At 63.9% G+C, this 42,301-nt stretch carries 38 protein-coding genes and 1 tRNA gene; 25 read left to right on the plus strand and 14 right to left on the minus strand.

Annotated features, from left to right (window positions below; genetic code table 11):
- Positions 1–888: 888 nt before the first annotated feature.
- Positions 889–1,131: a hypothetical protein gene (locus tag ACT4OC_RS17435; protein ID WP_444840264.1), complete on the plus strand. Its 243-nt coding sequence runs from the start codon at positions 889–891 to the stop codon at positions 1,129–1,131.
- A gap of 54 nt (positions 1,132–1,185) precedes the next feature.
- On the opposite strand, the gene ACT4OC_RS17440 is transcribed toward ACT4OC_RS17435, so the two are convergent.
- On the minus strand, positions 1,186–1,410 hold the full coding sequence (locus tag ACT4OC_RS17440) for a hypothetical protein (protein ID WP_444840265.1): 225 nt from the start codon (positions 1,408–1,410) through the stop codon (positions 1,186–1,188).
- A 298-nt stretch (positions 1,411–1,708) separates the two neighbouring features.
- Complete coding sequence (glmU, locus tag ACT4OC_RS17445) at positions 1,709–3,067, minus strand: bifunctional UDP-N-acetylglucosamine diphosphorylase/glucosamine-1-phosphate N-acetyltransferase GlmU (protein WP_444840266.1); 1,359 nt, start codon at positions 3,065–3,067, stop codon at positions 1,709–1,711.
- Positions 3,068–3,251: 184 nt separating this feature from the next.
- Between glmU and ACT4OC_RS17450 the strand changes: the two genes are divergently transcribed.
- Together ACT4OC_RS17450 and ACT4OC_RS17455 are read left to right on the plus strand one after the other, a co-directional pair.
- A complete protein-coding gene (locus tag ACT4OC_RS17450; protein WP_444840267.1) occupies positions 3,252–4,439 on the plus strand; it encodes a hypothetical protein in 1,188 nt (395 codons plus the stop codon).
- Positions 4,440–4,749: 310 nt separating this feature from the next.
- The gene (locus tag ACT4OC_RS17455) at positions 4,750–5,130 is read left to right on the plus strand and encodes a hypothetical protein (RefSeq protein WP_444840268.1); all 381 of its coding nucleotides are present in this window, start codon (positions 4,750–4,752) and stop codon (positions 5,128–5,130) included.
- Here the strand turns inward: ACT4OC_RS17455 and ACT4OC_RS17460 are convergent.
- The gene (locus ACT4OC_RS17460; protein WP_444840269.1) at positions 5,090–6,718 is read right to left on the minus strand and encodes a glycoside hydrolase family 17 protein; all 1,629 of its coding nucleotides are present in this window, start codon (positions 6,716–6,718) and stop codon (positions 5,090–5,092) included. The two genes, ACT4OC_RS17455 and ACT4OC_RS17460, sit on opposite strands and share 41 nt — an antisense overlap.
- A gap of 251 nt (positions 6,719–6,969) precedes the next feature.
- On the opposite strand from ACT4OC_RS17460, the gene ACT4OC_RS17465 reads away from it, so the two are divergent.
- The 7 genes from ACT4OC_RS17465 (at position 6,970) to ACT4OC_RS17495 (ending at position 14,330) form a co-directional block, all read left to right on the plus strand.
- The gene (locus ACT4OC_RS17465; RefSeq protein WP_444840301.1) at positions 6,970–7,554 is read left to right on the plus strand and encodes a beta-1-3, beta-1-6-glucan biosynthesis protein; all 585 of its coding nucleotides are present in this window, start codon (positions 6,970–6,972) and stop codon (positions 7,552–7,554) included.
- Positions 7,555–7,750: 196 nt separating this feature from the next.
- Positions 7,751–10,429, plus strand: a complete 2,679-nt coding sequence (locus tag ACT4OC_RS17470; protein WP_444840270.1) for a glycosyltransferase — start codon at positions 7,751–7,753, stop codon at positions 10,427–10,429.
- A 174-nt stretch (positions 10,430–10,603) separates the two neighbouring features.
- Positions 10,604–10,679: transfer RNA gene (locus ACT4OC_RS17475), tRNA-Lys, on the plus strand.
- Between the two features lie 285 nt (positions 10,680–10,964).
- Positions 10,965–12,308 (plus strand): MBOAT family O-acyltransferase, encoded by a 1,344-nt coding sequence (locus ACT4OC_RS17480; protein ID WP_444840271.1) that lies wholly within the window; start codon positions 10,965–10,967, stop codon positions 12,306–12,308.
- Positions 12,309–12,310: 2 nt separating this feature from the next.
- On the plus strand, positions 12,311–13,342 hold the full coding sequence (locus tag ACT4OC_RS17485; RefSeq protein WP_444840272.1) for a hypothetical protein: 1,032 nt from the start codon (positions 12,311–12,313) through the stop codon (positions 13,340–13,342).
- A 148-nt stretch (positions 13,343–13,490) separates the two neighbouring features.
- Complete coding sequence (locus ACT4OC_RS17490) at positions 13,491–13,784, plus strand: hypothetical protein (protein ID WP_444840273.1); 294 nt, start codon at positions 13,491–13,493, stop codon at positions 13,782–13,784.
- Positions 13,785–14,126: 342 nt separating this feature from the next.
- Entirely contained in the window at positions 14,127–14,330 is a 204-nt protein-coding gene (locus ACT4OC_RS17495; protein ID WP_444840274.1) for a DUF6894 family protein, read from the plus strand.
- Between the two features lie 929 nt (positions 14,331–15,259).
- On the opposite strand, the gene ACT4OC_RS17500 is transcribed toward ACT4OC_RS17495, so the two are convergent.
- The 7 genes from ACT4OC_RS17500 to ACT4OC_RS17530 form a co-directional block, all read right to left on the minus strand.
- A complete protein-coding gene (locus ACT4OC_RS17500; RefSeq protein ID WP_444840275.1) occupies positions 15,260–15,814 on the minus strand; it encodes a cupin domain-containing protein in 555 nt (184 codons plus the stop codon).
- Positions 15,815–15,840: 26 nt separating this feature from the next.
- Positions 15,841–16,347, minus strand: coding sequence for a hypothetical protein (locus tag ACT4OC_RS17505; protein ID WP_444840276.1), 507 nt, complete (start codon positions 16,345–16,347; stop codon positions 15,841–15,843).
- Positions 16,344–17,390 carry an NAD-dependent epimerase gene (locus ACT4OC_RS17510; RefSeq protein ID WP_444840277.1) on the minus strand — a complete coding sequence of 349 codons (1,047 nt, stop codon included), beginning with the start codon at positions 17,388–17,390 and terminating at the stop codon, positions 16,344–16,346. The genes ACT4OC_RS17505 and ACT4OC_RS17510 overlap by 4 nt, the downstream gene beginning before the upstream one ends.
- Positions 17,391–17,426: 36 nt before the next feature.
- Positions 17,427–18,746, minus strand: a complete 1,320-nt coding sequence (locus tag ACT4OC_RS17515) for a UDP-glucose dehydrogenase family protein (RefSeq protein WP_444840278.1) — start codon at positions 18,744–18,746, stop codon at positions 17,427–17,429.
- Between the two features lie 73 nt (positions 18,747–18,819).
- Positions 18,820–19,608, minus strand: coding sequence for an FkbM family methyltransferase (locus ACT4OC_RS17520; RefSeq protein WP_444840279.1), 789 nt, complete (start codon positions 19,606–19,608; stop codon positions 18,820–18,822).
- Positions 19,609–19,678: 70 nt separating this feature from the next.
- The gene (locus ACT4OC_RS17525; protein ID WP_444840280.1) at positions 19,679–21,118 is read right to left on the minus strand and encodes a mannose-1-phosphate guanylyltransferase/mannose-6-phosphate isomerase; all 1,440 of its coding nucleotides are present in this window, start codon (positions 21,116–21,118) and stop codon (positions 19,679–19,681) included.
- Between the two features lie 50 nt (positions 21,119–21,168).
- Positions 21,169–21,948: a sugar transferase gene (locus ACT4OC_RS17530; protein WP_444840281.1), complete on the minus strand. Its 780-nt coding sequence runs from the start codon at positions 21,946–21,948 to the stop codon at positions 21,169–21,171.
- Positions 21,949–22,452: 504 nt separating this feature from the next.
- On the opposite strand from ACT4OC_RS17530, the gene ACT4OC_RS17535 reads away from it, so the two are divergent.
- The 10 genes from ACT4OC_RS17535 (at position 22,453) to ACT4OC_RS17580 (ending at position 34,294) form a co-directional block, all read left to right on the plus strand.
- Complete coding sequence (locus tag ACT4OC_RS17535) at positions 22,453–22,680, plus strand: hypothetical protein (RefSeq protein WP_444840282.1); 228 nt, start codon at positions 22,453–22,455, stop codon at positions 22,678–22,680.
- 76 nt (positions 22,681–22,756) lie between these two features.
- Positions 22,757–23,491, plus strand: coding sequence for a metallophosphoesterase family protein (locus ACT4OC_RS17540; RefSeq protein ID WP_444840283.1), 735 nt, complete (start codon positions 22,757–22,759; stop codon positions 23,489–23,491).
- Between the two features lie 140 nt (positions 23,492–23,631).
- The gene (locus ACT4OC_RS17545) at positions 23,632–24,219 is read left to right on the plus strand and encodes a polysaccharide biosynthesis/export family protein (RefSeq protein WP_444840284.1); all 588 of its coding nucleotides are present in this window, start codon (positions 23,632–23,634) and stop codon (positions 24,217–24,219) included.
- A gap of 230 nt (positions 24,220–24,449) precedes the next feature.
- Positions 24,450–25,934: an outer membrane beta-barrel protein gene (locus ACT4OC_RS17550; RefSeq protein WP_444840285.1), complete on the plus strand. Its 1,485-nt coding sequence runs from the start codon at positions 24,450–24,452 to the stop codon at positions 25,932–25,934.
- Positions 25,915–28,227: a polysaccharide biosynthesis tyrosine autokinase gene (locus ACT4OC_RS17555; RefSeq protein ID WP_444840286.1), complete on the plus strand. Its 2,313-nt coding sequence runs from the start codon at positions 25,915–25,917 to the stop codon at positions 28,225–28,227. Before ACT4OC_RS17550 ends, ACT4OC_RS17555 begins: the two co-directional genes overlap by 20 nt.
- A complete protein-coding gene (locus tag ACT4OC_RS17560) occupies positions 28,224–29,606 on the plus strand; it encodes a VpsF family polysaccharide biosynthesis protein (RefSeq protein ID WP_444840287.1) in 1,383 nt (460 codons plus the stop codon). Before ACT4OC_RS17555 ends, ACT4OC_RS17560 begins: the two co-directional genes overlap by 4 nt.
- 11 nt (positions 29,607–29,617) lie before the next feature.
- Positions 29,618–30,652: a glycosyltransferase gene (locus ACT4OC_RS17565; RefSeq protein WP_444840288.1), complete on the plus strand. Its 1,035-nt coding sequence runs from the start codon at positions 29,618–29,620 to the stop codon at positions 30,650–30,652.
- 40 nt (positions 30,653–30,692) lie between these two features.
- A complete protein-coding gene (locus tag ACT4OC_RS17570; RefSeq protein WP_444840289.1) occupies positions 30,693–31,799 on the plus strand; it encodes an acyltransferase family protein in 1,107 nt (368 codons plus the stop codon).
- Complete coding sequence (locus ACT4OC_RS17575; RefSeq protein WP_444840290.1) at positions 31,799–32,851, plus strand: acyltransferase family protein; 1,053 nt, start codon at positions 31,799–31,801, stop codon at positions 32,849–32,851. Before ACT4OC_RS17570 ends, ACT4OC_RS17575 begins: the two co-directional genes overlap by 1 nt.
- Positions 32,852–32,854: 3 nt before the next feature.
- Positions 32,855–34,294, plus strand: a complete 1,440-nt coding sequence (locus ACT4OC_RS17580; protein WP_444840291.1) for a lipopolysaccharide biosynthesis protein — start codon at positions 32,855–32,857, stop codon at positions 34,292–34,294.
- Positions 34,295–34,305: 11 nt separating this feature from the next.
- Here ACT4OC_RS17580 and ACT4OC_RS17585 read toward each other — a convergent pair whose 3' ends face one another.
- Positions 34,306–35,412 carry an endo-1,4-beta-xylanase gene (locus ACT4OC_RS17585; RefSeq protein ID WP_444840292.1) on the minus strand — a complete coding sequence of 369 codons (1,107 nt, stop codon included), beginning with the start codon at positions 35,410–35,412 and terminating at the stop codon, positions 34,306–34,308.
- Between the two features lie 178 nt (positions 35,413–35,590).
- Between ACT4OC_RS17585 and ACT4OC_RS17590 the strand changes: the two genes are divergently transcribed.
- From ACT4OC_RS17590 to ACT4OC_RS17605, 4 genes are read left to right on the plus strand one after another with little or no spacing between them, the layout of a single operon-like run.
- Positions 35,591–36,385 (plus strand): WecB/TagA/CpsF family glycosyltransferase, encoded by a 795-nt coding sequence (locus ACT4OC_RS17590; RefSeq protein WP_444840293.1) that lies wholly within the window; start codon positions 35,591–35,593, stop codon positions 36,383–36,385.
- Positions 36,382–37,659 (plus strand): glycosyltransferase family 4 protein, encoded by a 1,278-nt coding sequence (locus ACT4OC_RS17595; protein ID WP_444840294.1) that lies wholly within the window; start codon positions 36,382–36,384, stop codon positions 37,657–37,659. The genes ACT4OC_RS17590 and ACT4OC_RS17595 overlap by 4 nt, the downstream gene beginning before the upstream one ends.
- A gap of 9 nt (positions 37,660–37,668) precedes the next feature.
- Entirely contained in the window at positions 37,669–38,850 is a 1,182-nt protein-coding gene (locus ACT4OC_RS17600) for a glycosyltransferase family 4 protein (RefSeq protein ID WP_444840295.1), read from the plus strand.
- Positions 38,847–39,260, plus strand: a complete 414-nt coding sequence (locus tag ACT4OC_RS17605; protein ID WP_444840296.1) for a hypothetical protein — start codon at positions 38,847–38,849, stop codon at positions 39,258–39,260. Before ACT4OC_RS17600 ends, ACT4OC_RS17605 begins: the two co-directional genes overlap by 4 nt.
- Positions 39,261–39,284: 24 nt before the next feature.
- Here ACT4OC_RS17605 and ACT4OC_RS17610 read toward each other — a convergent pair whose 3' ends face one another.
- The gene (locus ACT4OC_RS17610; protein WP_444840297.1) at positions 39,285–40,106 is read right to left on the minus strand and encodes a class I SAM-dependent methyltransferase; all 822 of its coding nucleotides are present in this window, start codon (positions 40,104–40,106) and stop codon (positions 39,285–39,287) included.
- A 520-nt stretch (positions 40,107–40,626) separates the two neighbouring features.
- On the opposite strand from ACT4OC_RS17610, the gene ACT4OC_RS17615 reads away from it, so the two are divergent.
- Positions 40,627–40,830, plus strand: a complete 204-nt coding sequence (locus ACT4OC_RS17615; protein ID WP_444840298.1) for a hypothetical protein — start codon at positions 40,627–40,629, stop codon at positions 40,828–40,830.
- A gap of 132 nt (positions 40,831–40,962) precedes the next feature.
- Here ACT4OC_RS17615 and ACT4OC_RS17620 read toward each other — a convergent pair whose 3' ends face one another.
- Both ACT4OC_RS17620 and ACT4OC_RS17625 read right to left on the minus strand, forming a co-directional pair.
- Complete coding sequence (locus ACT4OC_RS17620) at positions 40,963–41,367, minus strand: limonene-1,2-epoxide hydrolase family protein (RefSeq protein ID WP_444840299.1); 405 nt, start codon at positions 41,365–41,367, stop codon at positions 40,963–40,965.
- A gap of 565 nt (positions 41,368–41,932) precedes the next feature.
- The coding region (locus ACT4OC_RS17625) for a hypothetical protein (protein WP_444840300.1) at positions 41,933–42,301 on the minus strand (369 nt) is incomplete at its 5' end.

Here is a 42,301-nt window from a genome sequence, read left to right on the forward strand (position 1 = left end):
AAAATCGCATCCGTCGTACACCCTCGTGAATGGATGCCGTGCCCATCGTGCCCCCTTTGTTCTGGGGCACCAAAAACACGACACTTCACGAGCTACAAACAGGCGACAGATCACGCGCTACCGACAATCCCTGAAAAATGACTCACGCTCTGGAATTTACAGGCGTACGCTCGTGCCCGTCACAGCCCGGCCCGTGGCTTTTATCTGTGATGAGAACGCCGGTTGCGCTCCCGCCTTCCTCCGTGAAAGGAGAGGCGCCGTGCAGAAGCGACGCCGTTTCAAGCAAACTCGGACTCTCGCAGAGCGTCTTGCCGACGAGGCAAAGAAGCTGCGCGCAGCAGCCGAAAAGCTTCCACCCGGCCCGACACGGGATGCGGTCCTACGCAAAGCCCGGCAGGATGAAACAGCCCTGCATGTGACCGAGTGGCTTAATTCGCCCGGCCTGAAGCCTCCGACTTAGGGCACCGTCCTTGTGCAAAGAGAGCTTATTGAGCATTGCCGCAGAAGGGCGGAACAATGTCGCCTGAATGCGGAGAAGGCGCGAGACGACTTTGACGCCGCCGCATGGCTCGACCTTGCCAACGATTGGACGAAAACGGCAGAAGCCCTCGAACGCGAAGACGATCCCCAATGGAAGAACTAGGCTGGCGCTGGAGATCCCGTCCGCCCGTCAGCTGCCGCTGATGCCCGGAGAGTGGAATCTCACAGGCAGGCTGCATCTTGGGTAGGTGTCTCAGTTTTTCACACGAGGAAGAAGATGTAGCCAAGGGACGCGGCGGGGCCCACCAGCCAAACCCACAAGGCCATATCATCTGGGGCCAACGAATTCGGGAGCCGAAACATTCCGGGCCGACCGGCGTTGCTCTCTCATCTACGGGAGGAGAGGCAATGAGGTACGGATTTGCTGCACTTTGCGCAATCACCCTGCTCGCCGGGCCGGCCACAGCCGATCCGTGGAAGGACGAGAGTGGCAAGGGACGGTGGGGCGACTATGACCGTCGCTACGAACGCAGCTACAGTTACGACCGCGACTACAAGCAGGAGTTCTACCGTGGCCCCTGCAAAATCGAGCGCAAGTGGTCGCGTAACGGCGAATACAAGGAAGAGACCAAATGCAAGGGCTACCGCTGATGCAGTGAGGCCGCCAGCTGAGGCGGCCCTACTCTTTCGCCGCAAACCCTGCGTTCACTGTGGAATGCCAAATTCCTTTGCGGCGAGCTTGGCGATCTCGTCGGGCTCCCGCGTGCCTGCGGCGTCGATCTGGATGACCTTCCGCGCAACAATGTCGCAAACGGGGTCGTTGCGATCGACCAGGTGCAGGGATTTAAGCGCCAGCGCAAAGGCCCGTTCGAGTCTCTCAAACTCGCTCGGATTTGTCTTGCCGTCCTTCAGCAGCCGCTGGATCGGCATTGCCCCTGAGCCCAATCGGGTGCGCCATTGCACGTGATGGAACCTACCGCCAAATCGGGAACTTGTTAACAGGCGAAATACGAAAAAGCCGACCTCGACAGGAGATCGGCTTTTCGTGGGGCAGGAGGAGAATGGTGATCTAAACGAGCAAGCGCGGCCACCGTTCCTGCGAACGCACTTCAGGACGCTGCCACAAGCGCCCCTGCACCCATGCAGTACCCATGCATTTTTCGGGTCCGCGCATCAGAAGTGATTTCTCGCACCTGGAACGGCCGAGGGAGGCCTCTCGGGCGCGGCGTCACTTCCCTTCCTTCCTCTTCCCGCCCGTCTTCAGCTCGCGATAGCGCGTCGCGCCGCCCTCGCGGTTGGTCTGCGGGCTGCGCTCCACGGCCATCGCATCGTCCGGCACGTCCTTGGTGATGACCGAGCCCGAGCCGATATAGGCGCCGCTGCCGATCTTCACGGGGGCGACCAGCGAGGAGTTGGTGCCGATGAAGGCCCCGGCGCCGATCGTGGTCTTGTGCTTGGAAAAGCCGTCGTAGTTGCAGGTGATGGTGCCGGCGCCGATGTTGGAATTGGCGCCAACATGGGCATCGCCGATGTAGGAGAGATGGTTGACCTTGACGCCGGCCTCGAGCGTGGCCGCCTTGGTCTCCACGAAATTGCCGATGCGCGCGCCGTCGCCGAGCGAGGTGCCGGGCCTGATCCGCGCATAGGGTCCGACCGACGCCTTCTTGCCGATCTGGGCCTGCACGATGTGCGAGAAGGAATGGATGACGGCGCCGTCGTCGATGGCAACGCCGGGGCCGATCACCACGAACGGCTCGATGACGACGTCGCGGCCGAATTTGGTGTCGGCGGAAAGATACACCGTCTCCGGCGCGATAAGGGTGACGCCGGCGTCGAGCGCGGCCTTGCGCAGCTTCGTCTGCATGACGTTCTCCGCTTCCGCCAGCTGCGCCCTCGTGTTGATGCCGCGCACTTCGTCCTCGCCGGTTTCGATCACGACGGCCTCCAATCCCATATCCCTGACGATGGTGACGGCATCGACGAGATAATACTCGCCCTTGCTGTTGGCATTTCCGATCCTGTACAGAATTTGCAGCGCGCGGCGGCCGTCGAACGCCATCACGCCGGCATTGCACAGCGTGATCCTGCGCTCTTCGGTGCTGGCGTCGGCCTGCTCGCGGATCGCAACCAGCTTGCCATTCTCGATCAGGAGGCGGCCGTAGCCGGTCGGATCGGCGGCGCGGAAGCCGAGCACGGCGAGCGCTGCGCCCTTCGCCAATGGCGCGCGCATCCGCGCAAAGGTTTCGGCCGAGATCAGCGGGGTGTCGCCGAACGCGATCAGGAGGTCGTCGGCGCCACGCGCGATCGCCTCGCGCGCGGCCAGCACGGCATGCGCGGTTCCCAGCCGCTCGCGCTGCACGAAGGTGGAGGCATCCGGCCGCAGTTTCTTCGCCTCGGCCTCGACGGCGGCGTGATCGGGGCCGACCACCACGGCCAGCGCGGTTCCCGGCCCCTGGGGCGCGGCGTGGAGCACATGCGCCAGCAGCGACTGGCCGGCGACGGGATGCAGCACCTTGGGCAAGCCAGAGCGCATGCGCGTGCCCTCGCCCGCGGCGAGCACGACGGTGAGACTGGAACGGGCGGTCATTCGAATCCTTAATTCCCCTGACAAGCGCCGCCGTCTTAGAGCGTTTTCCCCCGCAAAGGAAAGGCGATTCGCCTCCCCCCCGGGGACGGCTTGCCGTTCCGGGGACATGCGGATTCAGGGGTGTTCCGCATTTCCTGATATCTTTGCCGTTGATTCGCGGGGCCTTGAGGAGGGCCAACGACGTTTGGCCAGGGATTCCAATCATCGCGGCGGCTATGAGGCCGAAGACAGCGGCGGCTTGTTCAGCTCCCTGTTCGCCGACGAGGACGATTGCGACCGCCGCCGCACCCTGTGGCGCGTCGCCTCCTGGGGCGTCATCTCGGTCGTGGCCGTGGTGGGAGCCGTGATGGCGAACCAATCCTCGATTGGCTGGCGGCGCGAGCAGGCGGCCACTGCCGACCTGGTACAGCAGGCCAATCGCCTGCAGGCGGTCGCGCGCGACAGCCAGAACGAGGCGCGGCGGCTGGCTTCCGCGGTCGAGACCTTGAACGGCGACCGCGACCGTCTCTACACGCGCGTCACGGTGCTGGAACAGGGGCTCGACTCCGTCACCGGCGCCATCGCCCGGCAGAATGCGGCTGCGGCCGCTCCAGCCGAAGCGCAACCTGCCGCGCAACCCGCCGCCCCGGCCATCGAGCCGGTCGCGAGCAAGCCGGCCGCGCAGCCCGAAAAGACCAGCGCCACCGCCAGCGCCGAGCCGGCGCCAGCCAGCACTTCCGCGGTCAAGGAAGTGCCGACCAGGCCGGCCGCCATGCCGGCAACGCCGCTGGTCGAATCCAAGTCGATGATGGCGCCGCCGGATCCGGCCGCCGGCAAGCTGATCGAGCCGGCAAAGCCGGCGAGCGCCATTACCGCAGAGGCCATCCCGATCGTGGCCGCGGCGGCGCCGTTCGGCGACACGCCCGAGAAGGAGACGGCGGACGCGGCGTTGCCGAAAATCCAGCGCACCGAATTCGGCGTCGACGTCGGCGGCGCCAATTCGATCGCCGGCCTGCGCGCCCTGTGGAAGGGGTTGTTGAAGTCGCGCGCGAACGCACCGCTGGCGTTGCTGCAACCGATCATCGTGATCCGCGAGGGCAGCGGCGGCCGCGGCATGCAATTGCGCCTCGTGGCAGGTCCGCTCAGCGACGCCGCGGCGGCGGCCAAGCTCTGCGCGGTCATGACCGAGAACGACCGGGATTGCGAGACGGCGGTCTATGACGGCCAGCGCCTGACGCTGAAGGCCGACGAGGCGCCAGCGGCCAAGCCGGCCGCGCCGCCGCCCGCGTCCCGCAAGAAGAACGCCCCGCAAAAGCGCGCGGCAGCCGCAGAGGAGCCCAAGAAGCCGGAGACATCGTCGGGCTGGTCATCGTTCTTCGGCAAGAAGAACTGATCGTTCCACTGTGACTGCGCTTGCGCAACGTATCGAGATCGTCATGCCCGGGCTTGTCCCGGGCATCCACGTACTTTGTGCCCGCGAGAAAGGTCGTGGATGGCCGGGCATAGGCGAGCGGAAGCGACGCCGTCCTTCGGACGGCTATGCCCGGCCATGACGATGTGGAAACGTCTGTGCGGTTCAACCAAACGCCTTCACACCAACGGCAAATCATCGCCATCACAATGGCTTGCGGGCCGCTTTTGATCCCCTGCGGCATGCGCTTCCGCGGCTTGTCGCGCCGGCCGAAGCCCGGCATATTCGCCCCATGAAGAAATCCCCGTTCCGGCTGACGCCGTACCAGGTGCAGTTCCTGCTCGTCGTCGGTTTCGTCACCGTCGGATACGCGCTGTATCTGCGTTACCTCGCCATCGAATTGTCGACCGTGGCGCTGGCCTGCGATGCCGGCGTGCAGAGCATGGCCTGCCAGATGCGCTCGCTTGCGACCTACTTGTTCAGGCAATCGGTGTTCGGCATCGTCGCCCTGATCATCGCGGCGCTGCACGTGATGCGGCCGTCGATCGTGCTGCTGACAGGCGGCATCATCGTCGCCGGCACCGGTCTCGTGCTCTACAACGTCACGCTGTCGGGTATCGCGATCGGCCTGCTCATCCTGGGCTTTGCGCGGCCCGCGCCCGCCACAGCGTAAGCGCAAGCAGCAGGTACATCGTGACGGTCCACAGCGACTGCCAGTTGTCGCGGCCCTCGTTGATCGCGATGTAGATCGCGGCAACCGTGAGCAGGCCGGCGAATACGGCTTCCGCGATCGGGCGCGCGCCCGCCTGCGGGCGGTTCAGCACCATCAATCCGATGAACGGAATCACCGCCATGGTGAGCGAGGCATAGGGGAAATCGCGATAGCGCGGATCGAAGGTGAAGCCGAGCGCGGTTTCCGCTGCGATCACCGCCGTTATCGCCAGCGCCAGCGCCAGCAGGATCGTGACCCCGGGACGCGTCTTGTAGTCGCGGGGACCCAGCAGGTCGAGGAACGTCGGCAGCGGCCGGCCCGCCATGACGGCATTGGCGCAGAGCAAGGGCGAAGCGACCGCGGCGGCGAGCAGCGCGCCCCATTTCAGCCAGCCGCCGATGCCGTAGCTCTCGTACAGCATCTTGTCCGCGGCGATGCCGAGCAGGCTGCCTGCCGATGTCGCCGAGATCGCGACCACGACCCATGAAACCAGCCGCGGCTTCCACGGCCGGCGCCGCAAGGCGAGGATCGCCGCCAGGAAGGTGAAGGCGCTGAGCAGCATTCCGCATGCCATCTGCAGCTTCCATGTGGGATAGTTGCTGATGACGATGCCGGGAGGATATTTGACCGCGCGCTTGTACGCGTCGAACAGCCCCCAATAGCCGCCGACCGTGCCCTCGAGCTGGCGCTTCCAGGGCTGGTCATAAGCCTCGATCAGGTTGACGCGGAATCCGTCGCGCCGGGCGAGCTCGAGGATATCCGAGACGACGCGCGCCTGGCTGATGCGCGAGGGCAGCGCGCCCTCCCGCATCCGGCCAAAGCTCGGCCAGCCGGTTTCGCCTACCAGGATTTCCTTGCCCGGAAACGCCACCGCCATGCGGCGGCGGATCTGGTCGACATGGGCGGCGGCGAACTTGGCCTTGATCGGAATGTCCTCCCAATAGGGAAGGATATGGATGGTGACGAAATCGACGGCGTCGTAGACCTCGCGGTTCTTCAGCCAGTATTCCCAGACGTCGGCATAGGTGACGGGCACGCCCGGCGCCTGCGACTTCACGATGCGGATATTGGCGACGAGATCGGCGGCGGTCATCTCGCCGCGCAGCAGCACCTCATTGCCGACGACGAGCCCCGTGACGGTGCCTGGATGATTCTTGGCGAGCTGCACCGCCGTCGAGATCTGCGCGAGATTCCTGAAGCGGTTGCTGCCGAGCCAGATGCCCTGGATGACCTTGAGCCCGACCTTGGCCGCCAGCGCCGGCACCCGATCCACCCCGTTGTCGATGGAGTAGGTCCGCACGCAATCGGTCACCTTGGCGAGCTGCGCCAGATCCTCGGCGATCTGCTCCGGCGAAATCTGGGTGCTCTCGACCAGCGGCGTCTGCGCATCGCGGAACGGCGCATAGGACACGCATTGCAGCTTGGCGTTGGGGTCGATCGGCGCGCGCGCCAGGGTGATCGGCGTGGCGAGCCACCACCAGACCGCGGCAATCGTTGCGAGGGAAATCAGGAAGAGCGCCAACGGCGTACGAAGAGAAATCGGTTCCATCCTCCGGGCGGGGCATGTCGATTAGCGCCTCGACCGCCGTCTGCCAAGTGCGGCATTGCGACAGGGGCGCAACCATTTGCCGCCGACAGGCTTTACCACGGCGAGATAAAGTTGTGAGTTTGCTGGACAAAATCGCGGATTCACGGCATGGGAATCCGGTGCCGTTTCCGCCGCATTGGGGGCCCATTTCAACGGCATCAAGCCCGCGCGCCCGGTACCGGCGCTGGAAGTTCAACTTTTTCGGGGAATGTATGCGTCGCCGGGTTCTCAGCCTTCAAAGTGTGGTTCTGCGTCTGGTCCTTGTTCATCTGGCCCCGGCCGCAATGGCCCTTCTGGTTGGAGCCTCCGGCGCCCTCGCCCAAAGCGGCACCCCGGCCCCCCAGGAGCAGCAGGGAAAGGCCGCCCCGGACAGCAAGTCCGCCGATGCCATCAAGGAGAACGAGCGCAAGGCCGCCGAATTCGTCGAGGCCCAGCAGGCCCTCAACGGCCCGGGCGGCAACCCCGAATGCGTCTGGCTCGGCCGCCGCGTGGTGCGCCTGATGTGGCTGGACGACCTCGATACGGCCTTCCGCCACCTCGACCTCTACGACCGATTCGGCTGCCCGGGCGGCCACGTCCAGGCGAGCTTCCGCTGCCTGACCCGGTTCGGATCGCAAATCGACGACAAGGTACCGCGGAGCCTGAACGACCGCATCCACGCCTGCTGGATCAATCCGGGGACCCAGCCGCAGACGGCGGCCGCCCCGAGCCCCGCTCCCTCCTCGTCCCCCACGACGGCCGGCAGCGCGGCACCCGCGGCCGGGGCTGCGCCCGCGCAGGCGGCTCCCGCGAAGTAAGCTGCTTGGCGCAGTCTTCAGAAGACGGGCCGTCCAGATGAACGCCGCCTGAACGGGTGCGCCCTCAAAAGGCCATGGCGCCATACCAGTTGTCTAATCGCGCGGCAGCATTATCCTAGGAGACGCCGCGAAGTCGGTCGAACCTAGGGGACAGGTTCGCGTTAACGGAAATCGAGCCCCGCATGGTTTGGTCGCGATGCGCGCCGTCGTCGCAGTTCTTCTGTTCGTAACCGCCGTTCATGCCGGACTTTGGGGCCTTCTGCAGGACAAGCAGTCGGCGCCCGACTTCCATGGCATGCTGCCGAGCGTGTCCTACGCGCCGTTCGACGGAACGGGCCATCCCGACATCGACAATATCCCGACGGTGGAGAAGATTCGTGCCGACCTGAAAAGGCTCGCCACGATGACCAAGGCGATCCGCCTCTATTCGTCGACCGGCGGCGTCGAGCTGGTGCCGGCCGTTGCCGCCGAGTTCGGCCTCAAGGTCATGGTCGGCGCCTGGATCGACAAGAACGCAGACCGCAACAAGCGCGAGATCGACGCTGCGATCACGCTGGCCCGCCGCAACAGCAACGTCATCGGCGTCGTCGTCGGCAACGAGGTGATCTATCGCGGCGAGCAGCAGGTCGGCGACCTCATCGAGATGATCAAGCGGGTCAAGAAGTCGGTCGGCGTGCCCGTGACGACGGGCGAGATCTGGCACGTCTGGCGCGAGTTCCCGCAGCTCGCCAACAACGTCGATTTCATCGCCGCCCACGTGCTGCCCTACTGGGAAAACTTCACCGACAAGCAGGCGGTCGACCAGGCCGTCGATCGCTTCAACCTGCTGCGCGACCTGTTTCCGGGCAAGCGAGTGGTGATCGCCGAATTCGGCTGGCCGAGCGCCGGCTACAATCTGCTCAACGCCAATCCCGGCCAGCTCGAGCAGGCCTCGGTGCTGCGCAACTTCGTCACCCGCGCCGAAGCCATCGGCATGGACTACAACATCGTCGAGGCGATCGATCAGCCCTGGAAATTCTTCGAAGGCGGCGTCGGCCCGTACTGGGGCATCCTCAACGCCGCGCGTGAGCCGAAGTTCGCCTGGACCGGGCCGATCGTGAACCAGGACCACTGGAAGCTCGCCACCATCGCGCTTCTGGTCGGCATCCTGATGTCGCTGCCGATCCTGCGCTTGAGCGAACCGACGGCGATGCAGGCCCTGGTGCTGTCGGCCGCCGCCAGCGGCGTCGGCGCCTGGGCCGCGACCGTGTTCGCCTACTGGAACACGCATTATTTCGTCTGGGGTTCGGCCTTTGCGCTGGGCCTCGGCATGGTGCTGCTGGTGCCGCTGGTGCTGATCGCGATGGCGCGGATCGAGGAGATCGCGGCCGTCGCTTTCGGCAAAGCGCCGCGCCGGCTGGTCACCAAGAGCGCGGCGCTGGCGCCCGCCAGCATCGGCGAGAACCTCGCCTTCCCCAAGGTGTCGATCCACATCCCCGCCTATTACGAGCCGGTGGAGATGCTGAAGCAGACGCTCGATGCCGTAGCGCGGCTCGACTATCCGAATTTCGAGTGCGTGGTGATCATCAACAACACGCCCGACCCGGAATTCTGGCAGCCGATCCAGGACCATTGCCGGGCGCTCGGCGAGCGCTTCAAGTTCATCAACGCCGAGAAGGTGCAGGGCTTCAAGGCCGGCGCGCTGCGCATCGCCATGGACCGCACCGCCGCGGATGCCGAGGTCATCGGCATCATCGACGCCGACTACGTCGTGCATCCGGACTGGCTGAAGGACCTCGTCCCCCTGTTCGCCGACCCCCGTGTCGGGCTCGTGCAGGCGCCGCAGGAGCATCGCGACGGCGACCGCTCGCTGATGCACTACATCATGAACGGCGAATATGCCGGGTTCTTCGACATCGGCATGGTCCAGCGCAACGAGTTCAACGCCATCATCGTGCACGGCACGATGTGCCTGATCCGCCGCGCCGCGATGGACATGGCCGGTGGCTGGTCGAGCGACACCATCTGCGAGGACACCGACCTCGGGCTCTCGATCCAGCAGCAGGGCTGGCTCACCCACTACACCAACACGCGCTACGGCGAGGGCCTGCTGCCCGACACCTACGAGGCCTTCAAGAAGCAGCGCCACCGCTGGGCCTATGGCGGCTTCCAGATCGTCAAGAAGCACTGGCGGCGGTTCCTGCCCGGCGCCAGCCGCCTGACGGCCGACCAGCGCCGCGAATTCGGCCTCGGCTGGCTGAACTGGCTGGGGGCCGAAAGCCTCGGCGTGGTGGTGGCGATCCTCAATCTGATCTGGGTGCCGATCGTCGCCTTTGCCGACATCGCCATCCCCGACAAGATCCTGACCCTGCCGATCATCGCGGCCTTCGTGGTGTCGCTGACGCATTTCCTTTCGCTGTACCGGCTGCGGGTGAAGGTGAAGGTGCCGCAGATGCTGGGCGCCATGATCGCAGCGATGAGCGTGCAATGGACGGTGTCGCGCGCGGTAGCCCAGGGCCTGATCACCGAGCATCTGCCGTTCGCCCGCACCTCCAAGGGCGGCCTGTCGCGGATGTCGATCGAATTCCAGGCGTTCTGGGAGGCGGTGATCGGCGTGCTGCTGCTGGTCGGCGCTGCCGTCCTCGTGGTCACTAACGGCGCCAAGCAGGTGCGCGAGATCTACATTTTCGCGGGCGTTCTGGTGCTGCAAAGCCTGCCCTTCCTGTCGGCGGTGGCGATCGCGATCCTGGAGAATTCGCGCATCAACGAATTCGCCTTCTGGCGCAACAGCGCGGTGCGGGCCGCCGAGCTGATCGGCCTGCGCCCGGTCGCGCTGCCCAAGCCGGTTCCGAGCCCGCAGCCGGTCGCCAGCGAAATCCAGCGCGAAGCCAGCTGATCGGCGCTGGAAGAAACGCGCCGCTGCCCTTGAAGAGGCCGAGGTAAGTACCGATTTCGATTGCATGATTCAGGCCGGGCGGCGCCGCCCTTGCGGGAGTTTTGCGCTATTGACCCGCGAAGGCTCGCCCCCTACACAGCGCGGACCGGAGCATGATCCGGACCACGGTAGAGTGAGCGCGTAGCTCAGGCGGTAGAGCACGTGACTTTTAATCATGGGGTCGAGGGTTCGAGTCCCTCCGCGCTCACCAAGTCTCCAGAACACCTTGACTTCAAAATCGGAACTTCTTGACGCGGTCGATATGCAGTTTGTGCATACATCCCGCAACAACCGCCACAACGCCCCTTTGCCCTACCGAGCAAATCACCTTCGGCGATGGAATCATCCTGCTTGTCGATTGCATGAGGTTGTGCAACCGAAAACCTACATTAAACGGCAAGTTGCTCGATTTGGTTGCGAATGGTAGGAACGCGCTCCGCTAGATGGGCTCCTGCCTCCCGTGCTTTTCAACTCATACGAATATTTACTGGCTTTCTTGCCAACGACCCTGATCGGCTATTTCCTCCTTCAATATTTCGGCTCAGTGGCAGCCGCCAAGATGTGGCTCATAGCCGCAAGCCTTGCGTTTTATTCATGGTGGGGCTTGGCCTATTTGCCACTGATCACCGTCTCCATCCTCGTGAACTACGGTATCGGCACAGCGCTCGGCTACGGCAAACTTCGACGCCGGGAGCTGCTCTTGGTCGCAGGCCTCATTTTCAACCTCGCCCTGCTCGGCTATTTCAAGTATGCGAATTTTCTTGTCGATAATCTCAATGTGGCCGGCGCTAACATTCAACTCGCGCGCATCGCCCTGCCACTCGCCATCAGCTTCTTCACCTTTCAGAAGATCGCGTATCTGGTTGACAGTTACCGCGGCCAGACGGTTGGCTACAACTTTCTCGATTACGCACTCTTCGTGACTTTCTTTCCCCAGCTCATCGCCGGGCCCATCGTCCATCACAAGGAAATCGTTCCGCAATTTGCGAACAGACAGAACCGCCCGGTCGTTCCCGACAACATCGCAACCGGTCTTTGCATCCTCGGCATCGGCCTTTTCAAGAAAGTTATCGTCGCAGACACGTTTGCGGGTTGGGCTACGCCTGGCTTCGACACGGCGGCTTCCCTCTCATTCGTCGAAGCGTGGGTTACAAGCCTTAGCTACACTTTCCAGCTGTACTTCGACTTCAGCGGCTATACCGACATGGCGATCGGCGCAGCGCTGATGTTCAATATCCATCTGCCGATCAACTTCAATGCGCCGTACCGCGCCACTGATATACAGGGCTTCTGGCGGCGCTGGCACATCACTCTCAGCAATTTCTTGCGCGACTACCTCTATATCCCGCTGGGAGGTAGCCGCCGCGGAGAAGCACGGACCTATGAAAACCTCGTTGTCGTGTTTTTGCTTGGCGGGCTGTGGCACGGCGCGAGCTGGATGTTTGTGATTTGGGGTGCGCTGCACGGTGCAGCCCTCGTTATCCACCGCATGTGGAGTCGCACCGGCTTCTCGATGCCCACTTGGCTTGCATGGTTCATCACCTTCAATTTCGTTAACGTCGCCTGGGTTTTCTTTCGCGCCAAGAACATGAGTTCGGCAGCGAAGGTTCTGGGCGGCATGGCAGACGTTCGCAGCATTGTCTTGATGATGCCATCCGCGGCCCCGTTGCTGGCACTAGCTTTCGCGATCGTGTTGCTCGGCAAGCCGACCGTCGCGTTTTTTGAACGCTCCCGATCTTCATCGGCCCTCACAGTCTCTGGCCTTGCATTTGGCTTATGCCTCGTCGTCATGTTCATGGAAACGAGCCGTATTTCCGAATTCCTCTACTTCAACTTCTGACCATGCGCCGTATTGCCAACTTCTTCATCTCAGCTCTTGTCGCGATTTTTTCAACGCCGCTGCTGTGGTATCTCTCGTTGGGCTACTATCAGCCGGCGGAGCACTGGCTCTTCGACGTGTACTCGATCAAGGAGCACCGGGCGCGGCAGAGCGCATCGCCGAAACTCGTCATAGCCTCCGGCTCTAATGCGCTGTTCGGGATGGACAGCGAGCTGCTTGAGCGTTTGCTTGGCAAGCCGGTCGTAAATATGGCCGGCCACGCCGGACTCCCGATTGATTTCCACGCCGAAAAGGCCTTGACCATCGCTGCGGCGGGCGACACCGTAGTCATGCCGCTGGAGTTTGGCTACTACGCATCCGAGCCCAAGCCGACCTCCTGGGAGGTTGCAAATTTGGCGAGCTGGGGCGCGGACTACGCCAAGCGGGATCTTCGACGGCTATGGACCCTGTTCCGTCACTCGACGCTTGCTGACAGCGTCCAACGCCTTCGGCTTAGACCAATCCCGCACGATCCTCTTGCCGTGGTCCTGGCACGCGCGACTGAAAATACTGCCGGGGGCATAGCAGTTTGGCAGGGCTACAGTTACCGATCAGCCAATGCTTGGGGAGATTTTTTTGTGCGCGAGGGAGGACCAACGTTTGAAGGTCCCGCGCCCTACACGCGTGGTCAACTGACACCATATGCAATTGAACGCCTGAGCGAGATTCGGCGAAAGTTCGAGGGCCAGGGTGTCACGCTGCGCCTGACGTGGCCCGTGACGGCAAAGAACCGTGAGTTTGACCTTACTCGCCCCGAGCACCGCAAGCCGGTCATTGAGATCAAGGAACGGTTACGTGCTGCCGGCATCGAATTTATTTGTGAGCCGGAATACTTTCACTTCGACCGGCATCTTTTTCTCAACACAAATTATCATCTCGGCACGGAAGGTGCAGTCTATCGTACCGAAGCGCTGGCCGCCTGCATACAGGGCCACAAGCCATCCGCCAAACGCGCCGCAGAGTTGTATGAGGCTCGACTGAAATCCGTCCGCTGAAGCGAATAGTTCCGCCAGCAGAAGCCCGACCTGTCGCATCGCACCTCCTATGTCGAAACTCACAATCGCATTCTACCCTTCCCCGCAGTGACCAGCACCACCGTTTCGCTGAAGATACATTTGAGCGCCAACGGAACGGTTGAGCAGCATGAACAACGAGCCAGTGGGCGCGCGCGGTGACAAGACCGTTTCCCTGCGTCTCGGTCGACCGCGGGAGCACGCCTGGCATGTTGCGGGACCAAACCAACTGATCAACGTAAAGGAATTCTACACCTACAGCCGAGCGATAGAAGTCGCGGTGTCCGGCAGCAGCTGCACCGCGCGGGTCGGCTATAGCCTGAAGCCAGGTCAACGCGACTATCAATATCCGCGGCTCAACGGCGGCGCACGCGCCACCGCGACGTCGGTCTCGGCCGGTGCTGTATCTTGCTCAATTCATTGATCGGCAAGGCCGGCTGGAGCCGGAGCGCGATGCCGGCGATTCCGCTCACTGCCCTGCGAGGCTGCACTGACCGGCACCGCGCCATACAGCGCGGCACAAATACTGGATGCAGGTCGCAAGTTCTGTGGGACCGCTGTCTGGCAGTGGCTTAAGCGGATCGGAATTTTCACCGTCGTGGTTGATTACGTACGACGTTTGGGCTTTAGCCCACTGCCCTGTTGCTGCCCCCGTGTAACCATCGAGTAACCAAAACCGCGCTCTTTCGCTGTTCTGGCCGGAACACAGTTGTACGTTGGCCCGTAAATGCACTGCATGGTTGTAGCTCAACTCCGGAGGAGGGAGATGGGTCGGTATTATTTCGACCTCCATGGTGCGCAGAACACTCGTGACTCTGGCGGCCTCGCATTTGAAAATGACACGGAGGCTTTCGAGACTGCTAAGCGACTGGCGGCGGAGTTGGCGACCGCGCGACCACAGCTAAGGGGAAATACCTGCGTGGTGCTCACCCGAAAGGGTGCGGATGATGTTTATTGCATAGGTGTGTGAGGCCGCCTCAGTTGGGTGGCTATCGCTCGACACACCATGAGGACGGCGGATCGCTCGCCGTGATCATGTCGATGCGCAGCGCGACAAGCGAGCTCCTCTTGAAGGCGTAATTGCGGCTCTTGACGATACGCTGAACCTTAGCGGGGCCCGGCCGAAGCTATGCGCCGTAGATTGCCTCGCGTGGTTTGATGGTCATGAGGAATTCACCCGGAGAATTTCTGATCGGAACCGAAACCAAACCCGACATAGTTGAATTTTTTAAGGGGCTTCGCAAAAACAGCGAGGCGAGCCATGCATTTATCACTAGCCGAGGCGTTTCTTGCAATCTCCGCCCTAAGCACGGCGTTTCTGGTGGAGATTTTCGTTTTTGTCGCCTTGGGTCTGATCTGAGGGGTGCCCCAAATGGTGGAACCTCCTCGAAGCCACGGAACCCATCGCACCCCGCATCTAGAGCCGACGCATTGCCTGGCCATTTGTCATGAGATAGGCGAACGGCTTCGTATTGCCCTTGATCGGGATCGAGCACCCTTGCCCTCGCGCCTGCGCGGGATGCTAGATCGGTTTGAGGAGATGGACGCTCGGGCGCGCCTTCAGTCATACTCAAAGAATAAATCGACGGCGGGTAAAGGTCGCTAGGCGGGCAAAGGTCGATAAAGGAGACCGTCAATGATGCCCCCTACGCGCGGCTCTTGGTGGTCACGGCGCTAAGATCGCCGGGCCGTGCCGCCGTCGCAAGCCGCTACACCTCGGGGCCCGTTATTGCACTTCGGCAAGCCGTTGTCCGGCATCGCGTGCGCATTTGCGGAGGCCTCCAGCGGAGTACACCGCAGCCGCTCTCCTTCGGAATTCGGACATAAGCGGAGGACGATGGTAAGTCGGCAATGGGTGCCAGTTTCGGACCATAGTCTCGCGGCAAATGTTGAGCCCGCCTACCTGAACTCTTGCCCATATTTGAGAGCGATCGCGTTGATCTGCTCCCGCGTCAATTCCTTTCGCGGTTCGCCGGGTCGGCTACAGGTTTCGCGAAAGAAACCATCGAGACCTGGGGGCACCATGATCCACAGCAGAACTAGCCCCCGATCTGGACTACTGAAACCATGCCACGTGTTCTTGGGTATGAAGATCGTTCCACCTCTTTCGCAAGAATGAAGCACATCGTTGAGTGTCACCGTGCCACTGCCTTCCAGAACGTAGAAGGCTTCGTCCCTGTCGAGGTGTCGGTGAACCGGAATGCCTGAGCCCTGGGGTAGCTGCTGAATGCCCAGGCCAAAATTATTGGCCCCCGCTATGGGGTCGGCCTTGATGAAGATGTTACCGCCATCACGAAAATGGATCAGGTGCTCACCCTCTCCGGCACCAAGCACATAGCCCTGAGGCACCGGGTTGCGCGACTTCGCCTCGATCTCCTTGCTGTTTGGCATCGCGTTCTCCCATTGATCGATGTCCAACAGTGAAAAAGCCACGATAGCAGAATGCTGCACCACGAGCGACGCCCATGGCCAAAGACGGCTTAGGGTTCAACAGGCGTCATTTCGGGTGAGCGCAGCCATGTCCGCTGTACCGCACAAAGGAACCCGGCCCGATGCCTGCCCGTTTTTCCCGGGTCAGTCATCGTTCTGTTTGAGGCAGGGCAATTGGAAGTGGCTGGCAGGGGCCGCCGTATTAAAACAAAAACCCGGCGGCCCCACTGGATCAATCGTTGCAGCGTCTGCTTGAAACCTGCTGGGAGCGAAATTTCAACGACCGTCATCCGTTCAATTGGCGCGCCACGCAGGGACGAAATCGACCAGCCGCTCGACGAGGGCGAGGAAAGCCGCGGCGTCGCGATGATCGCGCACTGGCCGCCGAGCGCGAGCAGATGCACCTCGATGAGCGACAGCAATCCGCAACCGGTGCGGCTCGTCGGTGCCGCGTCGAGGTTAGCGAGATTGACGGCGCACAGGCTGGCAGGATTGACACTGCAAATGGCGTCGTCGACCGCGGCGTGCAGCTCCGCGATGCCGGCGATTCGCCTCATCTGCCTTGTGAGGCCGCACTGACCGGCATCGCGCCATGATAGTCGCGATACCAGGCGACGAAGCTACGGATGCCGTCCTCGATCGAGGTCGCGGGATGAAAATCCACGTCCCTTGCGAGTTCGTGGACGTCGGCATAGGTCGCCAGCACGTCGCCGGGCTGCATCGGCAGAAGCTCTCTTTTGGCCTCGCGTCCGAGCTCCCGCTCCAGCACCGCGACGACCCGCAACAACTCCTCCGGCCGGTTGTTGCCGACATTGTAGACGCGCCACGGCGCCGCGCTCGATCCGGGATCCGGCGTCTCGCCCAATTCGTAAGCCGCCCCGCGCGGGGCGCGATCGATCAGGCGGACCAGCGCTTCCGTCACGTCGTCGATATAGGTGAAGTCCCGCAGCATGCGGCCGCCGTTGAACAAGCGGATCGGCTCGCCCCGGACGATCGCATCGGCGAACAGGAACAGGGCCATGTCGGGCCGGTACCACGGACCGTAGACCGTGAAGAACCGCAATCCCGTGCAGGGGATGCCGTAAAGATGGCTGTAGGAATGGGCCATCAGCTCGTTTGCCTTCTTGCTGGCGGCATAGAGGCTGATCGGATGATCGACGTTGTCGTGCACCGAGAACGGCAGCTTCCTGTTCGCGCCATAGACCGACGATGACGAGGCGAACAGCAGATGCCGGCAGTCGTTGTGCCGGCAGCCTTCCAGGATGTTGGCAAAGCCGACCAGGTTCGCATCGACATAGGCGTGCGGCTCCCTCAGCGAGTAGCGCACGCCGGCCTGCGCCGCGAGGTGAACCACGACGGGAAAACGATGCCGCGCGAACAGCTCCGCAATGGCGGCGCGATCCGCCAGCTCCAGCCGTTCGAAGCGGAAGCGCGGATGCTTGCGCAGGATGTCGAGCCGCGCCAGCTTCAGCTGCGGATCATAGTAGGAATTGAGGTTATCGATCCCGACGACGCGCTGGCCGGACTGCAGCAGTCGCTGCGCCACGTGGAATCCGATGAACCCTGCGGCTCCCGTCACCAGGATTGCGCGATCCGGCATCTTGCCCGCCTCCTCGTCCGTCCCGACGGCCATGGCTCAATAGGCCGGCGATTTCGGCCGGCCGACGCCGCAATACAGGAAGCCGTTCCGCCTCACCTCCTCCGGCGCGTAGATGTTGCGGAGGTCGACGATCACGGGACAGGCCATGACCGCGGACAGCTCCCTGAGATCGAGCGCCCGGAACTGCTCCCATTCGGTGACGATGACGAGCGCGTGGCTGCCCTTGGCGCAGCGGTAGGCGTCGTCGCAGAAGGTGACGTTCTCGAACACCTTCTTCGCCTGCTCCATGCCGATGGGATCGTGGACGCGAACCTCGGCGCCCATGTCCTGCAGCGCAGTCACCAGGGGAATCGACGGCGCGTCGCGCATGTCGTCGGTATTGGGCTTGAAGGTGACGCCGAGCACCGCAATGGTCTTGCCGCGCAGATTGCCGCCGAAGGCGCCCGCCACCTTGCGTGCCATCGCGCGCTTGCGCTGGTCGTTGACGGCGACCACGGTTTCCACGATCCGCAGCGGCGACTCGTTGTCCTGGCCTGTCTTGATCAGCGCCATCGCATCCTTCGGAAAGCAGGACCCGCCGAAACCCGGCCCCGCATGCAGGAACTTCTGCCCGATGCGGTTGTCGAGACCGATGCCGCGCGCCACCTCCTGCACATTGGCGCCGACTTTCTCCGCAAGGTCGGCGATCTCGTTGATGAAGGCGATCTTGGTGGCCAGGAAGGAGTTGGCGGCATATTTGGTCAGCTCGGCGGTGCGCCGGTCGGTATAGAGGATCGGCGAGGCATTGAGGTGCAGCGGCCGGTAAACTTCCGCCATCACGCTCCGCGCCCGCGCATCGTCGGTGCCGATCACGATCCGGTCGGGGTGCTTGAAGTCGCGGATCGCCGCCCCCTCGCGCAGGAACTCGGGATTGGAGACGACGGCGACGCTTGCTGCCGGATTCTCCTCGCGGATGATGCGCTCGACCTCATCGCCGGTGCCGACCGGCACGGTCGACTTGGTGACCACCACCGAACGCTCGGGAAGTGCGCCGGCGATTTCGCGCGCGGCGGCGTAGACATAGGACAGGTCGGCATGGCCGTCGCCGCGGCGCGACGGCGTGCCGACGGCAATGAACACCACTTCCGCGGCGCCGACCGCCGACTTGAGGTCGGTCGTGAACGAAAGGCGTCCTTGCATGACGTTGCGCTTCACCAGCTCGCCGAGCCCAGGCTCGTGAATGGGCATCTCGCCATGCCTGAGGCCGGCGACCTTCTCCTCGTTGCTGTCGATGCAGACCACGTGATGGCCGAAATCGGAGAAGCACGCGCCCGACACCAGCCCGACATAGCCGGCGCCAATCATTGCGATATGCATGGTCGATCCTGTCCAATAAGCGGCGCGGTCGCCTGCCGCGCCGATGAGAGATGAGTTCGGCAATGCCGGCGTGCTAGCTGCTCAGCATCGATTCGCCGTCGAGGTGGCGCGGAAAGAAGAAGAAGTTGTTGACGTAGACCCTTCCCGCCTTGCGGCCGCCGTCCGGGCACAACGCGCCAGCGTCCTGAAGCCGGCCGGAATCGAACGCCTCGACACCGACCACGTCGTCACCCCTGAGGAAAAACCCCCGGTAGGATCTGCGGCGGAAAAATTCGAACACCGACCGCGTCGCCTCGGCGCGGTGGCGGTCCTCCGCCTCGACCAGGAAAACCGGCTGGCAGCGTTCCACGAGTTCGACCGCGCCGTTCAGCACGTTCAGCTCATGGCCTTCGACGTCGATCTTCACGAAGGCGACGTCCTGATGGATCACCGCATCGAGCCGCGCCATCGGCACATGCGCCGACACGCTTCCAGCCGGCACATCGTCCCGCACCTCGAGCGAAGCAAGCCCGTAAACCGGGCCGTCGTCGCCCTGCGGGATGAAGAGCTCGGCATCGCCATCGTGATCGGACAACGCGATCTCGTGCACGCTGACATTGCGTGCCGAGGTGCGGCGCAGCAGCCGCGCCATCGCCGAGGACGGCTCGAAGGCATGGACCTGTCGCGACAGGCGCGCCAGCCGCCGCGTGTACAGGCCGCAATTCGCCCCGACGTCCACCGTCACCGCATCGCCGGGGATGATGCTGTCGAGGTAGCAGAGCTCGCGCTCTGCCGATTTGGGCCGCTTCATGAAGTGCCACTGCAGCCAGAGCGAGGGAAACGCGTCTTTCACCAATGTCTTCACCTGCTGCTTCGCATTCATCGCCGGCTCCCCTTGCATTGCACTGCTGTTTCCGGACCGGAGGGCGGCGTCCTCCCAATCCAGCCGCATCTCAGACGCGATCATAGATGTCCTGCACCCGGACGATGTCGTCCTCGCCGAGATAGGCGCCGGACTGCACCTCGATCAGGTTGAGCGGAACCTTTCCGGGGTTCTCCAGGCGATGCATGCAGCCGAGCGGCACGAAGACCGATTCGTTCTCGCGCAGCAGGATCTCCTCGTCGTCGCGCGTCACGATCGCGGTGCCGTTCACCACCACCCAATGCTCGGCGCGATGATAGTGCTTCTGCAGCGACAGCTTGGCGCCGGGATTGACGGTGATGCGCTTGACCTGAAACCGCTCGCCGGAATGGATCGACTGATAGTAGCCCCAGGGACGATGCACGCTGTGGGTCTGGGTCGCCGAACGGTGGCCGTTCGCCTTCAGCCGCTCGACCAGCTTGCCGACGTCCTGGTCGCGCTTGCGGCTGGTGACGAGAACGACGTCGGGCGACGTGGCGATGACGAGATCCTCGACGCCCAGCGCCGCGACCAGTTGCCCGTCGCCGTGCACGTAGCAGCCGGAGGCATCCTCCACCACAGCATCGCCGACGACCACATTGCCTGCCGTGTCCTTGTCGGCCATCGACCACAGCGCAGACCAGCTTCCGACGTCGTTCCAGTCGAATGCGGCCGGAAGCACCACGGCATTGTCCGTCTTCTCCATCACGGCGTAATCCAGCGATATCGAGGGACAGGCCTCGAACGCGCCCGCATCCAGGCGGAGGAAATCGAGATCGCGCGTTGCGCCCGCCAGCGCCTTGCGGCAGGCGGCGAGAACCTCGGGCTCGCGATGCGCCAGCTCGTCGATGAAACGGCGAACCGGCAGCAGGAATATCCCGCTGTTCCAGAGATGCTCGTCGCAGGCGAGCAGACGCTCCACCGTCACCAGGTCCGGCTTCTCGACGAAGCCGGCGACGTTGCGGATGGGCGAAGAGGCATCCAGCGCGCCGCCCATCCGGATATAGCCGAATCCCGTCTCGGGCCCGGAGGGCCGCAGGCCGAACAGCACGAAACGTCCGTGCCGCGCAGCCTTCACGCCCGCCGATACCGCGGCGCGGAACGCGGCGCGATCGCGCACCCAGTGATCCACCGGCATCGCCAGTATCACGGCGTCCGGATCGGTCTCGCTGGCGAGCAGGGCTGCGATGGTCACCGCCGGCGCCGTGTTTCGTCCGAACGGCTCCAGCACGATGGTCGGATGCGATACGCCGACTGCCCGCAACTGCTCGCCGATCGCGAAACGATGCTCGGAATTGGCGATCACCAGCGGATCGGCAAACAGCAGGGGATCGTCGACCCGTAGCGCCGTTTGCTGCAGCAAGCTGTTTTCGCCGAGCAGCGCGAGCAGCTGCTTGGGACAGGTTTCGCGAGAAAGCGGCCACAGCCGCGTACCCGTTCCGCCCGACAATAGAACGGGCACTATTCGGCCGCGCGGCTTGGTCATCGCCATGCATTTTCCCGACATGTTGAGAGATGAGCTGATATCGACGCCGGGCGCGCTCAGAAGCCGCTTCCCGACAGGAATTCCTTGCGGATCGTCCGCAGGATGATGGTCACGTCCATGCGGAGCGACCAGTTCTCGATATAGTGGAGATCGTAGTCGATCCGCGAAATCGCGCGGCCGGACTCGACCGTGCTTCCCCTGCACCCGCTGACCTGCGCAAGCCCCGTGATGCCCGGCCGCGCGGTGTGCCGCTGGAAGTAGAAGGGCACGAGGTCCTCGTAGGGCAGGTCCGCCGCCAGCATCCCCGGAACGTGAGGTCGCGGCCCGACCAGCGACATGTCGCCTCGGATGACGTTGATCAGTTGCGGAATCTCGTCGAGGCTGGTCTTGCGCAGGATTTTTCCGATCGAAGTAACCCGCGCGTCCCCCTCGACCGTCTGCCTGATGCCGCGTACATCGCCCGCGTCGGTTCGCATGGTGCGGAACTTGTAAATCCTGAAGCGGCGATTCCGGTAGCCGTAGCGATACTGCAGGAAGAAGACGGGGCCGGGAGAAGTGACCTTGATCGCTACCGCGATCGCGATGAAGAACGGCGCGAAAAACAGCAGCGCGCTGCCTGCCGCAGCGATATCGAAGATGCGCTTGGCGATCGACGATGCCGGCTCGGTGCGCACGATGCGGCGCGAACGGCGATTGCCCCTGCGCGCGCTGCCGCTGTACGCGCCATACGAACCGCCTCCGGCAAATTCGACGGGCCGGACCGAAATGTACGTCCGCTCCTGCCAGAGCGGCCTCACCTCGTTCCGATTGAAACTGGCTGTCACGATCGAAGCCATGACACTCCCTTCTTGCTGGAACCGCACTGTCGCTCACTGCTGTCGCGATGCTGCCTTGCCCGGGACGATGATCCTGCAACGGCGGATGCAAGACGCCGTCCTGCGAGTCGCAGCCGCCCGGGCGGCGCTAAGACTTTCCAAAATCTTGAGCGAAATTTGGCGCGGCGTGCCAAGCTCTCGCCGCGAACGCTGCACTGCGAGGCATGGAACGTTTGTGCGGCGCGACATTTCGTTTTGTTTCGGAAGCGCTTAGTTGCAGCCTGCTCGTTCGATGGGCTGCGTAACACTCCACGCTGCCATGCACCGGAAGAAAAGTTGGAACGAAATTGGGTTTCCGTTTCGGGCCGCCGGTGGTGAGCTGCTTTCGATGCGATCCCGGCAACAAATCGACATTGCATCGTTGTTTAGGAGAACTGCACACCGAAAGCCAAGACGTTGCGATCCAAGACGTTGCGATCATAGACTTCACGCTCGCAGTGATCGTCTCATCCGCACGAGGCGCCGATGATCGCCAGGCTTCGGGAAACAAAAGAGACGGCCGCGATTCGCGAGCCGTCCGCTTCGCGGAAGCTTTCCGGGGAGGCGCTCATGATTGCCGAGCATCTGGAAGGTCGCATGTTGCGACGGCACGACCGGCGACCCCTGGACCGCCGCTTGCGGAACCGGATCATCGTCGGCAACGCAATTGCCTGGATCGTCATCGTCGTCCTGATCCGCATCATCCTGTCGTAAATCCATACACGCCACATATGCGGCGCGGCGCATCATGGTTGACCCCGATCCAGTTCCATGATCGACACATGCCATCATGCGCAAAGCTGTTGCCGCACATTCGCTTTCCGTCGGCGCATCGACGCCGGCCGATACGCGCATCTATGCCACCGGCGATATTCACGGCTGCGCCGACCTGCTGCGTGACGTCATCGAGCGCATCGACGACGACGTCAGGCGCAGGCCGGTCCCGCGCGCCATCGAAGTCTATCTCGGCGATTATATCGACCGCGGGCCGCACTCACGGGCCGTGCTCGATCTGCTGGCCGTTCGTCTCGTGGCAAATCAGGCGGTGTGCCTGCGCGGCAACCACGAAGCCGTGATGGAAGAGTTCCTGCGCGATCCCACCCTGCTGCCGTACTGGCAGCAATTGGGCGGCATGCAAACGCTGGCATCGTATGGCGTCGAGCCGCGCGAGGGAAACGACACCGTCGCCGAGCTGCATCGCCGGTTCCTCGCCGCATTTCCGCGCACACACGAGCTGTTCCTGCAATGCCTTCGCGACCGATTTAGTTGCGGCGATTTTCTGTTCGTCCACGCCGGCATTCGTCCGGGCGTTCCTCTGGATCGACAAGACCCCAACGATCTCATCTGGATACGAGACGAGTTCCTCGACTGCACGCACGATCACGGGCGATTCATCGTGCATGGGCATACGCCCGTGCCGCATCCGGACATTCGCAGCAATCGGCTCAACATCGACACCGCAGCATGGCGCACGGGGATGCTCACCTGTGCCGCGATCGAAGGCTCGACGATTCTCTTTCTGTAACGTTGCGTGTGCAATGCCTCGTGATCCCTGCATTAACGCTGCTCGCAGGTTGAGCAATGGAACTCTCCGCATCACTTCATTTCGCCGTTTTTCGTTTTCTATGATCCGCGGCTGTTGAGTGCACTCATGGAGAGGCTGCCATGCAGCAACGGTCGTCCAGCGCCGGCCTGACGCTTCACATTCTTCTCGTTGTCCTTGCTATCGCCTGTATCGGCGGCAGCTTTTCGGTCCGTGCCGCGGCGCAGACGCGGCAGCCCGCCGCGTCCGCAGACGCCTACACCCTCGGTCCGAATGACAGGATCAGGCTGAAGGTCTATGGCGAGTCGGATATCACGGGTGAATACGAGATCGACAACACCGGCAATGTCTCGATCCCGCTAGCGGGTCACATCAGGGCTGCCGGCGCGACGACACGGCAATTGGAGAAATCGATCGCATCCGCGCTCGCCAAGGGAATCGTGCGCGATCCGCGCGTCAACGTCGAGATCGCGCAGTATCGGCCGTACTACATCCTCGGCGAGGTCAAGAAGAGCGGCGAGTATCCATATCGTCTCGGATTAACCGTGATGGATGCCGTCGCAAGTGCCGGCGGATTCACCTATCGCGCCAACGAGAACAAGGTCTTTTTGCGCCGGGCCGGCGCCGGCGCCGAGGAGGTCCATCCGCTCGATGCGCCCGTTCCGGTCTTTCCAGGCGACAACATCCGAATCCCGGAGCGCTACTTTTAGCATCGAGGTTGCGCTCCGATGACGGCGCGACGTGAACACGCTCGCGCCGTCTGATCGCCACAGTTTCTTTTGCGTCGCGAGAATTTTTTGCAGCGCAAGGAAACTTTGCCGACGGTCGGCGTTGCAGACCTGCGCATCACTTCAATCCCGCAATTCAATCTCTCGCGTCGCGTAACCCGAGCAATGAGGCCTGCCGTTCCAATGCGCAGTCGACGATCAGTTTTTGAGCGATGGGCATCGCCGTCGAAGTGCTCGCCGCGTTCTGCGCGTCCGCAGGAGATGCGGTGATGGAGAGCGGCTGCGAACTTGCGCAGGCGAGCGCGCCCGCGAAAGGCGGAAGGCAGTTCCGCTTCGTGGGCGCGCGCGGCCGGCGCGGCCTCGCCATGCTGCCTGGACCCACGGCCGCCATCCTGCTTGGTCTCGGTTCGGCGGCCAATGCGCAGGCGATCCCGTGGACGACGGGGGAGTTCGCCTCGCCATGGAACGCACTGAAAGTCTTCGAACCGTCGTCGCTGCCGGACCGAACCGATCCCGACAACCGCGAAGAGATTGCGCCGGAGGACCTGCCGGTGAAGAAGCGGCAGCATCCGGGCTACGAGCCCGTCGGTATCCGCGCAGGATCCTGGATGTTCAATCCGTACCTGACCGCTGGCACCTTCTATGACAGCAACGTCTTTTCGTCGAACAGCGCGCAGCGCTCCGACATCGCGGCCGTGGTTCAGCCGAGTCTGCGCGCGCGTTCGCTATGGGCCCAGCATGGCCTCGATCTGAAGCTGGACGCGCAGTCGACGGCCTATAGCCAGAATTCGAGCCTCAACCAGACCAATGCCAGCCTGAAAGGCAACGGCTGGATCGATGTCGCCCGTGACACGATGCTGCTGATGAACTTCCAGGTCGCGCATCTGAACGAGGGGGTCGGCACGCTGAGCTCGCCCAGCAACGCCATCGCGCCGATCCCGTACGATCTTGCGTCCGGCGACGTCACGCTGCGCAAGGAATTCAACCGGCTGACGACGTCGATCGGCGTCCGCGCCGACGCCTACGACTTCGGCTCGACCCGGGCGCAGGACGGCAGCGTCATCAGCCAGGACGCAAGGGACGGCCAGATCTATTCGCTGCACAGCCGGATCGACTACGCGATCTCCGCCACGCTCGGGGTGTTTGCCGGCGTCGAAGGCAATCAGCGCGACATCAGGGGAACGCCGGAACGCACCCTGGACTCGCAAGGCTATCGCGCGCTGTCCGGCATCACCGTTGGCCTCAGCAATCTGGTCACCGGCGAATTCGGCGTCGGTTATGTCCAGCAGCGTTTCGTCGATCCGACGATCGGCACGGTCGAGGGCCCCTCTTATCGGGCGCGGCTGACCTGGCGGCCGACGCGCCTGCTCGACGTGCACGTCAACGCCGAACAGATCATCACGCAGACCTCCGAAACCAGCCCCAACGCAGTGCTTGCCAACACCGTTCAGCTCGGCCTCGACTACGAGCTGCGCCGCAACGTCATCATGTCGCTCGCCGGCGGATACGAGAACGACCGGTTCTTCGGCCAGGTCCGCAAGGACAACGTGATCACGTCGGACGCGCGCGTCAAATATCTTCTCAATCGCTTTGCCGCCGTTTCCGCCTACTACCGCTACACCAGGCGCGACAGCGATCTTTCCGCCTTCACCTTCGACAAACATCTGGTAGGGGTGAATGTTACAACGCAATTCTGACCTGACCTATGGGATCCCGGACGAGCCGCCGGGCCGTCCCGCCGAGGGGTGGAAGTATCCGAGCGTCGATCTTCGCGAGATGGCGCGCATCCTGCGCCGCCGCTACCGGCTGGTGGCGTTGCCGCCTGCCGTCCTGCTCGGGCTCGCGCTGATGTACCTGTGGTCCGCCACCACGCTGTACACGGCGACTTCGACCGTGCTGGTCGATCCGCGCCGCGCCAATGTGGTCGAGAGCAATCAGTCCGTCCTGACCAACTTCGGCACCGACGATGCCACCATCGAGAGCCAGACGCTGCTGATCCAGTCGGTTGCGATCCTGACGCGCGTGGTCGACAAGCTGAATCTGACGGAAGACGCCGAGTTCAGGCCGAAGCCCGGCCTGCTCGATCCGGTCAGGCGGCTATTCGCCGGCAGCGGGCGGAGCGACGGGGCGAACCCCGCAGAGGCCGCCAGGTCACGATCGGTGGAAATCCTGCAGAAGCGGATGAAGGTGACGCGGCAGGGCACCACGTTCCTCGTCGACATCGCCGTCAACTCGCAATCGCCGCAGAAGGCCGCAACCATCGCCAATGCCGTCGCCAACGCCTATTTCGACGAGCAGGTTCGCGCCAAATACGACGCCACGCGCATCGCGGCGAACTGGCTGGGCGGCCAGATCGAGGAACTGAAGTCGCGGGTCGTCGCCTCGGAGAAGGCGGTCGAGGATTTTCGCTCGGCCAACAATCTGACGGTCTCGCAGGGCGTCACGCTCAACGACCAGCAGATCACCGACCTCAACAACAAGCTGATCGCCGCGCGCGTGCAGACCGCCGAAGCCAAGGCAAAATACGAGCAGGTGCAGGGCATCGCCAAGTCCGGCGGCGATCCCGGCGGCATCAATGCCGCCATCTCCTCGGAAATGATCACGAAGCTGCGCACGCAATATGCCGACATCGCCAAGAACGAGGCGGACCTTTCCAGCCGATACGGCGCACGTCACCCCCTCGTCGCCAACGTGCGGGCGCAGCGGCGCGATACCCAGAAGCTGATCAACGACGAAATTCGCCGCATCCTCGACAGCACGCGGCACGACTACGACGTGGCGCGTTCGCGCGAGGCGGCGCTGCAGCAGAATCTCGACCAGTTGCAGGGCGTCTCCACCTCCTCCGGCCAGGCGCAGGTGCGCCTGCGCGAATTGCAGCGCGAGGCCGAGGCCAACCGCACGCAGTACGAGTCCTATCTGGCGCGCTCCAAGGAGACGACCGCGCAGGAAAGCCTGGAGATGCCGGACTCCCGGATCGTGACCAGGGCCGGCGTTCCGATCAGGCCGTCGTCGCCCAAGACGATGCTGATCCTCGGTCTCGCCCTGATGCTCGGCGCCGGGCTCGGCACCGTGCTGGCGTTCCTCGCCGACTATCTCGACGGCCGGGTGAAGACGCTCGAGCAGGCCGAAGCGATTTCGGGCGTGCCCGCGCTGGCCGCGGTGCCCTTGATCGGCACGCGGGAGCTGGCGGGTCTCGCCCGCCGCGGACGCAGCGAGCTCGACCGCTACGATCCCAGGACCATGAAGCTGCTGCCGGCGCCGCTGCAGCCGCCGTTGACCCGCTATGCGATCGATGAGCCCGGCACGTTCTTCGCCGAGGCCATCCGGGCGGTGCGCCTCTCACTGCAACGGACCATGCGGGTGGCGCCGGTCAAGGTCGTTCTCGTCACCTCCGCGCTCGACAGCGAAGGCAAGACCACGCTGTCGAGCAACCTTGCACAGTCGCTGGCCCAGCTCGGCATCCGCACCCTCCTGATCGACGGCGACCTGCGCAATCCGCAGCTGACCCGTTCCTTGTGCCCGCGCGCCGATGCCGGGCTGCTCGAGGTGGCGATCGGCCAGACCTCGCCGGAGCACGCCATCCTCGTCGACCGCAGCACCGGCCTTTCGATCCTGCCCTCGACCCGGATCAAGCAGGTCGAGTTCATCACGGAGCTGATGTTCTCCGACCGCATCGCCGAATTGCTCGATCATTTCCGTCACCACTACGAGCTGATCGTGATCGACTCGCCGCCGCTGGTGCCGCTGGTCGACGGCCGCGCGCTGGCGGAGCTCGCCGACCGCATCATCCTGGCGCTGGCCTGGGACCAGACCCCTGGCGAGGTGCTGTCGCACGCCATCGAGCTGTTGTCCCCCGTCAGCGAGCGGATCATGGGAACGGTGCTGACCCGCGTCGATCTCAGCCGCCTGCAGTTCTACGATTATTACCGCAGCTCGGCCTACCTGAAGCCCTACGGAGCATCCAGCCTCAATGCCGGAGCGGCGCGATGACGATGCGCGGACCGCTCCCGGCACCGCCAGGTCTTCCCTGCGTGCATCGCGCACGCCCGGCATCGCCGCAGCCGGCCACCCGCGCTGCAAACGCCGATGCCTTCATCGAGCGCCTCGCGGCCGGGCTGATGCTGCTGGCGGTCGTGGTCACCTTCACGGTCTCGTCGTCGGTCCTGACCAGCCTGAGAATTCACTACGTGACGGCGGGCGGCAACTTCTACGAAAAGCTGCATCCCGCGACCTATTTCACGCTGCTCGCATTCTCGCTCCTGCTGCTGCGCAGCCGCGGGCCGATCGGCGAGATCGACCGGATGTTTTCGCAAGCAAGGCTGCTTCTTGCGTATCTCGCCTGCTGGCTGCTCCTGCTGATCCAGGTATTCGTGCTCGAACGCCCATTCACGGTCATCATCGACACGTTCCTGCTGCCGATCCTGATCGCGATGGTGATGTGGCAGCTGTCGACGGCGCACAGGCGGCCGCTGGTGCTGACCGTTCACCTCGCGATGATCCTGAACATCGTGCTCGGCTATTATGAGTACTTCTCGGGCCGCCGGCTGATCCCACTCTCGCTCGGCGACGTCGTGGTGGCCGGCGAATGGCGTTCGGCCGCCTTGCTCGGCCATCCGCTCACGGCCTCCGGCATCGTCGGCGCCTACGTGCTGGCGCTGGTGCTTCGGCCGGCGATCTGCCCGCCGGTGATGGTGCGGCTGCCGCTGATCGCATTCGCGCTGGCTTCGCTGATGGCGTTCGGCGGCCGCACCTCGCTGGTCACGGTTCTGGCGATGATCGCACTGGTCGGCGCCTATCGCGCGCTGCATATCCTGCGCGGCCGGCGAACGCCGCTCATCGCCGTGATCGTTGCGATCTGCGTGCTGTTTGCCGCCGGAGCTGCCGTCTTCGCCGCGCTCGAGCTCGGCATCTTCGACAAGATGCTGCTGCGCTTCTCCTCCGACAAGGGCTCGACGCTGGCGCGCTACGCCACCTTCAACCTGCTCTCGCATTTCGACTGGCACGAGTTGCTGCTTGGTCCCAATCCGGTCCGTGTCAACGCGCTACAGGCGCAGCTCGGCCTCAACTACGGCATCGAGAACTTCTGGATATCGAGCATCGTCCAGTTCGGCCTCATCCATACCGCCCTCCTGACCGTCGGGCTGGTCTGCTTCCTCGTCGAACTGCTGCGCCGATCGAGCCGGGCGGCATGGGCGATCGTCCTGCTGATGGCCGTCATCGCCGCCAGCTCCGTCAGCTTCTCGTCCAAGAACATCCAGCTCGCGCAGTTCGTCATCCTCATTTCTCTGTTGCTGCCGCGCGAGCGGCGCCGCGCTGCCGCGCCCTCGCCGCCGGCTCCGCGCGTCACCTACATTTCCGTTCCGGCATGAGGGGATTCCGCATGACCATCTATGTCGACAATACCCATCTCGGGCGTCACGTGACGGGTCTCGAACGCATCACGCTCGAGCTGTTCTCCGCTGCGGCGCTGGCGCCGCTCGACGTCGTACCGGTCACGGCGCGCGGGCTTCGCCAGATGCTGACCAGACAGACGCTGGGGCTGCCGATGCGGCTTGCCGCCTCCTCCTCGATCCTGCTCTGTCCCGGTTTTCCGCCCAGTCCGCTGCTGCGGCCGTTCGCGGCGCGGGTGCTGCCCTATATCCACGACGATTTCCTGATGACGCGGCGCGCCGAGCTCAACCTGCGGGCCCGGCTCTACATGGCTGGACCCTTCAGGCTCGCGCTGCGCCACTACCCGCGCTTTCTCGCCAATTCCGGCTACACCCGGCAAAAGCTGGCCGCGCATTGCCGGTCCGACGCCGAGGTCACGCTCTACCGGCCTTCGGTGCGCAACGTATTCGGCCTGAGCTCGCTCGGGCGCGCCGAACGCAGCGAGCAGTCGCATCCGCTGCGGATGATCGCGGTCGGCACGGTGGAGCCCCGCAAGAATTTTGCCGCGGCGGCAACAATTCTCGATGCACTGCGCATGCAGGGATTCCCGGGAGCGACGCTCGACATCGTCGGCAGGCCAGGCTGGGGCGAGGACTGGAAAGCACTCGAGAAACATCCGGGCGTCACCTTGCACGGATACCAGCCGACCGACCGCGTGCATCAGCTGCTCGATGCGGCCGACCTCTTCATCTGCACCTCGCATGACGAAGGTCTCGGGCTGCCGCTGCTGGAGGCCCAATATGGCGGCCTGCCGATCGTCACGCCCGATGCGTCCATCTTCCGGGAGGTGCTCGGCGAGTCCGGCATCTTCATCGATGCAGCCGACGCCGCGGGAGCCGCGGCGCGAATTGCGGCAGCCCTGTCGACGCCGGACTGGCGTGCGCAGCATGTCGCGCTCGCGGCGCGAAACCTGGCGCGCTGGAACGATCTGGCGCGAAACGATCGCGCCGCTGTCGTCGACCTGGTCGCGCGCCTAGCCGCCTGATCATCGCTCTTCCGCTCATCAAGTCCGGGGACCCCCAACCTTGCAAGTCGTAAACGATTCCACGAGACACCTTGACGGACTGCGGATCGTTGCGGCCGGCGCGGTCGTGATCCTGCATTATTCCGACTACTTCAAGGAGCTGCCCGTCGGCCGCTTCATGGTCGCGCACACCTGGCATTTCAATCTGTTCGTCGACCTGTTCTTCGTCGTCTCCGGATTCGTCATCGCCCGCCAGTATTGCGGCCGTGTCGACGATGCCGCCTCGATCGGCCGCTTCCTCTGGCGCCGCCTCGCCCGCATCTACCCGCTGCATCTGGCGACGCTCGCCTTCTACGTGGCGCTTGCCGGCGCGCTGCATTTCGGCGCGGCCCGGAGCGACAATCCCGCTCGCTACCCGCTGTCCGACCTGCCGGCGCAACTGCTGCTGCTTCATGCCTTCATCGGCGAGCGGCTGACCTTCAATTTCCCGAGTTGGTCGCTTTCGGCGGAGATGCTCTGCTACCTGCTCTTCCCCGGCCTCGCGCTGATCGCGCAGCGTCGCAAGGAGCTGATTGTCGCCGTCGTCGTCCTGACTGCACTTGCCAACTCGTTGTGGGCCGCAGCCCGGGGGACGACGCCGTGGGCCGACTGGATCAATCAAGGCGGCGCGTTCCGGGCGCTGCCCGCGTTCAGCCTCGGCATGGCCTGCTACCTCTTCCGCGACCCGATCGCACGCTGGCCGGAAATTCCCGGCGCGCTGGCAGCAGTTCTGGCCGCGTTCATCGCCCTCGGCTGGTGGCTGCCGACGATGACCGCGCTGCTGGCGGTCTACGCCATCGCGCTCCTCGCCATCCAGGCCGACTGTGCCGGACGCGGGACGATCTTTTCGAAGCTGGGTTTCGACCGATGGTCACCGCTGACCTATTCCTGCTACATGCTGCATATCCCCGTTGCGACTGTCATCATCACCCTCGGCTCGCGCCTTGTTCCGCTGTCGCCGGATCAGCGGCTGATGCTTGCGCCCCTGGCCATCGTCGTCCTTGCCTTTGCGAGTATCGTTTCGCTGCACGCGTTCGAGACGCCGCTGCGGCGATACCTGACGGAAGCCTACGATCGCCGCGCCGCTCGGCGCGGCCCAGCAGCGGCAATCTCGCGGGAGGGTACGTGATGGCGATGGTGGAGCGCATAGCGACGACGCCGACCGCCTTCGACAACGTGCAGGCGCAGGCGAAGAGCCGCAACGCCGTCATCGATTCCATGCGGGGCATCGCCATCCTGATGGTGATCGGCATTCACGCGCTGCCGCAGCCGCTCGATGCCGCTTGGGCGATATCGCTCGATGCGGCGCTGCGGCCCTGCGTGCCGGTGTTCCTGTTCGCCTCCGGCTATCTCACGGCGCTTTCCGGCCACGTGCCGCTGACGCGGCGGCTGCAGGCCGCCCTGATCCCCTACTCGATCGCGTTCGTCGCCGCCTATGTCTACATGGCCGCGCACAATCCGGAGATGGACCATCGCCTCGGCACGACGCTGATCCGATTCGGCTTGGGATACGTATTCGTCTACTACTACGTCTTCGTCTATGTCTGCTGCACGATCGGCCTGTGGCTGGTGTTCTCGACGGCCGCGGCAGGCAAGCCGAAGTCGCGGAAGCGGATTGCCGGCATCCTGATCTTCGCGATCGGCTGCGGCCTGATGGCCGGCAGCTATCTCGACCCGGCGCTGTCGGGTCTCGGCGCCCGCGACGCCCTGCTGGACGAAATTCGCCTGCGCGACATCCCGTTCTGGTTCTCCTTTGTCGCGCTCGGCGCGCTGACGGCCCTGCTGGCAGACCTCGCCGATCGGAGCATGCGACGATTTCTGCTCGGCGCCCTGTGCGCCGCCTACCTGTTCTACGTCACGGCACGCATCCTCGAGTTCGGCGACGCCGCCGTCTACGATTCGACCGCGTTCTTCCTCTATGCGACGCTGTTCTGCATCGCGCTGTTCGCCCTGCACCCGAGATCGCCGCCAATCGCCTGGCTCGGCTCGGGCAGCTACTTCATCTATCTCTGGCACATCTTCGTCGTCATGGCGCTGCGCGATCACGCCCCGCTGCGCGAGCTCGGCGGGATTGCAAGTTTTATCATCGCCTGCAGCGTGACCGCTTCGGTCAGCATCATCGGCCTGCTCGCCGTCCGGCAACTGGCGTCTCCCCGCCTCGCGCGCTGGCTGGGGGCTTGAGGCATGCTGCTGCGACACGCCCTGCTCTATCTGCCTGCCCAGTTCGTCGGACCGCTATTCCAGCTGCTGGCGATGGTGGTCTGGACCCATGTCGTCGACGAGCACACGCTCGGCACCTTTACGCTGGTGACGGCCACGCATGAGCTGCTGCAGATCGGCTTTCTCGCCTGGTGGTCGCAGTATGCGCTGCGCTTCATCGGCAGGTATGAGGACGCCAATGAGGCAGCGCGCTTCTACCGGACCGAGAATGCGGTCATGCTGGCATCGATGGTACTGCAGGGCGTGGCCGTCGTCGCGCTGCTGCTGCTCGTCATCGCCCCCGGCGCGCGGGGCGCTCTCATCGCCGCCACGGTCGCCTATGTGACGACACGGTCCCTCACGCTCTATATCGGCGAGCGCGCCCGCGCGCGGCAGCAGATCTGGATTTACACGATCCAGCAGGTCGTCGGCCCCTCCGTCGGATTCGTCGCCGGTCTGGCGTTGATCAGGATATTCGGACCCTCGGCGGAATGGCCGCTGGCCGGCTACGCCACGGCGCAATTGCTCGCCGCGCTCATCGTCCTGCCGCGCCTTCGCTGGGCTCGCGCGCTGTGGCCTGTCGACCGGGCTATCGTCGTAGACGCGCTGCGCTATGGCACTCCGCTGATTGTCGGCGGTGCACTCGGCTGGGTCGGCCTGAACGCGTCGCGATTCATCGTCAATGAGATGTCGGGGCTCGCAGCTGCCGGCCTGTTCGCCGTCGGCTATGGCCTCGGCCAGCGCGCGGCGGCCGTCGCGGCCATGCTGGTGACGGCAGCGGCCTTTCCGCTGGCAGTCAGGAGCATGGAGCAGGAGGGAAGCGATGCAGGCATGCGCCAGCTTTCGGCCAACGCTGCGCTGCTGGTCGCGATCCTGGCACCCAGCCTTGCCGGCATCTTCATGCTGCGGACGGAGATCGTGCATCTGTTGATCGCGCAACCCTTCCAGCAGGTGACGCTCACGGTGCTGCCGCTCTCGATGCTGGCGGGTGCGATCCGCAACCTGCGCGCCCATTTCGGCGACCAGGTGTTTCTCCTGCACAACCGAACGCGCTGGATGATGGCGATCGCCGCGATCGACGCGTCGATGACGGTCATGTTGAGTGCCCTTCTGCTGCCGCGCGGGGGCCTGGCAGGCGTCGCCGCCGCCACCGTGCTGTCGGCGCTGGCGGCCGCCGTCGTCAGCTTTGCGATCGGCCTTACCCGATTTGGCCTGACCCTGCCGACCGGGCATCTGATCCGCATCGCGTTCGCGACCATCGCCATGGCGGCTTTGTTGCGGATGTTCCCCGAGGCCAAGTCCCTTCTGGCGCTGGCGGCGCATGTCGCGGCAGGCGCCGCCGCCTATTTCGCAATGCTCGCCCTGCTCTATGCGCCGTCGCTGCTGCGTACGCTGCGCCCACGCCCGCAACACTCCGGAGCGTGAGCGAACGGATGCTATCCAGGACTGCGCCTGGCATTCTCGAATGCGCGCGCCATCGCGAACCACAGCGGCTTCCTCTGCATCGCCGAGTCGAACGGCAGCGGCCGCGGCAGCCGTTGCGCCTGCGGATCCTTCCGCCTCGCCGCATCGGTATAGAACGAGTAATTGTCGGCGAGCTCCCAGGCGATCACCATTTTCACCGCCGGAACGCGCAACGCGTTCCGCAGGAACTTCTCGGCCGTCTCCGCGATCATGGCGTCGCGCGCAGCAATGTCGTCCGGGAACGTGTCGTCGCGCACGTCGAATTCGGTGAGGTAGATTTCGACGCCGCGCCCGGCCAGTGCGTGCAGGAATTCCGAGAAACGCCCGGGATCGTGCGGATAGCGGGGCTGCAGATGGCCTTGCAGGCCGACCGCATGCAACGGTACGCCGGCATCCTTCAACTCGTCGACGAGGCGCAGCAGGCCGCGGCGCACGGTCAGGCCGACCTCGTCGTCGCGCTCGCTTTGCGCCTCGTTGAGAACCAGCCGGGTCTTCCTGTCGACCAGCGCCACGCGCTCGAACGCGCGGCGCACATATCCGGTACCGAACGCGTCATGCCACGGACCGAGCCGGTATCCGCCCGGTGCCTTGTGCCCGGGCCAGAACGGCTCGTTGACGACATCCCATGAATGCAACTTGCCGACATAACGTGCGGCGACCTCCTCGATGTAGGCATCGAAGAATACCCGCCGTTCTGCGACACTCATGGTCCTGACCCATTGCGGAACCCACTCGTTCCAGATCAGGCAATGTCCCCGCATCGGAATCCGGTTGCTCGCACAAAACTGCAGCACGCGATCGGCGCTGTCGAACCGCTTCGGTCCGGGCTGCGGCGCAATGGTTCCCATCTTCATTGCGACATCCGTCGTAATAATTCGTGTGTGCGTCTCGTACAGCTCGCGATAGGCACGGTCCTTGTCGATGACGGGTCCTGCTGCCGCGCCGAACGTAATTCCGCTTTTTGCCGCAATCGCGCCGAGACTCTGCGTCGATGATGCAGCGAACGCCCTCTTCTCGAACGACGCTGCGCCCGCGGCTGCGATGAGAGCAAGCGCGCTTCGCCTTGAACACTGATGCATGACTGATCTCCAACGCGTGAATGATTCATCGCCGCGCATTTCGACGTACAGCGCGACATCGCCATCGTTGCGTCGCAATAGTCCGATTTCGTGACGATGCGGTTGGGGGACCGGCATGCAGTTCCATTTGCTGAAGCAATGAGCATGTCGATGTCAGTCAGATTAAGAGGGGATCGACATGTCGGAACCGCCTTCGCCATCGCAGCCAAGCCTCACCGTTGACGGCGTCACCATCAATGTTCCTTCACTGCCGGAAGCAGTGACCTCGATCGTGTCGGCTGCCCAGCAGGGCGACAATTTCAGCGTCTGCACGCTGAACCTCGATCACGTCGTGCAGTTGCAGCAGCACGCCAGTTTCCGCGCCGCCTACCGCAGAGCCAGATTTGTCACCGCGGACGGATTTCCAATCGTGGTGCTGAGCCGGCTGATCGGCGCGCGGATCGAGCGAACCACCGGCGCCGATCTCGTCGAGCCGGTTTGCGCGGAAGCCGGCAGAAGAGGCCTTTCGGTCTTCCTGCTCGGATCGAACGATCTGACGCTCAAGGCGACGGCAGGCCGATTAACCGAGCGGTTCAAGGGATTGCAGATCGCAGGATGCCTGGCGCCGGGGTCGGGCTTCGACCCCTATTCCGCAGAAGCCGACACTGCGATCGAGAGAATTCGCAAGTCCGGCGCGAGGCTTTGCTTCGTCGCGCTCGGCGCGCCGCGGCAAGAATTGTTCGCCGCGCGCTGTCTCGACGAGCTGAACGGCACCGGCGTGCTGTGCATCGGAGCCGCACTCGACTTCATTGCCGGCACGCAAAGCCGCGCACCTACCGTCGCGCAGCGAACCGGACTGGAATGGGCCTGGCGCATGCTGCGCGAGCCGCGACGGCTCGGCCCCCGCTACATCAGATGCATGAAAGTGGTTCCGCGGCTGCTGGCGCGCAGCATTCCGCAGATCGTCGAAGCGCGCATGAGGAAGGCTGCATGACTTCAACCCTGACCCTCGGCCTGCGGGCGCGAAATGCCGGCCGCCCAAGTCCGCGCTACCAGATCTGCCTGATCCACCCGTTCGATCCGCGCGGTGAGAAGGTCGGCGGGCTCGAGACCTACATCCGCGACTTCATCACGTTTCACCCTGAAGACACCGACATCCTCTTCATCGGCGTGGATTCGCTCGGCGATCTCGATCTGGGCCGGCTGCACCGGCTGACCTTTCGCGGCCGCAGCTTCGATTTCCTGCCAATTCTGCACTATTCAGACCGGCAGGCGCGCGAAGCCGCCCGCAGCATCCGCAGCTCGCTGACGGGCCAATTCTTCATGGCGCTGCTCCGCCACTTCGGCCCGATCGCGAAACTGATCCGCGCCAGGCGCTGCTCAGTCGACCTGCGGCGGGTGGAATTCTCCTGGCTGCCGGCGGTGCTGCGGCTTCCCTTCGTGCAGATGCTGCATGGCGAAGGCGCGCCGAAGCTGCAGATGGATTCGCTGCTGCGGAAGTATTCCTTCGTCCACAACACCGGCGAGCGCTTCGCCGTCGCCATGAGCGAGAAGTTCCTCTGCGTGAATCCCTTCATCACCGAGCGGCTGCAACGGACCTATCCGCGCCGCAAGGACAAGATCGACACGCTGTGGACGTGGGTAAACACCGATATCTTCAAGCCGCAGCCCTGGCCGCCGCGCTTGTCGCCGTTCCAGGTCGTGTTCGCCGGCCGGCTCGATGAATTCAAGAATCCGCCGCTGATGTTTCGTACCATCGAGCGGCTGCGGCGGCGGCTCGATGGCGGCGTGCAGTTCCACTATATCGGCACCAGCGACCCGCATCGGTTCAGCGAGTTCGCCGCGATCGAGGACGTGACGGTGCGGCACGGCTTCAAGGATGCCGCAGGGATGGCCGCGACGCTGGCAACCGCGCACGCGGGACTCCTCACCTCCGAATTCGAGGGCATGCCGCGTTGCGTGCTCGAAACCCTGGCCGTGGGCCGGCCCGTCGTCGCCATGCACCTGCCGCAACTCGAGCCGGTGATACACCATGGCGTCAGCGGCCACCTGGTGACGCGGGGCGGCAGCTGCGACGACATGGCCGAGGCGCTCGCTCAGAGACTGATCGATGTCCGGGACGGTATCGAGGCCGGCACGATGAACCCGGTACTGATCGCCAATGCCGTCAGGCAATTCACACCGGGGACCCAGCTCGCCCGCGTTTTCCGCTATCACCAGCAGATCCAGGATGCACGCGGACTGACGGCCGCGGCGCCGGCTTCTTGAGGACGGCGCTTGAATATTCTCCTGTTGACCAGCGAATTCGCGCCAGCCATTGGCGGGATAGGCACCTACGCAAGCGAGATCGCGGCGGCCGCCACCCGGCTCGGCGCAAGCGTCACGGTGCTGGCGCCGGATTATGGAAAGCAGGCGACGGAAGACGACGCGGCATTGCCGTTCAATGTCGTCCGCTTCCGCGGCGGCCTGCATTCCATGCGCGACGTGCCGGGCAAGATCATGCTGGCCCGCCGCACGATGCGCGATGGCCGCTACGACGTCGTCCATGCCGCGGACTGGCCGTTCTTCATCCCGGTCGCGCTTTCGCGCTGGGGCACGCCGGCGCGTGTGCTGATGACGGTCCACGGCACCGAGATCAACGAGACGCAAACACCGCTCAAGCGGGCGGCGATCCGCGGCGCCGGCGTGTTCGGGCGACGCACGGAGGTCGTCGCCAACAGCCGCTATACCGAGGCGCTGTTCCGGGAAAAGTTCGACGTCGATCCGCGCAGGATCAGTGCGATCAGTCTCGGGGTATCCGAGTTCTGGTTCGGCGCGCGCGGCAAGCGCCGCGAGGTTCGCCTCGCGCATCGGCTGCCCGAAGACCGGCTGGTGATGGTCACGGTGGCGCGGATCACCCGTCGCAAGGGACACCATCGCACGCTTGCCGCGCTGGCGCAGCTTCCGGATGAACTGCGCGACCGCATCACATGGCTGGTGATCGGACCGGACGGAGAAGCCGGGTATGTCGACCAGCTGCGGCGCGAGGCCGCGCAGTCGGAATGCGATGTCCGCTTCCTCGGGCGGCGGTCGAACGAGGAAATTCGCGACCTCTACGCCGCTTCCGACTTCTTTTGCCTGACCGGATTGCCCGACCCGACCGGCCGGGTGGAGGGTTTCGGGCTCGTCTATCTCGAGGCCGGCGCCGCCGGCCTGCCGAGCCTTGCAACCGCCGTCGGCGGCGTGCCCGACGCCGTGCTCGCCAACGAAACCGGAATTCTGGTCCCGCCATCGGTGGACGGCATATCGCGGGCGATTGCGGAGCTCGCGACGGAGCCGAGGCTGCGGGCGGTTCTCGCGGCAGGCGCGTATGCCCACGCCCGTTCGCTTTCATGGGAGCGGTGCGCGGCGAGAACCTATGGCCTCTCCTTCGCCGGCGAGCTGGCGGCCGCGGCCCATGCCCTCGGATCCGTGGCATGAAATCGCTCATCGCAACCGCCATGCTGCTGGCGCTCGCGACCGCGACCGCGCATGCCGACAACGAAAACTGCCGCAAGAGCCGCGAATATCTGCTGGGAACGCCCGGCGGTGACCAGGCTCTCACGCCGCAGGCCTACAACGACCTGTTCAAGATCTGCATTGCGGCGTCCGCCATGCCGAACGTGAAGGACGCCTACATGCTGCGTGACGGCGGAATCGCCGTGGTCCCCAAGCAGGACAGCGTAGCGGCGACGGCGGCCACCCTTGCGCAATTCTGCGACAGCTATCCTCGCGGCGTGCTGCGCTTCATCTCCCGCAAGGAGAAGGTCTCGATGCGCTCCATTGCCGGCATCACGCAGATGTCGTCGACCTCGTCGACGCCATGCAGGAAGATCAAAGGCATCTCCTGAAGCCATCGACGGGGTATCGAGGCATCATTCCTGCCGGTCGTAGTATTTCGTCATGGCCTGCGGGTGCATTGCTTCATCCGACCTGCGGCCGAGAAAGAAGAGGCCGCCGGCTGCATCCGCCGCCGCCCGGCCGCGGCCGAATGCATCGAGAAACCGGATCCAGAAGAACGGCAGCACGATCAGGCGCGACAGCTTGTTTCCGGCGCCGAGCGCGCGCGAGAAATACCGGATCGACCATGCTAGCGCGACGCCGGCGCCGGCGACCGGCCCGGCGCTGACTTCCGAAAATCTCCTGAACAGCCAGCGGTGGCCGCTCTGCGTGAACCGCGAAAAATCGTAGGCCTGCTCATGCACCTGCTGCATGAACGGCGTTTCGGCATAGACCAGGCCTTCGGGCCGAAGCACCCGATGCAGCTCGGCGACGACGATTGCCGGCTCCAGCACGTGTTCCAGCACCGCCTGCACCCAGACGCCGTCAAACACGCCGTCATCGAACGGCAGACTGTGGGCATCGGCCACCAGCACGGTGTGCGGCGAGGCATAGGCATCCGTGCCGACGAGTTCGATGCCATCGTCGTTGTAGAGCTCGTCCGCGCCCGCCCCGATGCTGCCGCCGCCGATCACGAGCACGACCGGTCGGCCCGACTCCCGCTTCAACAGATCGATGAATCTCCTGCCATTGGCGACGGCAACCGGATTGCCGCCGAAGGTCAGGCGATGCAGCCGCGATCCGGCGGAGCGGCGATCGACATCCCGCCGCAGCACCGAGCCATTGCCGGCGTCATACGTCCTCCGCTCAAAGATGCTGGCCGCAAAATCGATCAGCACCGGCTGCGCGCCGACCATGGGAAAGCCCGCACTGCTGTATTCGCAGGCACGGCTGGAACAGGACGGCCGCGACCATGCATTGCGCAGCGTCGATGAGCAGCGGGGGCAACGCAGACGCTGCCTCCAACCCGCAGGTTCCGTATTCGCCGTTTGATCTTCGAGGGCAGAAAGCTGCAAAGAATCGCCTCATATCGTTTCTTTCAGCCCTGCCCCGCTTGCGATGCTATTTCGAACGCAGCGACCGCGCAACGATGCAGGAGTCGGGAACAATTCCGATGGCCGCAAACCGGTCACATCTCATGGAAGCCGCAGCGCGGTCGGGCCGCACATGCACAACGCGCGAAGGGGGTTGTCGTTTCGAGTGAAACTCCGGGACCGGTCGAGACTCTCTTAACCAACCTTCTGCGACCGCCGAAGGCGACTCGGCGCGAGCGTAACCCGGCATTCATGACGTGACCGAATTGAGGTTTGACAATTTCCGCCGCCGTCGGAAATGTTCCCTGCCCAGCCCGTTTGACCATCGTCAGGAGTCTTTTTCGTGTCAGCTCGCGAACCCGTGCAGCAACCCGAGGGAGCAGGTTCGCTTCACGTCTTCGTCCTCGAAATCGATCGCAGGCCGACGCTTGCATTCCAAGCGCGCGATATCGGGGAAGCACAGGAGATCTGCCGTGACGCCGACCTGCTGACCGATGCGGCACATGGTTTTCCATCGAAGTACTACAGTGAAAAAACGCGCTTGTAGCGCTGCGGAAGTTACGCTTACATACGTCCGAACTATCCTCCCGCCATCCCGTGCCCCACGAGGGGACGTATCATGATCGTCGCGACACGTTGGCGCGGGTTGCGGTGGACGCTGCGGCGCCCATCGGCGGAGTCATTTCGTTGGCATGATTGCGCGCGTGTAGGTCGCGAGGTCGAAATAGTCACGCCAGACCTTGATCTTGCCATTCGACATCTCGAACACGCCGCAGCAAGGCAGATCGACGCTCTTGTCGCCCACGCGGGTTCTGTCGAGTCGCTCGGTCATGACGATATTCTCGCAAGACGCAACGTTCAGGACATCCCAGGTGGTCTGCGTCCAATCCTTGATGAAGCCCCCGATGAACTTGTTCAGATTGTCATGACCGGTGACCGGCCTGTTCATCATGTTGTGATAGGTGCCGTCGGGCGCGAAGAACGCGACGATTTCGTTGACGTCGAGCCTTGACCACGCAGCAATGAAATCTCGGACGATTTGCTCGTTGGTATTCATGGTGACGTCCCCAATGACTCTGTTCATCCATCTTACCTCTAAACTTTTCCGGTGAGGCGACCATCGGCCATTTGGCACGCCGACGGGTATCAAGGCATAAAACTACATCCGGAAAAATGGCAAAACCCTCTGAAGCCGTTTGCCTGTCGCCGTCTCGCAGGTTTACGCCTTCGCCGGAGGCCCAGGGGGTGATGGGCAGGCGGCGCGCCACGAGTCTTATTTTCCGAACGATTCCAGGAGTTCGGCCGGAAGGATGCGAGACTTGTCCGTTTTTCGGAAATAGCTATTGACATTTCCGCGAACCAGAACTAAATTGCGCCCAGCCCGTGCCACCGTGAGGGACGTTTCGCGATCGTCACGAAACGTGGTGCGGGTTGCGATGGCCGCAGCCGGCGTCAGGTGCTTGCACCCGGCGAAACGTCGGCGGCGGACGGTGAAATCGTGTGGTCCTGGCGCCGCGACCCTAGCGCTACGTCGGTTGGGGGTTTTTCCCGCCGGCTACGGGGGCAAGAAAGGCCGCTTCCCCGGGGAGAGTACGTATAAGCCGTCAAACCATTGCGCGGGGAAGGTCGGGATGTCCTGGCTGTACCTGTCAAATCCGTGTGCGTTCTTTCACTACCCCCTGCACGCGGTGCTGCGGGCGCAGCCGGCGCCCGGCCTTCTCCGCGCCCTCTTTCCGAAGAGGGAGCAAACGAATTGGCAAAACCTCGGGCAGATCGTGCCGCGGGAACGGGTACGTATGCTTCCACGTCATTGCGAGCGACTTGTCCGCCGAAGCTCGAAGAACGAAGGCGGAAGCGAAGCAACCCAGGAGCCGTAGGGTGGGCAAAGCGCAAGAGGCTGGGCAAATATTCAATCGGCCATCGACGCAGTAGAAATCCATTCGCAGTCCGACGCCATAGCGCCGAAAATATTCTGTTGCCGTCATTGCGCAAGCAGTGCAGAGAATGAACTTTCTACG

It is taken from the genome of Bradyrhizobium sp. (genome assembly GCF_052389815.1).
In the GTDB taxonomy this organism is placed as follows: Bacteria; Pseudomonadota; Alphaproteobacteria; order Rhizobiales; family Xanthobacteraceae; genus Bradyrhizobium.

Bases quoted from the DNA above. Each gene is read 5' to 3' on its own strand.
- ACT4OC_RS17435 (WP_444840264.1), top strand. From the start codon at position 889: ATGAGGTACGGATTTGCTGCACTTTGCGCAATCACCCTGCTCGCCGGG.
- ACT4OC_RS17440 (WP_444840265.1), bottom strand. From the start codon at position 1,410: ATGCCGATCCAGCGGCTGCTGAAGGACGGCAAGACAAATCCGAGCGAG.
- glmU (WP_444840266.1), bottom strand. From the start codon at position 3,067: ATGACCGCCCGTTCCAGTCTCACCGTCGTGCTCGCCGCGGGCGAGGGC.
- ACT4OC_RS17455 (WP_444840268.1), top strand. From the start codon at position 4,750: ATGAAGAAATCCCCGTTCCGGCTGACGCCGTACCAGGTGCAGTTCCTG.
- ACT4OC_RS17460 (WP_444840269.1), bottom strand. From the start codon at position 6,718: ATGGAACCGATTTCTCTTCGTACGCCGTTGGCGCTCTTCCTGATTTCC.
- ACT4OC_RS17465 (WP_444840301.1), top strand. From the start codon at position 6,970: ATGCGTCGCCGGGTTCTCAGCCTTCAAAGTGTGGTTCTGCGTCTGGTC.
- ACT4OC_RS17470 (WP_444840270.1), top strand. From the start codon at position 7,751: ATGCGCGCCGTCGTCGCAGTTCTTCTGTTCGTAACCGCCGTTCATGCC.
- ACT4OC_RS17485 (WP_444840272.1), top strand. From the start codon at position 12,311: ATGCGCCGTATTGCCAACTTCTTCATCTCAGCTCTTGTCGCGATTTTT.
- ACT4OC_RS17490 (WP_444840273.1), top strand. From the start codon at position 13,491: ATGAACAACGAGCCAGTGGGCGCGCGCGGTGACAAGACCGTTTCCCTG.
- ACT4OC_RS17495 (WP_444840274.1), top strand. From the start codon at position 14,127: ATGGGTCGGTATTATTTCGACCTCCATGGTGCGCAGAACACTCGTGAC.
- ACT4OC_RS17505 (WP_444840276.1), bottom strand. From the start codon at position 16,347: ATGAGGCGAATCGCCGGCATCGCGGAGCTGCACGCCGCGGTCGACGAC.
- ACT4OC_RS17510 (WP_444840277.1), bottom strand. From the start codon at position 17,390: ATGCCGGATCGCGCAATCCTGGTGACGGGAGCCGCAGGGTTCATCGGA.
- ACT4OC_RS17515 (WP_444840278.1), bottom strand. From the start codon at position 18,746: ATGCATATCGCAATGATTGGCGCCGGCTATGTCGGGCTGGTGTCGGGC.
- ACT4OC_RS17520 (WP_444840279.1), bottom strand. From the start codon at position 19,608: ATGAATGCGAAGCAGCAGGTGAAGACATTGGTGAAAGACGCGTTTCCC.
- ACT4OC_RS17525 (WP_444840280.1), bottom strand. From the start codon at position 21,118: ATGGCGATGACCAAGCCGCGCGGCCGAATAGTGCCCGTTCTATTGTCG.
- ACT4OC_RS17530 (WP_444840281.1), bottom strand. From the start codon at position 21,948: ATGGCTTCGATCGTGACAGCCAGTTTCAATCGGAACGAGGTGAGGCCG.
- ACT4OC_RS17535 (WP_444840282.1), top strand. From the start codon at position 22,453: ATGATCGCCAGGCTTCGGGAAACAAAAGAGACGGCCGCGATTCGCGAG.
- ACT4OC_RS17540 (WP_444840283.1), top strand. From the start codon at position 22,757: ATGCGCAAAGCTGTTGCCGCACATTCGCTTTCCGTCGGCGCATCGACG.
- ACT4OC_RS17545 (WP_444840284.1), top strand. From the start codon at position 23,632: ATGCAGCAACGGTCGTCCAGCGCCGGCCTGACGCTTCACATTCTTCTC.
- ACT4OC_RS17550 (WP_444840285.1), top strand. From the start codon at position 24,450: ATGGGCATCGCCGTCGAAGTGCTCGCCGCGTTCTGCGCGTCCGCAGGA.
- ACT4OC_RS17555 (WP_444840286.1), top strand. From the start codon at position 25,915: ATGTTACAACGCAATTCTGACCTGACCTATGGGATCCCGGACGAGCCG.
- ACT4OC_RS17560 (WP_444840287.1), top strand. From the start codon at position 28,224: ATGACGATGCGCGGACCGCTCCCGGCACCGCCAGGTCTTCCCTGCGTG.
- ACT4OC_RS17565 (WP_444840288.1), top strand. From the start codon at position 29,618: ATGACCATCTATGTCGACAATACCCATCTCGGGCGTCACGTGACGGGT.
- ACT4OC_RS17575 (WP_444840290.1), top strand. From the start codon at position 31,799: ATGGCGATGGTGGAGCGCATAGCGACGACGCCGACCGCCTTCGACAAC.
- ACT4OC_RS17580 (WP_444840291.1), top strand. From the start codon at position 32,855: ATGCTGCTGCGACACGCCCTGCTCTATCTGCCTGCCCAGTTCGTCGGA.
- ACT4OC_RS17585 (WP_444840292.1), bottom strand. From the start codon at position 35,412: ATGCATCAGTGTTCAAGGCGAAGCGCGCTTGCTCTCATCGCAGCCGCG.
- ACT4OC_RS17590 (WP_444840293.1), top strand. From the start codon at position 35,591: ATGTCGGAACCGCCTTCGCCATCGCAGCCAAGCCTCACCGTTGACGGC.
- ACT4OC_RS17595 (WP_444840294.1), top strand. From the start codon at position 36,382: ATGACTTCAACCCTGACCCTCGGCCTGCGGGCGCGAAATGCCGGCCGC.
- ACT4OC_RS17605 (WP_444840296.1), top strand. From the start codon at position 38,847: ATGAAATCGCTCATCGCAACCGCCATGCTGCTGGCGCTCGCGACCGCG.
- ACT4OC_RS17610 (WP_444840297.1), bottom strand. From the start codon at position 40,106: ATGGTCGGCGCGCAGCCGGTGCTGATCGATTTTGCGGCCAGCATCTTT.
- ACT4OC_RS17620 (WP_444840299.1), bottom strand. From the start codon at position 41,367: ATGAACAGAGTCATTGGGGACGTCACCATGAATACCAACGAGCAAATC.